General features: G+C 53.7%; 27 protein-coding genes (1 of these 27 running past the window's edge). 14 read left to right on the forward strand and 13 right to left on the reverse strand.

Annotated features, from left to right (window positions below; translation table 11 throughout):
• The 5 genes in view from rfbC to R3C20_08300 are tightly spaced (at most 19 nt apart) and all read left to right on the forward strand, a layout consistent with a single transcriptional unit that may run on beyond the window.
• On the forward strand, positions 1-399 hold the 3' portion of the coding sequence (gene rfbC / locus R3C20_08280; protein MEZ6040488.1) for a dTDP-4-dehydrorhamnose 3,5-epimerase. Its footprint begins 147 nt before the window's first position; the window shows 399 of its 546 coding nt (coding positions 148-546); its start codon lies off the left edge, out of view; it ends in the stop codon at positions 397-399.
• Complete coding sequence (locus tag R3C20_08285; GenBank protein ID MEZ6040489.1) at positions 396-1,379, forward strand: NAD(P)-dependent oxidoreductase; 984 nt, start codon at positions 396-398, stop codon at positions 1,377-1,379. The genes rfbC and R3C20_08285 overlap by 4 nt, the downstream gene beginning before the upstream one ends.
• The gene (locus R3C20_08290; GenBank protein ID MEZ6040490.1) at positions 1,376-2,569 is read left to right on the forward strand and encodes a class I SAM-dependent methyltransferase; all 1,194 of its coding nucleotides are present in this window, start codon (positions 1,376-1,378) and stop codon (positions 2,567-2,569) included. Before R3C20_08285 ends, R3C20_08290 begins: the two co-directional genes overlap by 4 nt.
• A gap of 19 nt (positions 2,570-2,588) precedes the next feature.
• A complete protein-coding gene (locus tag R3C20_08295; protein MEZ6040491.1) occupies positions 2,589-3,353 on the forward strand; it encodes a CmcI family methyltransferase in 765 nt (254 codons plus the stop codon).
• Positions 3,281-4,594, forward strand: coding sequence for a glycosyltransferase family 2 protein (locus R3C20_08300; protein MEZ6040492.1), 1,314 nt, complete (start codon positions 3,281-3,283; stop codon positions 4,592-4,594). Before R3C20_08295 ends, R3C20_08300 begins: the two co-directional genes overlap by 73 nt.
• Positions 4,595-4,678: 84 nt before the next feature.
• On the opposite strand, the gene R3C20_08305 is transcribed toward R3C20_08300, so the two are convergent.
• The 4 genes from R3C20_08305 to R3C20_08320 form a co-directional block, all read right to left on the reverse strand.
• Positions 4,679-6,076, reverse strand: a complete 1,398-nt coding sequence (locus R3C20_08305; GenBank protein MEZ6040493.1) for a DUF1552 domain-containing protein — start codon at positions 6,074-6,076, stop codon at positions 4,679-4,681.
• Positions 6,077-6,188: 112 nt separating this feature from the next.
• The gene (locus tag R3C20_08310; GenBank protein MEZ6040494.1) at positions 6,189-8,876 is read right to left on the reverse strand and encodes a DUF1592 domain-containing protein; all 2,688 of its coding nucleotides are present in this window, start codon (positions 8,874-8,876) and stop codon (positions 6,189-6,191) included.
• 5 nt (positions 8,877-8,881) lie between these two features.
• Positions 8,882-9,799, reverse strand: coding sequence for an archaetidylserine decarboxylase (asd, locus tag R3C20_08315; GenBank protein ID MEZ6040495.1), 918 nt, complete (start codon positions 9,797-9,799; stop codon positions 8,882-8,884).
• 226 nt (positions 9,800-10,025) lie between these two features.
• Positions 10,026-10,460 carry a globin gene (locus R3C20_08320; GenBank protein ID MEZ6040496.1) on the reverse strand — a complete coding sequence of 145 codons (435 nt, stop codon included), beginning with the start codon at positions 10,458-10,460 and terminating at the stop codon, positions 10,026-10,028.
• Positions 10,461-10,543: 83 nt separating this feature from the next.
• Here R3C20_08320 and R3C20_08325 point away from each other — a divergent pair, with 83 nt between their 5' ends.
• Entirely contained in the window at positions 10,544-12,232 is a 1,689-nt protein-coding gene (locus tag R3C20_08325) for a CehA/McbA family metallohydrolase (GenBank protein ID MEZ6040497.1), read from the forward strand.
• A 13-nt stretch (positions 12,233-12,245) separates the two neighbouring features.
• Here the strand turns inward: R3C20_08325 and R3C20_08330 are convergent, their stop codons facing one another.
• The 3 genes from R3C20_08330 to R3C20_08340 form a co-directional block, all read right to left on the reverse strand.
• Entirely contained in the window at positions 12,246-14,120 is a 1,875-nt protein-coding gene (locus R3C20_08330) for a CRTAC1 family protein (GenBank protein MEZ6040498.1), read from the reverse strand.
• The gene (locus tag R3C20_08335) at positions 14,117-17,044 is read right to left on the reverse strand and encodes a multiheme c-type cytochrome (protein ID MEZ6040499.1); all 2,928 of its coding nucleotides are present in this window, start codon (positions 17,042-17,044) and stop codon (positions 14,117-14,119) included. Before R3C20_08335 ends, R3C20_08330 begins: the two co-directional genes overlap by 4 nt.
• Before the next feature lie 976 nt (positions 17,045-18,020).
• Positions 18,021-19,694 (reverse strand): transglutaminase-like domain-containing protein, encoded by a 1,674-nt coding sequence (locus R3C20_08340; protein ID MEZ6040500.1) that lies wholly within the window; start codon positions 19,692-19,694, stop codon positions 18,021-18,023.
• A 348-nt stretch (positions 19,695-20,042) separates the two neighbouring features.
• Here R3C20_08340 and R3C20_08345 point away from each other — a divergent pair, with 348 nt between their 5' ends.
• Positions 20,043-20,726 carry a hypothetical protein gene (locus R3C20_08345; GenBank protein ID MEZ6040501.1) on the forward strand — a complete coding sequence of 228 codons (684 nt, stop codon included), beginning with the start codon at positions 20,043-20,045 and terminating at the stop codon, positions 20,724-20,726.
• Between the two features lie 180 nt (positions 20,727-20,906).
• Positions 20,907-21,791 (forward strand): hypothetical protein, encoded by an 885-nt coding sequence (locus R3C20_08350; protein ID MEZ6040502.1) that lies wholly within the window; start codon positions 20,907-20,909, stop codon positions 21,789-21,791.
• 229 nt (positions 21,792-22,020) lie between these two features.
• Here the strand turns inward: R3C20_08350 and R3C20_08355 are convergent, their stop codons facing one another.
• A complete protein-coding gene (locus R3C20_08355; protein MEZ6040503.1) occupies positions 22,021-22,527 on the reverse strand; it encodes a PH domain-containing protein in 507 nt (168 codons plus the stop codon).
• A 126-nt stretch (positions 22,528-22,653) separates the two neighbouring features.
• Positions 22,654-25,323 (reverse strand): thioredoxin domain-containing protein, encoded by a 2,670-nt coding sequence (locus R3C20_08360; GenBank protein ID MEZ6040504.1) that lies wholly within the window; start codon positions 25,321-25,323, stop codon positions 22,654-22,656.
• Positions 25,324-25,804: 481 nt separating this feature from the next.
• Here R3C20_08360 and R3C20_08365 point away from each other — a divergent pair, with 481 nt between their 5' ends.
• Positions 25,805-27,343, forward strand: coding sequence for an efflux RND transporter periplasmic adaptor subunit (locus R3C20_08365; GenBank protein MEZ6040505.1), 1,539 nt, complete (start codon positions 25,805-25,807; stop codon positions 27,341-27,343).
• 184 nt (positions 27,344-27,527) lie between these two features.
• On the opposite strand, the gene R3C20_08370 is transcribed toward R3C20_08365, so the two are convergent.
• Positions 27,528-27,965, reverse strand: a complete 438-nt coding sequence (locus R3C20_08370) for a hypothetical protein (protein MEZ6040506.1) — start codon at positions 27,963-27,965, stop codon at positions 27,528-27,530.
• Between the two features lie 307 nt (positions 27,966-28,272).
• Between R3C20_08370 and R3C20_08375 the strand changes: the two genes are divergently transcribed.
• Complete coding sequence (locus tag R3C20_08375; protein MEZ6040507.1) at positions 28,273-29,769, forward strand: sulfatase-like hydrolase/transferase; 1,497 nt, start codon at positions 28,273-28,275, stop codon at positions 29,767-29,769.
• Here R3C20_08375 and R3C20_08380 read toward each other — a convergent pair.
• The 3 genes from R3C20_08380 to R3C20_08390 all read right to left on the reverse strand — a co-directional run bounded on the left by R3C20_08380 (position 29,712) and on the right by R3C20_08390 (position 32,861).
• Positions 29,712-30,521: a hypothetical protein gene (locus tag R3C20_08380; GenBank protein ID MEZ6040508.1), complete on the reverse strand. Its 810-nt coding sequence runs from the start codon at positions 30,519-30,521 to the stop codon at positions 29,712-29,714. The genes R3C20_08375 and R3C20_08380 overlap by 58 nt on opposite strands.
• 188 nt (positions 30,522-30,709) lie before the next feature.
• Positions 30,710-32,269, reverse strand: coding sequence for a serine/threonine-protein kinase (locus tag R3C20_08385; GenBank protein MEZ6040509.1), 1,560 nt, complete (start codon positions 32,267-32,269; stop codon positions 30,710-30,712).
• Positions 32,256-32,861, reverse strand: coding sequence for a sigma-70 family RNA polymerase sigma factor (locus R3C20_08390; protein ID MEZ6040510.1), 606 nt, complete (start codon positions 32,859-32,861; stop codon positions 32,256-32,258). Before R3C20_08390 ends, R3C20_08385 begins: the two co-directional genes overlap by 14 nt.
• A gap of 156 nt (positions 32,862-33,017) precedes the next feature.
• Between R3C20_08390 and R3C20_08395 the strand changes: the two genes are divergently transcribed.
• The 4 genes from R3C20_08395 to R3C20_08410 all read left to right on the forward strand — a co-directional run.
• Positions 33,018-34,055, forward strand: coding sequence for a methyltransferase (locus R3C20_08395; protein MEZ6040511.1), 1,038 nt, complete (start codon positions 33,018-33,020; stop codon positions 34,053-34,055).
• A gap of 709 nt (positions 34,056-34,764) precedes the next feature.
• On the forward strand, positions 34,765-36,300 hold the full coding sequence (locus R3C20_08400; protein ID MEZ6040512.1) for a cytochrome c peroxidase: 1,536 nt from the start codon (positions 34,765-34,767) through the stop codon (positions 36,298-36,300).
• Between the two features lie 282 nt (positions 36,301-36,582).
• The gene (locus tag R3C20_08405) at positions 36,583-40,185 is read left to right on the forward strand and encodes a hypothetical protein (protein ID MEZ6040513.1); all 3,603 of its coding nucleotides are present in this window, start codon (positions 36,583-36,585) and stop codon (positions 40,183-40,185) included.
• Positions 40,185-46,943 (forward strand): hypothetical protein (locus R3C20_08410; protein MEZ6040514.1); only part of this gene is annotated, 6,759 nt, incomplete at its 3' end. The genes R3C20_08405 and R3C20_08410, both read left to right, overlap by 1 nt.

Raw genomic sequence — 46,943 nt, forward strand, 5'->3', positions numbered from 1 at the left:
TCTTACAACAGACAGCGCGGGACTGTTCGAGGAATGCACTTCCAGAAATCTCCCTGTGAAGAAGCGAAGCTCGTTCGATGTACCGCCGGGGCTGTGTGGGATGTGGTCGTTGACCTCAGATCGGATTCAGAGACCTATTTGCAGCATCTCGCTGTGCAGCTTGACCCGGTCGATCATATCGCTGTGTACATCCCCAAAGGATGTGCGCACGGTTTTCAAACTCTGGAAGACTCCACCGAACTGCTGTATCAGATGACCGAGTACTTTAGTCCGGATGCGGCCAGTGGTGTTCGATGGAATGACCCTCTCATCAACGTGCAGTGGCCGATAGACGTATCCGTGATTGCGGAACGTGACCTGCAGTTCCCTGACTTCACAACAGGAAAGGGAATTCTGTGAAAACGATTCTGGTGACTGGCGCGAGCGGTGCAATTGGTCAGCGTTTGTTGCTGCGTTTGTCCATGCAGAGCACGGGGGATGTCCGTGTGCATGCAGTCTCTCGCAGGGGATTGAATTCGCCACCTCTTCCTTCGACAGTTCAGCGCATACCTTCGGGGGTTCAATGGCATGCCGCCGACCTGCTTTCGAAGTCCTCGATCTGCGAGTTAATTGAACGCGTCCAGCCAACACATCTGTATCACCTTGCCTGGTCCGCGTCGCCGGGGGCATTCTGGACCACTCCCGAAAATGTCCAATGGATGGAATCGTCATGCTTTCTGATGGATGAATTCCGTCGCACCGGCGGTCTGCGAGCAGTTGGCGTTGGCTCCTGTGCAGAATATTCGTGGCAGGATGGCGGTGTCTTGTCCGAATCTTCAACACCTGCCGTTCCATTCAGCCTGTATGGGCGGTCGAAGCTGGCGACCGGGAACTACTGGGCCGCATGTTCCGGAGTAGGGCAGTGCAGTGCCGCGTGGGCTCGGCTATTTTTCATGTACGGACCTGGTTGCCACTCCAGCCGATTTCCCGGAGTCGTCATTGACGCCGTCCTGAACGGTCGTCCTGCCCGATGCTCAAGCGGTCGCCAGTTGCGTGACTATATCTACATCGATGATGTCGCGCAGGCATTGATCGCAATCGGAGAAAGTTCTGTTCAGGGCCCGATTAATCTTGGCACCGGGATGCCGACGAGAGTTCTGGATCTTGCATCGCGGGCTGCTGAAATGGCGGATGGGCTGCATTTGTTTGAACCTGGAGCGATTCCCGATCATCCTGAGAACAATCCGGATTCGCTTTTGGCCTGTATTGATCGCCTGAGGTTTGAAGTCGGATTTCGAAACTTCACACCCCTGGAGGACGGTCTCGTACAAATGGTCGACTGGTGGAAGCGGCACCGCTGTCAACTTGATTCACTGGCTCCAGCAGGAATATCGCCATGACGGAATGTCCGGTTTGCTTAAGTCCGGAAACCAGCGTTTTTCTGCAACGCGGCGCCGTGCCTGTGCATCAGAATCTGCTGTTTGAATCGTCCGCGTCTGCACGGAGCATGCAGCGCGGTCAGCTACAGATGAGCGTGTGTTCGCGCTGCAGCTTTGTCTTCAATTCCGCATTTGACGCTTCGCTGCTGTCTTATGGCGATCTGTACGACAACTCGCAGAATCATTCGCCAGCATTCGACGATCATGTCAATGGCTTAATCAAACGGCTGGTTTCCGATCGCGGTGTGCACGATTGTACTGTTGTAGAAGTTGGCTGTGGTAAAGGTGAATTTCTAAGGAAGTTGGCGGCTGATCCCTCCCTCGGCATCGTTGCGCATGGTTTTGATCCTGCGTATCTTGGGCCGCTGGAACTGTTTGATGGTCGTCTCAGATTTCATCAGACGTTTTATACTGCAGAGGCGGCTCAGACGGCAGCAGACGTCATCGTTTCTCGACATGTGATCGAACACATTTCACGGCCACGTGACCTGTTGTCAAATATCCGTTCGGCTCTGGAATCTTCACCCCACGCACACGTCTTTTTTGAGACTCCCTGCGTGGAATGGATTCTGAAAAATCAGGTTGCCTGGGATTTCTTCTACGAGCATTGTTCGCTGTTTACCACGACATCGTTGTCTCGTCTTTTCGAAGAATGCGGCTTCGAAGTGCTTGGTGTGGATCATGTCTTCAACGGTCAGTACCAGTGGCTGGAAGCCAGATCATGTGAGAGTATGCCGGATGCATCTGACCGTCACACACACCATGCCGAATCTATCCGGCGTCTGGCTGAAGAATTTGGCCAGAGTGACCTTGAACGGAATGCCCAATGGAGCTGTCAGGTGGCCGACTTGAAATCCAGAGGCAATGCCGCTCTCTGGGGGGCTGGTGCAAAGGGTGTGACCTTTGCAAACCTGATTGATCCGGATGCTGTGGTTTTTGACAGTGTCGTCGACGTGAATCCAAATAAGCAGGGGCGATATCTTGCCGGAACGGGACATCCGATCGTGGCCCCCGAACAGCTTCAGAGTCGTGGAGTAAAGACCGTTTTTGTACTCAATCCGAATTACTCGGATGAGATTCGGGCACAGTTGGAATCGTTGAACGCCACTATTGATGTCGTGGACCTGATGGGTGACGTCAGGACGCAATGAACGAAATTGAAGGTCAGGTATGAAGATCAGCGTCAATACAGATGATAAGACAATCAGCTACGAGTCGAATGGTCAGCAGAAGACCGCTCCACTCTACTCCAAGCAGGGGTTCGAAGTACTCTCTGATCTCTGGGTAAAGGTGGGTTGGGACCAGAAATACTCATACACGTTCTCGTGGATGGGGCGTCCCATTATTCAGTTGCCGGAAGATATGGTGCGGACGCAGGAAGTGATTTACCGCGTTCAGCCCGACGTCATCATAGAAACCGGCGTTGCTCACGGAGGGTCATTGATTTACTACGCCAGCCTTTGCAAAGCTCTCGACAAAGGACGAGTGATCGGCGTTGATATTGAAATCCGCAAACACAATCGTGAGGCGATAGAATCCCACGCACTATCGAGTTACATCACTCTGATTGAAGGCGATTCTGCTGGTGACAGTGTTGTTCAAAGTGTTCGGGGACTGGTGAATGAAGGCGAGACCGTCCTGATCATTCTCGATTCGTGTCATTCGTATGCACATGTCCTGCGAGAATTAGAGGCCTATCATTCTCTGGTCACGGAAGGTTCCTACATTGTTGCGACCGACGGGCTGATGAAAGATGTATGGGATGTACCTCGTGGTACTCCGGACTGGAAGACAGACAACCCTGTCACGGCAGTTCATGAATTTCTGGCGTCCCACCCGGAATTCAGGCTGGAACAGCCTTCATGGCCGTTCAACGAAAGCGAACTGAGCGAGAATATTACTCACTGGCCGCAGGCGTGGTTGCGACGATGCTGATCAGCCTGATCATTCCAACCAGGGAGCGTTGTCAATACCTGCGCGAGTCCATTCGTACGGCGCTGGCAATTCAGGATGATCAGATCGAAGTTCTGGTCAGCGATAACTGCAGTACCGACGAAACGCAACGTGTCGCGGAGACTATATCAGATGCGCGGTTTCGCTATTTGAATACCGGACAACGACTGTCGATGCGGCAGAATTTTGAATTCGCTTTGCAGCAGTCCCGCGGTGAATATGTTTTTTACATCGGTGATGATGATGGCTTTCTGCCTGGGCAGTTTGCTGCCCTTCGACGGATTCTCGAACAGCACCGCCCTGATATCTTTTCCTGGTACCCATTGACCTATCAGTGGCCAGGTGAAAATTCGGGCAGCGGACGGATGCGGATGGAAGCCGGACGTCTGTTCGGTCAGCCGCGATTCACTGATGTGTCGGATGCCTGCGTTTCTTTGCAGTCCGCTCGTCTGACACGATTAACGTTTCCCCCTGCCGTGTATCATGGCTGTGCATCCCGGGAATGGTTGACTCAGATTCGTACAAAAGATGATTGCGTTTTTGGTGGCCGAATTCCGGATGTGTACATTACCTATACCGCCATCCTCAGATCAGCGCGATGCCTGTTTTCGAAGCATCCGTTTTCCATCAACGGAATCAGTTCTGCAAGCACAGGGAATGCACATCATGCATTTCGAAAGGGAGACCCGCGAGCATCACCTGCCAGGAGATTTGGTGACGAGCTTCGGAATGATCCGGTGCAGGATGCTGTGAAGGGATATGCGCCGTCCATTCCGGTGAACCTGTTTTCAACGTACGAAACAGCGAGGCGGAATTGCGGTGTTGATCCTGCGACTACAGATTATTCGGCCTGGTATCGTTATGTGCTTCAGGGTTCACAGGTGTCGGCTGGAATAGTAGACCCGGATGTTGCCGGAATTCTGAAAGAGTATGCGGCTCAGACGGGAACGGAGTCACAGTTGCAGGCCGCTTCCGGCCGCTCGATTCTGGGATCAGTGGCCGTTCGAATGGAACGCACGTGGAATAAGTTTCGTTCAAAAATACGCAGTGTGAAGATCTCTGCCGAACAAAATGGATTGAACAATATCTACACAGCGACAACGGCAGCCGACCTTTTTCTTGGCGACCTGCAACTGCAATTGTTGAATGGTCAGCGTCAGTCTTTTAACTGGAGCAATGCAAAGTCTGAAGGCCTGTCTCGTCTTGCTCAATCGATAAATTGAGTGTCACAATCCGGCCTGAGAATGTCCGCTGACAGGATTGTCGGCTGGCAGCAGGCCGGCTGGTAACATGGCCGGGTCAAGACGTCAAACCAGTTCTGTCACGATGCCGTCGCTGTCTGCGAAGCTGTCTGTCTGCACGCCGAGTTTCTGCAGCATGGTGACGAAGACGTTGCCCAGTGGTTTGTCCTCTTTGGAGATTTCAACCTGCCACGGTTCTCTGCCGCCGTCCCATGCCCCGCCTTGTGGGTTTGCGCCGGCATTGTTGATGTACTGGCCGTGCCTGAAGCCCATGTTGCGGCCGCCCGCCAGGATCAACGGATAGTTGCGGGACAGGTGAAACGCGCTGGATGCAGATCCAAAGAGAAGCAGAGAATTGTCCAGCATGCTGCCAGCAGCGGCGGGTTCCGGGGTTTCTGAAAGCTTCGTGGCAAAGCGAGCGAATTCTTCGTTCAGGAACCGACAGTAGGTTCCGAATCGTTCCCAGCCGCCAGGTTCCTTCGTTTCGTGCGACAGCGCATGTGCCAGGTTCAGCCCGACAGCTCTTGCCAGGTGGTCACTGATGCCGAAGCCGTTTTCACGCCCGATCTGGTAAGTGGCCACGCGAGTCGAATCCGTACGGAAGGCCAGATACATCAGTTCGTACATGGTCCGGACATATTCACGCGGCTCATCGGGCGTAATCTCCAGATTCAGATGATCGGCATCCACTGTTGGAAGCGGAGTACTGATCCAGCGTTTTGCCTTCTCAACCTTTCGCTCCGCTTCCCGAACGGAATCCAGATACTCATCCAGACTGCGTTGATCGTTTGACGAAAGCGTCTTTCGCAGCGACGCAGCATCAGTCAGCAGATCGTCCAGCGCGCTTTTGCTGAGTGCCAGCCGACGGGCAGCGTCTTCGTCGTTTTTGACAAAGAGCATGTCGAACACACGCTTTGGTCGATGCTCTGCGGGAATGGCTCGCCCATTGCGATTGAAGGAAATGGTGTGCGTGCCTCGCGGTGTTCCGGTGCCGCCATCGGTCGACATCACCAGCGAAGAGAATCGCGTCTCGTCGCCCACATGGGCCGCATAGACCTGATCGAGCGAAATTGTATTCGCGTAGGGCCCGTGTGAACCCGTGGACGCTGCCGTCAGAAACTGGTCCGCGTTGGAATGTCCGTGAACCTTTCGCGAAGAGGGATGTGAAAAGCCGGACAAAACCGTAAGTTGATTTCGTATCGGCTCGAATGGCTCGCTGCATTTGCTGAAGGTGAATTCGTGTCCGCCTCCGTGAGGAAACCATGCCCAGTCCTGGTGTGCAGGATCTTCCGGTAATGGCATGGGCACGCCGTCCGGAAAGTACATGCAGGCCAGACGCTTGATGCTGGTCGTTCCGTCGGCTGCGAATGCGGACTTCAATGCAAGAGATTCGAACAGCGGTAATGCCAACGCTAATCCGGTTCCGCGCAAAAATCGCCGTCGATCAAGTGAATTCAGGTTCATTGTGGTTGGACTTTCGTTCAGGCGAGACGTGACTGAGGCGTGTTCTTCGTGGGAAACTGCTGGGGGATGATGGACGAGGGTGGGACTTGACGGCTGGTTGCTGCATCAATGTTTATCGGGATCGAAACAATTCACTTGCCACGATCTTTTGAATCATATCTGCAAGGCCATCTCCGTTCTGCCGTGTATCGGCAGTAATGGTATCAATCGCCGCGTAATCACTGAAGGTGAGTGGTCGGCCTAGTGCAAAGGTTGAGAGCTTATACACCATGGATCGAACAAACTGATCCTGACGATGTTCAAGCAAGAAACGCTTCAGCCCGTTCATACCATCCAGTTCCTGCTGATTGAATAGCAGACTGGAGGCATCAACGGGTTTTCCATCGATCTGGTTGCGCCAGCGACCAAGAGCATCGTAGTTTTCGAAAGCAATGCCCCATGGGTCAATTTTTGCGTGACACGACATGCAGGCCGGATGATTGCGATGATTTTCAATTCGTTCTTTGAGTGTGAGTTTTGCAATCTCCGGATCGGCCAGATCGATTGCCGGGACGGCTGGCGGTGGAGGTGGTGGCGGATCGTTCAGCAGGCATTCCAGTAGCCAGACACCGCGTTTCAGAGGATGCGAATCCACACCGTTCGAATTCATCGCCAGTAAACCCGCCTGCGTCAGCAGGCCTCCACGATGTTGATCGGTCTGCAGAGGGATGCGACGAAACTCATTGCCACGCACATCCGTGATTCCATAGTGCACAGCAAGGCGTTCATTGACCATTGCATAATCGGCATGAATGAAATCCAGGACGCTTTGGTTGTTCTGAAGCATTTCCTGAAAGAAGGCCATCGGCTCCTGCTGCATGGCTTCCTTGAGTTCAGGGTCGGATCTTTTTTCGACCGCAAGGAAGTCCAGCAACTGCATGTCCAGCCACTGATGAACAAAGTGCTGAGCGAATCGGTTCGATCGAGGATCGTTCAGCATGCGGTCGACCTGACCCGTCAGAATATCAGCGTTCGAAAGCTGTCCGTTGCGGGCCAGAGTGAGCAGTTCTTCATCCGGAACACTGCACCACAGGAACATCGACAGACGTGTCGCCAGTTCATATGGATTTAACGCTGTGTCCGGAGCTGTTTCTTCGTGGATAACATACAGAAACTGCGGTGAAGAAAGCACCGTCGCTAACACTTCGACCATTGCCTCTTCAAATGTATCGCATTCCTGACGCATCGACTGGAACAGGTCGAGCTTTCGATCAACCTCCTCTTCGTGGAGGGTTCGTCTCCATGCCAGCGACATGAACCTGGTCAAAACGTCTCGTGCATAGCGAGCTTCATCGGCTCGGTTTTCGCTGTCGAAGAAGATTCGCCGGTGAGATTGCGGGGGCCATTCGTCATAAACGGGAGCCGTGACTTCCACGTAGTCAATCTGGATGTCGCCGTGTCTGCCCTGCGGGACGGAACTATTGACGAAACGCAGATATTCTGATGGGCTCGGTAAGCCACCCATCGGCGCGATGTGGCGAAAGGAATTGCGAGGATAGATTTCTCCGAGCGGCACGTCCCACTGATAGATCTTTGGAGCATCTGCCGTCGCCAGGATGGGCGTGTCACGGCCGCTCACGCGAACTTCAGCGCGACCTTCGTTGCTGGCCTGAAAGCCAAACTCCAGCTGCAGACTGGGGATCTGCTCGTCTTCGGTCGTTGATCGCGATGCTCGAATTCGCACTCGCATGAGACCTTCATCGGGAATGCGATCGCCGAGTTCGACCGTCAGTTGTTGATTGCGACCAGAGGGAATGACGGCGACGTGATCGAATGTCTCCGGGAAGTGAGGCTCGGTTTCAGTGGGTGCGAACGCATACTTCGCTCCGTTGTACTGCCACACCGCGGGAACCGTATCGCCGCTGGAAAGCTGACGATAGTACGGTCGACTGTGGGGTTGTTTGAAACTCGCAAGCAGTTGGTCAATTTCCTGTTTTTGCTTTTCCGGATCGTCTTTGAATTTCTCTTTCAGATTCTCCAGTTGCTTCGTTCGCTGCGGCCACTCACGGTCAGCCGCCTGTTCCATTGTGATGCCCCAGTGGATGACGGGGGGCCGTTCACCACGCACAGTCGCGCGTTGCAATGCATTCAGTGCCAGTTGGCGATAAGTCTCCAGCTGCGTGACTGACATATGCAGCATTTCGGAACTGTTCTGAAAGCCATCTTCCGAGTGCGCTTCGGGCGGAAGATCTTTTGCAAAATTCCATGGGACACCCAAAAGGTCCTGCAACGCATAATTGTATTCGTAGCGAGTCATCCGCCGGAACGAGGAATGACCTCCCGCAGTACGACGTACAATGGACGCCGTCTGGATTTCGCTGGACAGCCATTCAACGACCTTGCTGCGATCTTCGTCCGGTAGTTCATCGGCGTCGGGTGGAGGCATTTCGCCATTGCTGAGCACTGCCTGAATCTCAAGCCACCAGTTTACGTCCTGACCGGTCAGTAAGTCCGGATCCATGGTGTCAATCCGAATGTTCCCCTCGACGGATTCGGGGCCGTGGCATGGAACGCAATTCTGTTTGAGAATCGGCTCAATCGACTCTCGAAATACATCCAGATTCGCAGTCGGAGTCTTGCCGGAAACGTTTTCAACAGTTCGCAGGCGATGGGTGTACTTTGATCGCTTCGCTGCTTCGATCTTGATTTGTTCCAGAGAAGATGAAATCGGGAGGTTGTTTTCGGCCGTCTCCTGTGCGTCGCATAATTCGGCGCTGACGCACAAGGACAGGCAGAGCAGCAGGATGGTTCGAAACGTCATTGAAATCATTTCTTTTGCGCGGGCGCGTCGTTGAGACGCGTTGCCAGATGGTCACCGATGCGAGCGTAAAGTTCTCGATACTGACTGGAATGTTCAACCAGATCTTTGTCAAACCGAATGCGGTTGGGTTCGAAGAGAGTAATTGTGGATGAACCTCCGAAGCGAAAGTAGCCTTTTTCATCACCTTTGTTCACCGGGGAACCAGGCTGGTAGGTCTGGCGGATACTGCCAACACAGGTAGCTCCAACTTCCAGCAGCAGGACCTGACCCAATGTTTCCGTTTGCAGTTTTGTCAGACAGCGCTTGTTGGTGGCCAGAATCCGGATGTTCTGACGCAATGCGATGGGATTGACAGAATACAGAGGTCCATTGATCAGTCTGGTTGTCCCGGGAATACCGGCGGCGGGAAAGTGAAATCGATGGTAATCGACTGGGCATAGTCTGGAAAGAAGCAGGCTGCCGCTGGCATACTGTTCGGCCAGAGTATCATCCGCCAGAAGTTCCCGCAGGCTGAACATCTGCCCTTTGACGAACAGCCCTTCGCATTGCGATAAATCCGGCACACACAGGTGCCGGCCATCGGCGGGAAACACCACAGAATCAACGTGCGAATCAATGGGCCGCGCTTCAGGTTTCAGTTGACGGAAAAAGAACTCGTTGAAGTTTGCAAAATCGTCAACAGGGCGAACGAATTCCGATGCGTCCAGTTCATACTCTTTAATGAACGGAGCAATCCTGGCCCGCGTGGACGGCTGATCCATCTTCCACCCGTACCACTGTGAGAAAAAGGCTCGCTTGACCAGCGCATGAAGTGACATTCGTCCGGCGAGTGTTCCGTAGGTCCATCGCAGAGCTTTGTCGCCATAGACTTTCTCCACGCAGGTTTGGTTTCGGTATCGGTCGAAGAAAACAATATCGTCCATGCGGTCACGGTGCGGCAAGGGGTGGGTTTGCGGTGGGAACCGGATTGTTGCAGAACGTCGTGACTCTGTCGTGTGGGATGGCAAAACGCGGCACGATTCTCCAGGTGGTGCGAATCTTCTACCGGCAGGAACCGTGTCCCGGCGTGGACGAAAATTCAACGAGTGTCTTCGGCGAATTGCCTCACCGTTGTCTTTCTCTTCCGCACTTTCAGATGGCTGGTGTCTTTTATCGGTTCATCAGGAAAGTTGCGACGTTGTCGAGGAACTGTCGCAGTGTCGCTGAAACATTGTCAGCAAAGTTGCATTCGTTGATGGCGTTACTCATGAGCTGCACCCAGCGGTCCCGAGCTGCCTGATTGACAGCGAAGGGGGCATGTCGCATGCGAAGCCGAGGATGACCACGGTGTTGAAGATAATCCTGTGGGCCACCAAATCTGAAGATCAGGAACATTCGAAGCCGTTCTTCAGCACCATGAAGATCATCGCGGGGATACATGGGCCCAAGAATATCATCCAGCGGGATTTGTTTGTAAAACGCCGCTACCATGCGCGCTATGCCTTCGGACCCAATGACACTGTAAATTTGATTTTCAGTCAGTGGACTCTGGTTCGATGGCGATTCATCCGATGGAGATTGGTCGAAGGTCGTCGATTCGGTCACAATGGGCTCGCCGGTCAATGGTAGTCGCAGGTTGCTGTCAGGATTGTCCGCATTGCAACGTTTTTCGGAAGAGGGATCAATCCATGTTCGCGTCCCGGCTCAATGTCAGCTGTCGATTCTATGTCGAGCGAATTCTTGCCGCCCTGTGTTGCTGCCTCGCAGTGTCCGTAACGCAAGCCACCGGAGCTGAATTCCGTGGCGTGGTGCTTGATGCCGATTCCGAGATGCCGGTTGCCGCTCGCATCTATGTTCGGGACAGCGACGGAGATTGGTTGTTCGTCGAAACGGCTGCATCAGATGGCAGTGCGTTTCCCTACAGCGAACAATGGGTCCCAATGCCTGACTCTACAGAAAAACATACGACGGTTTCAGCGCACCCGTTTCGGATTGAGCTGCCAGCGGGTACCTACACTATTCGGATCGAACGAGGGAAGGAGTACTTGCCTCTGTCCTGTGCGATCACGATGACAGATCAGCCGCAGCATGTTGATTTCCGGCTGCAACGATTTGTTAATGCCGCAGAGCGTGGATGGTATTCCGGCGAAACACACGTCCATCGTCGTTTGCAGGAACTGCCAAATGTGATGATGGCCGAGGATTTGAACGTCGCGTTTCCAGTTGCCTTCTGGACGGTACGATCAGATCGACCACCTGATCTGGAACCTTCTCCTTTACGTCGTCAGGGACCGTCTCCGTTTGGCGCCAGGCAGGATGCAGGTCGGAATCCTGTCTTCGTGGATCGGCAGCACGTGATTTTTCCTCGCAATACAGAGTACGAGATTTTTTCGATCGGTGATCATCGCCATGTGCTGGGCGCGGTTTTCATTCTGAATCATCAGTCCGTCTTCCGTCAGTTGGTCCCACCGGTTCGCAATCTTGCGGAACAGGCACACCGCGAGGGTGCTTTGCTGGATCTGGATAAACATTCGTGGCCGTGGTCCATGATGCTGGTGCCTGTGGCAAACGTGGATTTGTTCGAGCTTTCGAATAACAGTGTTTGGCGGACGAACTTTGGGTTTAATCGTGTGTCAGATTCGATTCCCGATTGGATGAAAGTTGAATACGAAAGTCCGGGCGTCTTAACCGAATGGGGCTGGCTGCAATATGGATTTGAATGCTGGTATGCACTTCTGAATTGCGGGTTCCGTCTGAGTCCTTCTGCCGGTACCGCCTCCGGTGTTCATCCTGTGCCGCTGGGATACAGTCGTGTTTATGTACAGACAGGAAGTTCATTCGATTATGAAAAATGGCTGACAGGATTGAAGGCCGGGCACAGCTTTGTCACGAACGGGCCAATGTTGTTTGCCACGATCAACAAAGAACATCCGGGTACAGCACATCCATTTTCCGAAGACGGCGGGGAATTGCCGATACACGTGGAAGTTGTCAGTCAGTTTTCTGCATCTCTGGTTGAGATTCTTCAAAATGGGCGTGTTGTTGCATCCATCGTCCCGCAATCAACGGTCGATGCAACAGGAGCATCCAGGACTGTGATTGACGAGTCCATTGCCGTAAGAACATCCGGCTGGATTGCCGTTCGAGTGATTGAAAATCAACCCGATGGCAGGAAACGCTTCGCCCATTCCGCGCCGTGGTATGTATCTGTGCAGAATCGACCAATGCGGCCTCGACGTGAACAGGTTGAGTACTTTCTGCAACTCATGGATACGGAGATCATTCGCAACAAGGACATTCTGCCCGCCGAATCTCTGGCAGAAATCGAACAGGCACGAGATGTCTACCAGAGTCTTCTGGATGAAAGTGAACCCTGAATGCCTGGATGTCCTACTCCTGAGTGATATCGATTCGCTGGTTGACTTCCACGTCGGCCAAAGTCTGTGACGATCCATCAGGCCATTTGATTTCGACGGATTCGATTTCGGAGATAGTGCCCAGTCCAAAAGTCAGCGGAAGCTCAGACTGCGAGAGATAGCTGCGCGTTGGCATAACCTGCTGTTGCATTGTTTGATCTGCCAGACGCACGCTGACCTGAGCGCCGATCGCATCGAGGTTGCACTGTGTTCCCGTTAGTTTCAGCTGAAGCCAGTGATGCCCCAGGTTCTGGTCGTTTCTCAGGAGCCTCGGTCTGGCACCGGTTGCCGTGATCAAAAGGTCCTGATCGCCATCTCCATCGATATCTGCAACGGCAGATCCACGCCCCACAATGGGCTGCAGGAACTCTTCACCACAATGGTTCAAATCAACAGGCATGAACTCTGTGCTTTGTTCCGGTCCGCAATTCCAGAACAACTGGGGTGGCTGTTCGTAAGTCTGACTCGGCTGAACTCGATTGATATCTTCTTCCAGATGTCCATTGGCAGCAAACAAATCCATGCGCCCATCGAGATCATAGTCGACATAGCAAACGCCAAAAGTAAGATTCAACCGGGTGTTGGGTCCCAGCCCCGTGGAAATGGCTTCATCGGCAAACTGAAGACCAGCGTCACCGGAGACGTAGAGAGCCGTCATTTCATTTGCGAAGTTGCCAATGGCAATACCAACGGAGCCATTATTGCGAAACGTGGATGTATCAATTCCCATCGCCCCGCGCGCATTGCCATTCATGTCGAATGCTAGTCCTGCAATGGCGGCGGTTTCTTCGAACCTGCCTTTTCCGGTGTTCCGAAACAGGAAGTTCTGCACCGTATCGTTGGCGACGACGATATCCATCCATCCGTCAGAATCGAGATCTCTGAACGTCACTCCAAGTGACTTACCCATCGCCGTACCCTGCGCGGGATTGAGGACGCGGATGCCTGCCTGCTCTGAGATATCCGTAAATTTTCCGTCTCCATCATTCTGATAAAGGAACGAGAAGGAGCCTTCGAAGTTTTGAGGGCGACCGTAAGCGCGTCCGCCTCCAGTGAGCTGGAAGTCCTGTGACTTGTCAAACTCTGACGTCCACGTCAGGTAGTTGCATACAAACAAATCAAGGTCCGAATCGTTGTCGAAGTCGAACCAGCCACAACTTGTGCTCCAGTCTGATTCGGTACCTGAGACGCCAGCCGTATCCGTGATGTCCAGAAACTTGCCGTTCCCCAGATTTCGAAACAGGTGATTCTTTCCGAGTGCAGAAAGAAATACGTCGACGCGTCCGTCATTATCAAAGTCTCCGACGGCGGCTCCCATGCCGTAAGTTGTGATGCCAATCCCGGACCCTTCTGTAACATCCTCGAACTGGCCATTTCCGGCGTTCTTGTACAACCGGGTGGATGGCGATGGGCGGTCCGGGTGAATTGTCCAGACGTTCGAATTCACCAGCAGCAGATCCTGGTCTCCATCCTGATCATAGTCGAAGAACGCGCAGCCACCGCCCATTGTTTCCGGAAGCAGTTTTTCACCGGATGCTCCGTTCTCGTGAATAAAGTCGATGCCGGAAGATTCGGTAATATCCGTGAAACGAACGACAGGCATGGTGGCTTCTGATGCCAGCCGGGCTTTCGCTTCAACGACCGGAGTTTGCGGGGCGACAACGACCGGGGCCGGTCGATTGTGCCACCAGACGGTCGTTACCACGATGATTCCAATCGTGAAAAGTACCAGCGTCGACCACTTCAGAGCGGTGACAATGACCGCGTCGTCTCTTTCTTCTCCTTCCGTAAGTTGATCATTCAATGGTTCTTTGGGTGGTTTGGGATTGTTCTTTTGTGGACGATTCATTCTGCACCTCCCGCCTGTTGATACTCGGTGGTTGACGTGGTTGCCGACTCCTGAGTCGTACCAGGTCGTGCAGGTTGTTCCTGACGTTCCACAACGATCCACCCTGGTGCACCATCGCGTTGAAGGGAATACCTGACGATGGCTTCGGCCGCGTGATTGGCTGCCGGATACTTCTCTCGCGCAAGTCGAACGGCTCGCCCCTGGGCATTATCGTCCGGCTTATAGCGTTGGTGCAGTGCAGCGTGCTCGGCCTCCTTTTCAGCGTCTCCGAGTTCGCGATAAAGGAGTTGAAGGTTATAGTGTGCCGTCAGTTGCTCAGGGTCTACTGTCAGCGTTTTCTGAAATTGCAACACTGCTTTCTGCCAGTATTCCTTTGCTTCGTCAGGATGATTTTGCCGGGCTTTTTGTCGTCCCAGATCGAAGTAGGTTTGCCCAAGAAGGTTGAGGACTTCGATATCAATACTGAAATCCAGGCCGCGTTCGATCATCGATGGAGTCCGGTCTTCGAGCACAGATCGGAAGTTTGTGACTGCTTCTTCCAGGTAACCCTGCTGGCGATTAACGATTCCGTTTAGCCAGGCCCACGTCCACCTTGGGAAGCCTTCCTGCTGTTCCATCCTGGCGGCCCGGCCGAGGGCATCAACAGCTTCATCGATTCGGCCTTCGAGGTTCAGAACCCGGGTAAGATTCAGTGGGCCGTCAAAGCGGCCAAGCTTTTCAACCTCCGCAAATGCATCTGCGGCCTGTCGAAGCTCTGCTTTCCCTTTCAGCAACAGCCCGATTCCATAGTCATTCCATCGCTGCCATGTGGGGATCTCGCGATCTTCATTCACGATTTCGGCATCGATTCCTTCGACAGGAAATGTCACCAGGTCACTTGCCATCGTGGTCACTGGCAGATTGTTGACGTATGGCTGACCTGGTACATGTCCGCGGATTGTCTGCCCCAGTTTCTCATTTGCCTCGGCCACGAATTGCATGTAACGCTGGTCAAATTTGCGGTACTGAAGTTTTACCTCAACGGTAACGGGTTCGGTCAGGTCTTCCGGCAACAGCAGTTCGTAGTGTACCGTCTGGCCGGCACCGGGTGGAATCTGATGATTGTACAATGGTGTGAAGATATCCTGAGCGTTGCGTCGGTCGATACGATTGCCATCACGATCGAGCATGAACACATTGATGAAGTGTGCCCAGGGATCAACTTCATTTTGTTTTGTTGAGTCAATTGCTCCGCTTCGACCAATGATTCTTTCGCCGGATCGGACTGTGACGTCCAGCCAGATTTCGTTGGAGTCCACTGTTCCCTGTGAGAACAAATGTCCAAGTTTCAGAGTGCGGACGACAGTGTCGATCAGGTACCTGCGACCAGGTTTGAGCTCTGGTAACTGCGGTCTTAGTGGTGCATAGAGTTTGCCATCAATTTCTCCGTCTTCATGGATCCCGAAAATGTCGACTCGCACATTGTCTTTCAGGAATTCCTGATGCGCCTTGATGATGTCCGCTTCGTCACGCAGCCATGCAATTCCGGTGTTGGCAGAAGGGAACAGGTGATCATGGACACTCAGCTTTTGGGCATTGTCGAAGAATTGCGCACCAAAGTCGTCGGACGCCACAAGGGGCATATGGCACTGGTTGCAGTTATCTTTGGTTTTCGGTGGATAGTAGAACGCCCTGGCGTTGTGTCCCGACACGCCACTCATGAGATAGGGGTCGTAATGATTCTGTCCTCGCAGGAATTCCTTGTAATGATTCAGCTCTTTCGGCAGGTGAACCTTGTGACAGGTTGAGCAGAATTCTGCGGATTTGTGGATCTCCGGTTTTAGAAATGTCTTCTTGTGGAAAGATGGTTTTGCTTTGACGAGCTGATTGTTGACCCATTGCAGGATTTCATTATCGCTTGTGGCGAAGGGGTAATGCAGCGGTTCTTCGATGGTGTAATCCGCGTTCCCTCGCTGGCTGTTCACGTGAGTGATCGCATGGCACACCGTGCACGTAATTCCTGCGTGTGCCGTTGGATGATTGGTGACATCGAACTTCGGATCGTCGAACGCTCCACTAAAAAAGGGAACAGGGTCGTGGCATCCTGCGCACCATCGAGAAGCCTGAACAGATCCGTCACGCTGCAGTGTGACGGCACGCGTTTCATTGACCGATGCGAGATAAGGCGGATTGTTGAACGAACTGAAACGGTGAACACTCTGGCTCCAGCCAGCATGGACGTCCGCATGACACCTTTTGCAGTAATTGTCGTTCATCAGCGCAGCGGCAGGGATGAAGTTGCCGGAAGATGTTCTGGCCAGTGATGGCTGGAAGTATCTGGCGCCAGAAGCGGGCCCGACTGCATTCCACTGGCGGGGATCCTGAGAATGCATTGCAACGCCGACAGCCACTGCAGTTGCCACTAACCCCGCGTACGTCAGTCCGATACGCCATTGTATTTTTGGCCCGGCAAGCCGATGCAGCCAATACAGCCAGCCGGCAAAGAGCGGGCTTGCGACGTGCGCCCAGTAAACCATGCTGCGGCCCGTTGGGTTGCGAAGATTGAAGTTCCCGATCCGCATTAACAGAAACCCGGAGACCAGAACGACTATGGATGTCGTGAACAGGACGTACCCAATGCGAACAGCGCGACGATTTTTGCGATGGCGGGTTGCCAGCAGATGAATGACGCCGAAGACAATGAATGGGACAACAAACAGCATTCCCAGTGCAAGGTGCGCAAGGAACATGTATTGGTAGAAATAGTTCTGGTAAGTGCGCTGCGAGTACCATTCCAGGGCCGTGATACTGACCAGGTACACGGCGTTCGCTCCAAGCAGGGCGCTGAGAGCGAAGATGACATAAAGAAGTTTCCTGAGACGCGGTCCGACAGCGCGGACGTACTTGCGCGCAGGCGCACTTACGTTCGGGGAAGGCTGATCCATAGTGCTACTTTCCGTCAGAATTCTGCTGTTAAATCGGGGTTGACCAGCGCATGAGCGGCGCAGGCGACAACAGAGCTGAGGAACGGAAAGGGGGCCAGCGGAAACGACATCGTCTTTCAGCAATGTCGTACTGTACGATCAAACGGAATTCTCACGTCGCAACATCCGTCTGCAGTTGCGCCCGCGTGGGCAGACTGCAGCAATTTCGAAGGATGGGAGAAAACGGATAACCACGATCAGCGCAGAACGCGATCAGCACAGCCACACTGTTCCTCAGCAGATTGCTGATTTGGGCGGACGGAACAGCGAATCAAGACAGACATCCTGAATGAACTGGAACAATTGATGATCAAAGCGTTCAATTTCTACACATGGCATGGAACGCCAATCATTCAGACAGGCTGATTCGTTGACGAGTCTCTGATCGGGGATCGAAGGGGCGAAAGGAGACGCAGGGGAACCAGAGCAGCCCGGGCCGCTGCATGGGGCATTTTGCCTGCGTTTCGATCTCGATGCATCTGAATCTGTCGCATGGTCCTGTTGTGTCGCGGGCCGTTGGGCTGACTGCATGGAGGACGACGGTTTCATATCGTGTCGAGAAACCGGGACACCATTGCGAAAGAGGTAGTCGCCGCATCCGGCCGAAACTTCTTCGGAAAGCACAATGCCTGCGACCAGAACCGTGGCAATTGCGAGAAATGACTTCACCGCGCAGCGACCGCCCACTGAAGGGGAGCACGCCTGGCTTTCACGAGGTGGGTGAAGCATTTTGAGAAGATTCCGAGGTGATGAGATCTCACCGGATTATGACAACCATTGTCTGCTACATTGAAGTTACCGTGAGCAGGAACGGCAAGTGAAAAGTGCGATCAGTTCCGGATTGTTACGGAACAGTAGTGCAGGGCGTTGGGCCAATCCGAACGGTTTTCGCTTTTCATGGGATCACACTGCGGGATTCGAAACGCTGGCAAGAGGCTCAGAAACCAGATTCCGTCAAGACTTTGACTTTGGCTCGACCCATCAAATCCAGCAGTGGAAGAAACAATGTTGCGGCGTTTGCGTTCTGATCTGCCAGACTGGAATCGAGCACCTTGATGCAGACCGGTGCTGCTGCTGAAGTGCCGGTCGTTGAGTCGAAAGCCTTCCAGTCACCATCAATCCATGCTTCGACCCACATATGGGCGGTAAAACCGGACAACTTTGGATTGTATGCGAGCCCGGTTACAACACGCGAAGGGATACGATTGCAGCGCATCAGCGCGGCAAGAAGGATCGCATGTTCGGAGCAATCACCTCGCATGTTTTTGACGATGGCACTGGCTGGTGCCAGAGATGTGGAAAACGCGGACCGACGAAGATTGACAGTCAGGTATGCTGAAAGGTGTCTGCAGGTTGTGTCCGGATCGATCAGGCTGCCAGCGGCAAGTCTTGACATGCGTTGCACTTCATAGTTGTCGATATCCAGCAGCCGGGTTGCGGCCAGGTATTCTTCCGGAGCTCCTTGCGTTGAGGCCTGGGTATTGAAAGTTGATGTTGATATCTGCTTTGGCGACTGGATTGTCAGGTCTACCTGCTCCGGTTTGGTTTGCTCCGCCTTCTGAAGTCTGCCGGATGGCAGGAAAAGATGACCGGGCGAAGGTACTGTCATTCTCAGACGAACCTGTTGCCAGTTTTCATCATTCGGCAGCGGTCGATCGATCGGGATAATCGATGCCAATTCCAGATCCAGGGACTTGGTGTTTCCGTGTCCCATCGCGGCCATGGCATCGGCGGGTTCGAAGACAAGCTTGCTGCCGAGCATAGGCTGTTCGGTCCGAAGAACTTGACCCTGTTCGGTGATATACATGGTAGTGATGCGCGTTTGATCGATGACCGGCCAGAAGTCGAAGCGTCGAGCACTGGCAGAAGTTCCGTTCTGCAGGCGAACGGTTTGCGATCCTTTGTCCCGAACTTCGATATCTGCGATGGCGACTGTCTCTGGAAACAGAACTGGAAATCGCGATATCGAACGATTTTGCCTCGTCAGCACCGATGGCATCCACTCAGTAATCATTGAAGAACGGGCGGGCGAACCGGATGAAATCCTGAATTCGTGCCGAGTGGCCTGGACGAGTTCTGAAACATCATACGTGGATGTTTCGCTGTTCCATCTGCCGGACCTCTCGAGAGTTGTTCCATCGGCTGCCGTGCGCTGCAGCGACCATTCGAGGACCGACCCTTCTTCGTTCTCAAGAGTTTGTTGCAGTGCAGAGACAGAAAGGTCTGTCCCGAATTTCCTGAGCGCCAGCTGAGTATCGCGTCGCCGTCGAATTCGGGAGTTCTGCTGTCCACCAGATTGAAGCTGAGTCTCGGTCACTCGCTCATAGCCCACTCGCTCATCACCAAAGAGGACGATGTACCAGATTTCGCTGGTCGCTTGTTTCGTGTCTGCTGGCTGAAGGTCAATCAGGGGGGCGCTGGTGCGTGATTTGTTGCCAGGACGAAATCGGGGCTCGGATCCGGCTGGCTTCTGCATTCCGGGTATGCCCGGCGAAATCACCGGTGCATTGGACTGTTGTGCCTGCCCGAGAGCTGCCTGTCCGAACCAGACGGACCCGAGCAGGAGCAGCCTGACGAAACCTGCCAGGTGGCCTGCGGTCCAGCGGAACATGCAAAATGTTTTTTCTGAATCCAGCATGTCGACATCCGTGAATAAAGCCGTCCGGAAGAAGTGGCTCCGTAGTATGACAGATTTCTTGAATCGTGGCGCCGGGAGTTGTCTTAAGGTGCCGAACAGGCAGTTTTTTTCGTTCGTATCGATTGGCCGAGTGCCAGCACAGTTTGACAGGACGGTACGTTCGTAGCTTTTCAGGGCAGGGGATGGGGCATTTTTCCAGATCGATTCAATTCTGAGTCGTTCTGTTGAGATTGCGTGCTAGGTTTTCGAAAGTCACAGGTCACGGACTCGTCGGCTGAACGTACAAACTTGCAACAGACACCATCCAGCAGGACCATTGGCATGGGTTTCCTGAAGAACTTCCTGAGATCAAACTACCGAGATGGCGATGCACCGCATGGTGTCAGCAGCTTTCGCAATCTGAGCGAAGAGCAGCTGGAAGCTCATATGAGCGTGGCTCGGTATGGGGATTTCACATTGTCCGACGCCATTCGGCCTTCGTACAACCTGGAGGTTATTCCCCGTACCGGGTATCGGCACGAGTGGTATGTCGATCAGGAAACCGGAGCGAGGATTCCGGTTCTGATGGCATCGGTCACTCGCGAACGTCTGTTCGATGCCTTCCTCTCGCAACTGGATCTGCTGGGGGAATCTGTTGATGTCGTACTGGAGACCAGTCACGATAAATCGAGTGGCCAGCACACAGACCTGTATCGAGAACAGATCGATATGCCTGTTCTGCAGAGCATACTTTACGACTTCGAAGATCTCCTGGTCGACGATGGCTGTTGCGGGATTGCTGTCCTGAATCCTCGTACACCGATGGAAGTACAGCTCGACGAACACAAATTGCTGTTTGTCTATGGCCAGAACAACGCGGTCTACGCGGACGCACTGGAGTCCAACGGGGTTCCCTGTATCAGAGATCTTCAGTTCATAACGGAAGCTGAGCACGTTCATTCGTCCAGCGATGAGTACCAACAGCGATTTGAACAGTTGTGTTACCAGCTGGGAATCGATGTCTAACAATATCAGTTGAGTCTCGTTGAGACACAGGAGGATTCGATGATGTGGTCCCCTCCACGGCGTCGAATAGTTGAGCTTCGGAGTGTTCAAAGAAGTTTGACCGGACGCAAAAATCTACTGCGTTGCCTGAGCCGTCTGACGGCTTCGGCAACTCTTTTCGCTGCGCTGGGTTGTGGGTCGATGTCGACGTTTCATTCGTCGATGGAGATTGCCGACCGACGTTCATTTCAGGAGTCGGTCCTGCGTTTGCCTGACACGCCGGTGTTCGATCTTTCTCCGGGGCCGATTTCAGAGCCGAAGACACGCGTTGCAACGACCAAACCCACAAAGCCACTGGTTGCAGCGCCCCAACCGTTTGCATGGGGCGAAGAGGGGCAGTCGACAGCCGGGCTTCCGTTTCAAATTTACTCCGCCGGGAATGACGGCTACCGCACGCTGGTGGTCGGCAGTGTGGGTGGAAATGATCCGGTTGCCATCCGACTGGTTGATGAACTTGCAATGCATCTGCATCAACAGCAAAGCATCATGGGCGGTTTCGAGACCTTTGTTATCCGAACACTGAACCCGGATGGGTTGAAACGTCAGTCATTCGTGAATGGCAACGGGAAGTACGTGAACAACTTTTTCCCGAATGCCGAAGACAGAACTGTGCGTGTGACAGACATGATTTCTGAGGTGCGATTTGCTCTCAGACAATTCGAGGAGCGACAACCTCAACGCGTCATTCATATTCGTACCGTGCGGTCCGACCGCGGTGTGATCGCTGCCAGTTCCAGCGCTCGGAATGCAGTGAAATCGCTTGGAGAATGGCTTCAGTTTGATGTCAAATTGCTGCCTGGGCCAGCCGTTGACGGTTCAATCGAAAAGTACGTCGCATCAACAGATCGGATGCAAATGATCACGATCGCGGTACCCGCAGGTGTCTCTCCGGCAGAAGCCTGGCCACTTTACGGTGACGCTATTCTGAATCTGCTCCTGAGTGACGACTACGAAACTCGCGAACTGGCACGGCGTAAGAATTCGTCGGCTGCCAGTGCGCGACTCAGGGATCCTTCGAATCCGTAATCACTCCGGCTTTGTAAACTAGACTGTCCGTTGAAAAACCGGGACCGGCACGCAGGACGACTAGAAACCATCGTGTTTTAAGGTCTCCTGCTCGAGCTCGAGCCAGTCCGGTTCTTCAACAGGCGGTTAAGTTAACTCTCTGTCGTCCGGAGAAGAGGTGCCCAAATAAGAAGAGCCGAAGGGAAGCCCCCTTCGGCTCTTTGTTTTGGTCCATCAAGCCCTGAGCTTCTTACTGACGAGCATTGATCGTCGACAGAGACGACTTGACCATGCGTCGCGCCTCGGTGGTTCGCTGGATGGCATTCCGGAATGCTCCGGCATCGCCTACACCCGGAAGCAGCAACAGTGTTTGTCCGCTGGCAGACTTTAATCGAACATCGGCCGCCCGAAAGAACTCCTGACCTGCCCGCTGTTCCAGTTCGACGGAGTCGACTTCACTGAGGTCGACCTGACGTAACTTCTGAGCTCCAAGGGAAGCCCAGATCTGAACCGAGCGATTGGTGAGCACGTACCTGGAACCCAGGACTTTCGTCAGTAAATAAAGTGGTGCTCCGATGGGAGCCGTCGGCAGGGCAAAAAGCAACGTCGACAATTTGTGCCCGAAAATGCGTATCGGGATGCATCCGTAAAGCTGTCCCAGGAGTCGACCAAACGCATTCGCACATACCGACGGATAAACCGTCATAACATTGGACTCAGTGGATGAACTCACACCGGCAATGGCCTGTACTGACATGTCCGCGCCTTTGATTGCTTCGAGCGTCTTGAATTGGAAAATCAGCTGAAAATCCGAATCTGGCGAAGGCTACCAGCTGCGATCCTTCAATTCCAGCGGTCGAAAATGGCCTCGAAACCTTTCGCCTCATTGAGAACCGGCGGCAGGTTCTTTGGGCTTGGGAAACTTGTCTTCATTAATCTTCCGGATCGGATCTCCCGGGTTGGCCAGCGGAAGCTTGCCGCGCTGGACAATCTTGTCGGGTTGACTGCAGGTCATCTCGTTGCATGCCTGGTATCGGAGCTGGACTTCCAGTTCACCAAACTCTGCTGTCTCGCTGGCTTCTGTTTCCAGCAGTGCATAGATGATAACTTTGCCGCCGTACACATGGTACGGTTCTGTTTCACCTTCCATCGTCATCAGTTGATGGGCCGGATATTTCACTCGGGTCAGCTTGATTTTTTGCTTGCTGGTGATCTTGAGTTCCGTTGGGATGAGGAAGTCCGGGTTAGATGGATTTGCATTTATGTGCCATTCCTTGTCGATCGTAATCTCGATCGCAACAGGGCACTTTCCACCGCGTTCGAGTTTGTCAAAGAACGGATAGACGCCAACGGAAAGTGGTCGGTCACGTTTCTCTTCCGCCTGGCCGGACGAAGGGTTGGGCTCAGGGGACACTGGCTTGAAGACAATAGTTGCAGTCGACTCGTCTTTCTCGTCGGAGTGGGTCGAAGCCTTATTCGTGATGGATTCGTCTGATATCTTCAGGCCACAAAGTATTGTTCCGCTCTCCCGGCTGTTGGCAGCCGATACATCAGCAGATTCGTTCATCGACAAAAGGTCATGTAACGCGAGTCCCATCCCCGCGCAGGCAGCCGGCGATTCTGACATGGTCGGTGCAAACCGGCCCATTGTGTCGCTTGCGATTTGTTTGAACTCGTCGTTGTGTTTCGAGAGTTCCAGCAGATTCCGGACCGTGACACTGAATCCTGACGGATAGACGGAGTCGTAGACGGTGCAGGTTCTTGCAATCAATTGTTCGTGGTTGGCTGAAGTGTAGAAGAAGGCCTTCAGTTTCTGGTCGTAGAACAGTTCAATCTGCTTTCGGGTGATGTCACTTGCATGTTGCAGCCATTGCGCATCGTTCGTTGCCTGATGAAGTTCGCCCATGGCAGCTGCCAGGTATGCGTAGTCATCGAGGTAAGCGTCGTAGACGGCCGTGTCATTTCTCCAGGAACGGTAAAATGTTCCATCATCTTTTCTCAGGTGGTCCAGAAGGAACTGCGCCGCATTCTTCGCTGCTTCCAGATCATCCTGACGGCCCGGCAACTGGCTACTCTGCGCCAATGCCTGAATCATCATCGCGTTCCATTCGGTGAGTACTTTATCATCCAGCATTGGTCGCTGGCGTTTATTGCGTACTTCCAGCAACTTTGATTTCGCGGCCTCAATCCGGCGGAGACCGGAGAGTTGTTCGATGTTCAGTAATGAAAGTGATTCCTGGGTCGGTCGAGGTAATCGGAGGACATAACCATGTTCAAAGGGATTCTCTTCTTTCATGCCGTAGACCGTCATGAACAGTTCGGCATCTTCGGCCAGCGACCCTTCAATTTGCTGCGGCTGCCAAACGTAGTACTCACCTTCAATGGCGTTTGTTTCTGCATCCAGGGCTGAGCAGAACCCGCCTCCGGGGAGTGTGAGTTCGCGCTTGACGAAATCAGCGATCTCACCGGCGACCTCAAAGAACAGTGGATCGTTGGTAATTCCTGCGGCTCGTGTATACACCTGCAGCAGCTGGGCCTGATCGTAAAGCATCTTTTCGAAGTGCGGCACATGCCAGCTTCGATCAGTGCTGTAGCGATGGAATCCGCCTGCCAGATGATCCCGCAGTCCGCCCATCGCCATTGATCTGAGCGAATGAATGACGATGTTCCGTAAATCGGTCCGTGTTTTCGAATCCGCTGCATCTTCGTCTGCCGTCTGACTCAAAGTCAGCAATAGTTGCAGACGAGGGACATTGGGAAATCGTGGTCCGTCCGGTCTCGCCGGATTCCAGTCGACGCCTCCATTTACCGGATCGTATCGGGAGGAAATATCGTCGGCCGCGGCATCCAGGAGGGAATGACTCAGGTCGACTTCTTCAACAGAGAACCTGGGGCCGCTAAGTCTGCGAACTTCCGCGGCAATAATGCTGGCCGATCCTTTGAGCCTCTCGGGGTTGGAGTTCCATAGTTTGCTGACCTGGTTTGCGACATTCAGGAATCCTGGTCGGCCGTCTGTATCGGCCGGAGGCAAATACGTCGCTCCGGCAATTGGATTCCCGTCCGGTGTCAGAAAGATGGACAGCGGCCATCCGCCTCCACCACCCTGGCCGGCCGCCTGTTGATAGACAATCAGGCTGGTCATGTAGATGTCGTCGACATCGGGACGTTCTTCGCGGTCCACTTTGATGTTGACGAAATGCTCATTCATGAACGTGGCAATTTCCTGATTGGAAAAGACAAGGCGTTCCATCACGTGGCACCAGTAGCAGCTGCTGTAGCCAATCGAAAGGAAGATGGGCTTATTTTCGCTGCGAGCCTTCTCAAATGCCTCCGGACCCCACGCGTACCAGTCCACCGGATTATGGGCATGCAGAAGTAGGTAGGGGCTGGATTCGCGGGACAGACGATTTGCTGGCCTGACCCTCTGGTCAGGTTTCTGGTTCGACGCTGACGTGGCGTTGTCCTGAGCAGACGCTGCAGAGGAAAGGCAGGCAGCAAGGCAAAGTAAAACTGTGCTCAGAGATACTGAGTTGATTCGGAGGGGCGTTTTCATCGGCGTAGATTCTGGGGAAGAATTCTGGGATGCAGGGGTATGTCATTCTAGCGGCATTGGCCGTCAGGGAAACCATGTTCACGTGATCAGTCGGTTGGAGTTGCTGCGCCAGCGAGCTGTTTGGGAGCGTCGCGTTCATGGCGCATCAGGCGCAACCTGCGAGCGAAACCCTGGATTTGGCGTGATGGCATCCCAGTTTGCGGAGAATGTTTGGGTTGTATGCGAGCTTTGGGTGGGTGGGCTGTGGCGGATGCCGAGCACATCTGTTTGCGGTTGGTGTCCGTTTCTACCCAATTGAGCCTGTTGGAATGGGGGGAATGGGTTGAGTGTTTTGGGCGATCAGGTAGTGACGGAAGTTCGTACTGTGGGATTTGGTGATCTGCTGTCGGTTTTGTCGCCGAACTAAGTACTGAGACGTAGCTCGATTTCGTCATTCAAGACGGTCGCGGGTTACGGGCCACTTAGTCAAAGGAATACTGGAATGGTTGGTTCAAGTCCCGCTCCCTCAGCTGCTCGACTTCCCAAAGGCTACCGGAACGATCGCTATTTCGGACTGATATACGATAGCGTTCCCTCTGGTGCTGATGATCTGACTATCATTCCGGGGATTGCAACGCGCGAAGCAGTCACGTTGAATCGCATGGGGATTTACTTTGTTCCGCAAATTGCCACGTGGCGTCACCATCATGTCGTTGCGTTTGCCGCAGAGTTACAGATTCCGCCCACACAAATCGTCAGCGAACGCTGGGTAGAAAATGCTCAGTCGTTGTGTGCGGAACCTCTTGTTGCTCAGACATCTGCTCCGCCTGCACCGTTTCTGCGAACCCTGGCCATTCTCACGTGTGCCATGATGATTGGGTTGTTCCTGGTGTACTTCATGGGCAACCGAACAGCCACACCATTGCATGGTGTTCTGTCTGCCGACATTACGGCCATTCGGGTGCCAGCCGATTCCAAACTACTGGCCTCTCACGTGAAGGCTGGAGATGAGGTGTTTTCCAGCACGCCGCTTCTGACCCTGGAAAAAGTTTCGCACCAGAAGTTGATTCAGGATCAGCAAAGCAGGGTGCAGCAGTTGCAGAATGAGCTGAGACAGGCGGAAGCCCAGTCGGAGCTCGAACTTGCATGGCGCAGTCGCGAACTCGAGCGCGAATTGTATGACGTCAGAGTTCAGACTCAGATTATTCAGGAAGTGCAAAAACAGTCACGACCATCTGTCCCCACAGCTGCTCTGGAAGAACCTCCGGTCGAACATTCCGGCAGTAACAGGACACGTCTGGCTTCGGTTTCTAGAAGTCGTGATGTGGCACAAAGAGCCGCTATCCCTGCCGGAGGCATTGTGTTCTTCAGCGGAGCGAGTGGTGAATCGACCATGGAGTCGGGACTGTCAGCGGCGTCTGTGGGTCTGCCGCCACGCCCGGTGCCGACACAGGTTGCCCAGGCGAGACCCGTCCAGTTGGCTGAACCGAAGATCGTTTCTGCCGCTTCACCGGCAACGACGGTTGCTTCATCGGCTATGGCCGAAAATCTGGAGGCTCGGATCAATCGCCTGGAGTCACTTCGATCTGTCCTGCCGGAACAGGTTCGGCAGGCGGCGGGCATCGAAAATATGCGAGCACGGTTACAGGACGCCACAGCGCTGCTTGACCAGATGAAGGAAGTCAGTCGTGAGGTCTCCGTCACATCGCCGGGTTACGGAGTTGTCGGTCAGGTACGTTTCAGGGAAGGAGACAACCTTCCTGAAGGTGAAGTCATGCTGAAGATCCTGCACACGGACCGTCGTTACGTGGTCGTTTACGTACCGACTCGCCGCGTGAACGAATTGCAGCCAGGGTCAGAAGTCAAACTGAGTTTCCCCGGCGGGCAGCAATTCCGAGGACAGGTCACAGACTTGCCGATGCTTGCAGAATCCTTGACTCCTGCCGGCGAATCGCTGGTCGCAGTTCGGATCGACCCGGTCGGTCGTCTCTGGCCCCATGTTCCTATTGGCTCCCAGGTTGATGTGGCCGCAGTGAATTAACGACGCCAGTCGTCTTCGCTGCTCGTCCCGGATTGGATGCGAAAAAGCGTCTATGCACGAGAGTAAATCTGTTTTGTTCGGCCTCTGTCGACCAGCCCGGCGCAGAAGCGTGCTCGCAGATCACTGACGCATCATTTTGTTAGCAGAGACGAATCTGCTGTCGAAGGGGCTGGCCTTCAAGTCATCATGGCATCGGTCCTGTTGATTCGTGGATTCTGTCGATTTGTGCAATCTGGTCGATAGAAAACGGCCCGAACGATTGCAGGGTTCCCGTGTCATCGGCGGTGATCAATACCAGTTGCCCCCGGGTGCTTTGTCGATTGTCAGGGTAACCAGTGAAAGTGCCGCCGTCGTTCAGGGTCACGACCATTTCATTGGTTTCGTTGACTCCCGGCAAGTCCGGATGAACAATGGCGGGAAATCTTTCCCACGCCCAGGTCCACAGTGTTGCCTTTGTGTCGACTTTGCCCGCAATGTCCAGCCATTCGAGTTCGGCTTTTCGAAGCTGGGCCATGGACGCCGCCTGACACCAGGGCCGCAGGACTTCTTCAATCCAGTGTCGTCGGGAAGCGGCAAGTTCATCAAAAGTACGGCCACCGTTTTTGTTGGTGCTTTGGGTCATTGGAATGTTGTTTAGGTTCTGAGGTTGGTGAGCCAATTTCTGCCATTTTATTCGGCAGGACCACTCGGATATTCGTGGTTTTCAGTCGCCGGATCGTATCGCAGTCTTCAGAAAACCGAATCGAATATTCGCTGCTGTTCTGCAAAAGATCAGCATCTTCTGTCGGCTGATCCTGAACGCAATCCACCTCTTGTTCCACTGGCTCGCGGCAAAGATCGCGGACGTTTTCTGATCCGAAAGGCAGCCTGTATAGTCCGCCTTTGGTCTCGTCGCATCTTCTAATGGTTCGGAACAGGAGTCAGGCTCCATGTATCGCTTCGCCCGTGTTTTCTTCCTTGTCCTGGCCGTGGCTGTACTTGCCTTTGGTCCTGAAGCATCATTTGCCACGTCCCTTGGTGCAACGGAAGCTCAGGCTGCAGCCGGGAGCCGTCCCGACATCCTTTTCCTGTTCGCGGACGATATGTGTTACGAGACTATTGCTTCGTTGAAGATGACAGATATCGACACTCCGAATCTGGATCGACTAATGAAGCAGGGGACGCACTTCAGCCATGCCTACAATATGGGCTCGTGGAGCGGAGCTGTCTGTGTCGCCAGTCGGACGATGCTGATTACGGGGCGATCGGTGTGGGATGCCAACCGAATTTATCAGACAACAGACAATGAACGAAAAGATGAAGTGCTCTGGCCCCAGTTAATGAAGCAAGCCGGTTATCAAACCTATATGACCGGAAAGTGGCATATCCGGACGGATGCCGGCAAAGTGTTTGACGTCGCAAAGGACGTGCGCGGCGGCATGCCCAGAGATACGCCGCAGGGTTATAGCCGTCCGATCGATGGAAAGCCTGATCCATGGAGCCCCAGCGATCCCGCGTTTGGTGGCTTCTGGGAAGGTGGCAAACACTGGAGCGAAGTGGTCGCTGACAACGCAAACGAATTCCTCGATCAGGCCGTCAAAAGCGAAAATCCGTTTTTCATGTATATCGCTTTCAACGCGCCGCATGATCCACGACAGTCACCGCAGGAGTTTGTTGATCGCTATCCGGTCAGTCGTATTCAGTTGCCCGTTAATTTCTTAAAAGAGTATCCACACAAAGATCAGATTGGGTGTTCGGCATCCCTGCGAGATGAGAAGCTGGGGCCGTTTCCCCGGACAGAACACGCCGTGAAAGTTCACCGCGGTGAGTATTACGCATTGATCACGCATCTGGATATTCAGATTGGTCGTATTCTGGACAAGCTGGAAGCCAGCGGCCGAGCCGAAAACACGTGGATTTTTTTTACTGCGGATCACGGTCTGGCAGTTGGCCATCACGGTCTGTTTGGAAAGCAGAATCTGTACGATCACAGCGTACGCGTCCCGTTTATTATTAATGGTCCGGGTGTGCCGAATGATCATCACATCGACGCGCCGATTTACCTGCAGGATGTGATGGCTACGTCACTGGATCTTGCGGGGGCGAGCAAACCGGATCACGTCTTTTTTAAGAGTCTGCTTCCATTTCTGCGCGGGGAACAGTTGGAATCCAACTACCCGGAAGTTTACGGCGCCTATCTGGAACTACAGCGGTCAATCACCGCAGATGGTTTCAAGCTGATTGCGTATCCGAAGGCGGGGGTGCTGCGATTGTATGACATGAAGAATGACCCTGCAGAAATGAAGGACCTGGCGACACAACCTGCTCAACAGGAACGTATCGAACAAATGTTTCATCGCCTGCAGGATCTGCAAAAGAGCCTGGGAGATCACCTGAGCCTTGCAGGTTTGCTGGGGTCTTCTTTGAAAGGGAACAAACCGGATTGAAGTGGACGACTGGCAGGTGTGGACCAGGGGCCGTGATCAGGAACCGTATTGTCGGACGGAGCAGTTGGATAGCTGTCTGGAAATCCCAGGCCGTTGGCTTCATTGACGATCGTTTGTAGTCGAAGAGTGATAATGTCGTCCTGAGCGTTTTTTCGTTTCTCCAGCTGGTCACGCAGCATTGCAACTCGTTCTTCAACCTGGGCAAGCTCTTTTTCGCGTTGCTGCAGGTCTCTTTCAAACTGCTCCGTTAACTTCGTGCGGACGGATGCAATGGCTACCGCATTCTTTTCCTCATCTGTCTCGTTCTTCAGTGTGCTGATCGCCTTCTGCAGTTCCAAAAGCGAATCCAGTTCCTCCTTCGGAACGGGTTCGTAAACAGTTTCTATAATTGTTCGTCGGACTTGACGCGCACGCATGGTTTGAGGTACTGGTTGTGTTTCAGCCACTGCCGCCCCGAATGGATCCGTGCTCTTCGGTTGAGGGAAACTTTCATTTGGGTTTGGGAAGAGGCGGGGAGCATTCGGTTGGAATTCGCCTGGACCGGCCTGAATACCCGGTGAAGACGTCGAGAGTTTGCCGGAATCAGGCGGCAGAAATCCTGAACGAGGCGCGAGTTCTCGATCAGCAGGCTGACCTTGCACGATTTTGTCGGTCGAAATAGTGGGGGGCAGTTCCTGAGTCGACGCTGATCTTGCCAGGAATCCTGCACCGCAAAAAATGGCCGTCCATAGGAAATAAGTAGTTCGACGCATCAAAGTCTCCTGACTGAAGTACGAAAAGTGGTCTGCGAAGGGCTGTGGATATCGGGGTGGCAACTGTTGTCTGAAGCTGGCAGCCTGTTGAAATCGGGACTGGTTCCAGCAGGAAACCTTAAAACACGATGGTTTCCAGTCGTCCTGCGTGCCTGTCCCGGTTTTTCAACGGACAGCTTGTGACTGGATCATCCTGCTCCAGGTATGAGTTCGTTCACAATTGACTTCAGCTGATGAATTTCCTCATCCCATTTCAAGGTTTCAACGGCGTGCCCGTAGTCGGATTCGACGGCGGGTGGTTGCTTCGATTCTATTTCTTCCAGCAACAGTTTTGTTTCGTGAAGGTCCGCTTCAAACGTATCCGGGGGCAGCCTGAGGATCGACATTCTGGATGCTGGCCTGTTGGTTGCGTCTGAAGGTGACTCTGCCGCAATTTCGTTCCTCGCCAGAAGATCTCCTGGCTGGTCGCCTTTCGGTTGTTGCTCGACCGGCCAGAATCCGGCACTTGTCCACATCCAGGCGGTCAGCACCATTGAAATGATGACGCCCCGCCGGAACCGCTTTCTCCATCGAGGCCATCGTCGAGTCCATCGGAGTCTTTTTGATCGACGTCCCTGCTGAATGTCAGAAAGAACGGTTTCGATCTGGTGCTCTGCCTGAACGGCATCGCGAAATCGCTCGGTCCGATCTTTCGACAGCAGACGATCAATCAGGTCTGCCAATTCTGGTGGTACATCTGCGTTGATCTCTTCAACCGGACGATGCTGGTCGTTGCAGATTCGATTCAGTATCGCCAGTGCATGTTCAGCCCGAAATGGTGGTCGTCCCGTGCACATGAAATAGATACAGCTGCCCAGACTGAACAGGTCGGATCGATGATCGACCAAATCACCTTTGGCCTGTTCGGGAGACATGTAATGGGGCGTACCGGCGACGACGCCCGTGCGTGTGAGCGTTGCGTCATCAACAGTGCGAGCCAGTCCGAAGTCTGAAATCAGAACGCGGTCAACGGAATCTTCCAGCAGAATATTGGCAGGTTTTACGTCTCGATGGACGACACCCTGAGCGTGAGCCGCTGCAAGCCCGGCCGCGACCTGTCGTGCAATTCGGAGCACCTCTTTTGCCTCCAGCGGTCCCCGTTCGTCAACGCGGGCCTGCAGCGACTGGCCAGGCACGTATTGCATCACAAGGTACGGTGTGTCACTGTCGGTCAGGACATCATGAATCGGGATTACATGTTCGTGAACAACTGCCGCCGCCGACTGTGCCTCGCGGGCGAAGCGACGTCGTGCTGCTCCATTGTGGGCAAGGTGCGGCTTCAACACTTTGATGGCGACCACGCGATGAAGTTCGCTGTCAAAGCCTTTCAGGACAACTCCCATTCCTCCTGAACCAATAACACGCTCGACCTCATATCGTCCAATTCTTCCAAGCATCTCCGGGTGACCTGGAGGCGAAAGAAAGTCGAGCGCCACGGGTTCGCATTCTGCTCCAAAATCGTCAGTCGAGCTGCCTTCGATACACAGGATAATGGATGACGACGCGGGATCGGAAGAATACGGAAGAGTTTCGTCAATGGCCTGAAGCGTTTCCCGCACCTCTGTCAGCAACTCGTGATCGCCCGCGACTTCCAGTAATCGCCGCTGACATTGAACACATGTTTCCACGTGGCCTGCCATTGAACGAACTTCGACGCTGTCTTCATCGTCAGCCATCAGCACATGCAGGTCAATGTCACGACATCGCATCATTGTCCTCCCACTTCCGAACTTCGTCCCGGAGTTTGCAGAGCACTCGGCTGCGAGCAATATAAACGGCGCCGGTCGTCATCTTCAGTTCTTCTGCCACGGTTTCCGGATCGATCTGGTCGACAGCCGTCATCCAGAATGCGCGCCATGTGGAATCTTTGACATTCTGTTGCACACGTTGAGCTGCCCATCGGAAAAGTTCTCTGCGATGCTCGAGTCTGAGTTGCGACTCCTGAGTGCCTGATGAATCCGGAAATCTGTCAAAACCTGTTTCGGTGTCCAGCTGCCTTCGAGCGGACTGGCCTTTGAGACGCGTCAGGACGTCCAGCAACTGGTTACGTGCGATTCTGAAGAGCCAGGTTCGAAACTTTGCCTGTTGTCGATCGGGGCGCCATTTTCCAACGGCGCGGGCAACCGAAACCATCACCTCCTGCACCAGTTCGCGCGCGTCTGCATCCTGCAGGCCGCCCCGAATGGCGAACCGATAAACGAAAGGTTCGTAGATGGATACAAATTCGCGCCAGGCTTCGCCATCATCCGCAGATGGCAGTCGCAGAATCAGACTGGCTCGAGTTTCTGGTACACGCGGCATTAAAGTGTCTCCTGCGTTCTTACACACGATGGCCTGCCGCAGATCTTTCACTTGTTCTTGCGAAAAATCCGGATTCGTGCGATCGGCACGCCTTCACGCGAAATAGCGGCATATCAACATCAGTCTCGCTTCCCTGAATCCATTCAGAAATCCACCATGCACCGGCTAAGCTCACCCTCCAGTGATCCGACTTTTATTTTTGAACTTTATCGAGGCAGCTACGGTTCGGAACTTCTGAACGCTGCAGTCTCGCATTTTGGCGTGTTCAGACTTCTGGCTCAGAAGCCTCTGAATTTCGAAGATCTTCGCCAGGCATTGAAGCTGGAACAGCGACCAGCCATTGTACTGATAACCGCTCTTCGAGCGATGCAGTTGCTCCAAACGAATGCCTCAGGCCAATTTGAACTGACAATAGCTGCTGCCGAACATCTGGTGGATGGTGGGGAGTTCGATGTTGGCAATTATCTGGGACTATCCGCAACGTCGCCTGGTGTGCTGGAAATTGTGGAAAGACTTCGCACGAACAGGCCAGCCGGACTGGATGGCGGTGGAGCGGCGTTTATTTATCGGGACGGTATGAAATCGGCCATGGAACAACGCAATCTGGCGGAACATTTTACACTTGCACTTTCCGGGCGTGCGAAGAATGTCGCCCCCGTGCTTGCGGATCGGATTTCAATGCAGGGAGCAAAAACACTGCTGGATGTGGGTGCGGGAACAGGTATCTACAGCATCGCTTTCCTGAGGGCGAATCCTTCTTTGACTGCAATTGCACTGGACCGCCCGGAAGTTCTGAAGACAGCACTCCAGTTTGCCACCGAATACGGCGTTCACGAACGATTGCAAATGTGCGCGGCGGATATGTTTGTCGATCCATTCCCGTCCGCTGATGTGATTCTTCTTTCGAACATCCTGCATGACTGGGACATTCCTGATTGTCGTGCTCTGATCAACAGATGCGCAGCTGCACTGAATCCCGGAGGAAAGCTCATTATTCATGATGTGCTGTTAAACGACGATCTGGACGGCCCGCTGTCGATTGCTTTGTATTCCGCCAGCCTGTTCAGTTTTACGGAAGGACGCGCATACAGTCTGGCAGAATACAAGGGATGGCTTTCGGAAGCCGGACTGATACCTGAGCCTCCTGTCGAGACATTGGTTCACTGTTTCGCAATTCCAGCGACTCGGAATTGAGTTAAGTTCTCCCGCGACGTCTTCGTGGTTGAGTAGCCTGTTGCAAACCGGGACTGGCTCGAGCAGGAGACCTTTACAATCGATGGATGCGGTTTTCTGCTCGTAGCTTTCTCTGGCAGATGCGAGTCTCTTTCCGGGATGCTGTTTCATCGGCTTCCAACGGATTGATAAACCAGCGGATTGATAAGTAGACTTCGCAGACCGCAAGCGACACAATTTCTTTATGACACCATCCACCCTATTGACATCTGGCGTTTCAGCACATTTCGTCCTCTGGATGACTCTGTCGATGATTCTGCAGAGTCCCGCGGCAGGCTTTGAGGGTACGCATCCACGTGTTACTTCGGTTGACGTGTCGATTCCTACTCGACGACTGCCGATTGGGATCGAATGGTTCCGCGGCCATGCTGTGGTAGCTAACTCGAGTTCCGGTTCCATAAGTCTGTTGGCCAGGGAGTCGAACGATGGGACTGTCGAGCCAGTCTTTCGTATCGCAGCTGAATGGAAGATTGCTTCCAGCCTGAGCGATCTTGCTGTTGTGGGTGACCACATGCTGGTTCTAGATGATGTTCGTCATGAAGTCCTGTTGGCTTCTTTTGGTACATCGTCGGATTCGAACAATTTGAAATTAACCGAAATCCAATCGTGGATCAGGGTGTCGGCTAAGCCTGTTGCGATAGAAGTGTCAAGTGATACCAGGACTATCGCAGTGTCCTCTCTGTGGGCTCGGGAAGTGACGCTGGCATCGATCACTGGTGACGGGGAAGCTGAGAACGTTCGACAAATTGAAATGCCGTTTGCGCCCCGGGAATTGTTGTTCCTGAACGATCAAACCCTGATTGTCGCGGATGCATTTGGCGGCATGCTGGCTGTTGTCGATACCCGTTCGGGTGCGATTGTCAAACAGAAGACAATTAATGCACACAATATTCGCGGGCTTTGTCTGAGTCACGATGGCAGGGTTCTGCATGTATGCCATCAGACTCTGAATGGCGAGGCGTTTACCACCTTCGAGCAGGTGTTCTGGGGAGTCCTGATGCAAAACGGATTACAGTCGATTCCCATGACGTCTCTTGTTCCGTCAAACCTTACGGTCCGAGCAGAACGGAACGATGATGGGAATGCTGCAAAAGAAGATGCTGAAAGGATGGAACAGGAAGCGCGATCGCTGGAAAGAGTTTCGATTGGAGGTTCTCAGAGCGGCACTCCAACGACCTACCCACTGGGAAGTCCTTCGATGGGGGCTGGTGACCCGGGGAAAATGGTCGTGACAAAAAGTGATACGACAATGATTTTGCTGTCGGGCGTCAATGCGATGGCATTTCGCATGGCAAGCCATTTGCCCTTCTCGCGCTTAAAAGTCGGGACCTGTCCCACAGATGTCTGCACTGATTCTGCTGAGGAACTCGCTCTTGTTGTGAACAGGTTTGCCGATACGGTTTCTGTTATATCGCTGCAGGGGCCGGAGCCCAAAGTCGTTCAGACGCTTACTCTTGGTGTGATGCGTCCGATCACGGCAGCGGAACGAGGGCAACAACTATTCTATGATGCGTCGTTGTCGCTGGATGGGTGGTATAGTTGCCATTCATGTCACACTGACGGACATACCAACGGTTTATTGTCGGATACAGTAGGCGACGAAGGGCAGGGGGCTCCTAAGCTGGTGTTATCTTTGCTGGGCGCCGGTGATACCGGGCCGTGGGCATGGCTGGGAACCAAATCTACTCTGGAATCTCAGATCGAATCCTCTCTGATTGTGTCGATGCAATCACAACTGGACACTGATGACTTGCCGGTCCATGACCTGGCCGAGTTTGTCAGGACGCTCGAACCCGCACCATCTGTCTTTGCGGCCAGACACAGCGACGTTGTTCGGACGGAAAAGGATCCTCACCGTCAGGGAAACATCAAACGATCCCGGCAACTTTTCGAAACTCTGGGTTGTGCCGATTGTCACGCCGATGATCGTCTGACCAGCGGGCACACATTTGACGTTGGTATTCAGGATGAGACCGGGCACAGCGAGTTCAACCCCCCGTCGCTTCGCGGTATCAGCCAGAGGAACCGTTTCTTCCACGACGGGCGAGCGACTTCGCTGGCCGATGTGCTTCGCTCCGGGCATCCGGGAAAGTGGCGTGATCCATCGGAATCAAAGGGATCACCCGGTGCCGCCGCTGACCAATTGTCCGGCTCCCTTACAGCAGAACAGATTTCGCTGGTACTTGATCTGCTGAATCGGCTTTAGTGAATTGATTCCTTGCGGCATCTGCAGGCAGATTCCCTCAGAGTCCCGTCTGTGTTCGATGCGACGAACGCAGCTATAGGCGACGAAGACAGGCATTGGCGATGAAACGGGGCCATTTGCGACCAAACACACGAATTCTCTGAACGATTCTCTGCTTACGGTTGCTCTAAGAACACTGCTTTTCGGGTCAGGGACGGCCTATTCTTCGCAATTTGGCAGCCTTGACGTAGACTGCAGGTGATGAGATCTGTCCGTTTGACCATGCAAAATCGAAGGTGACCTATGTCACGCTTGCTCAGTATCGTTCTGCTTCTGCAGTTTTGGATTCTCTTCTGTCCCCCGCTGACTGTGGCTCAGGAGTCCGATGCCCCTGAGGAACTGAACAGCCCCGAGACTTCTGAGCCTGATCCGGGCGACAAATCTCCAGCGGCCGCAGAATCCGCACTCGCGGAAAAATGGGATCGACTCATTTATGTCCCTTTTCGTGAATTGCAGAAGGTATTTGACAATCAGGATGCGTCGGTCGTCATTCCCTACCGGGAATATATGGACCTGATACAGAAGTACCTGGATGCTCAGGACAGAAAGAACGGCTGGTCTCCCGATGCGGTCGTGACATCGTCAACCTACACGGCGGTCGTCGACAGAGATGTCGTTCGGATTCGAGCGGAATTGCAACTGAAGGTCATGAAGGACGGATGGGTACGAGTTCCTCTGGCGTTTGGTTCAGCAGCGACAGGGAAGGTCCTCCCGGCGGATGGTTCAGTGTTGCTGAAGGGGACAGGTGAGGGTCAGTACGAATTATTGGTACGTGGTGCAGGCGACAAGAAGGTTGAGATCGAGTTGTTGGCTAGTGTGCGGACGTCGCCCGAAAGCAAATCGTTTTCACTGAAATGTCTGCCGACCGGCATCAGTGAGTTGCTTTTTACTGTACCGGAGGCTGATCAGTCAGTAACCATCACACCCTTGCAGGTCCTTCTGCCATTCGATTCGTCCTCTGAAAAGAACGCGGGCGAGGAGACAACGGTCAAGGCAAGTCTGGGTTCGGTTGCTCAATTCGAAGTGCAGTGGAATCCGCGCGCCGGTACAAAGCCGGTTATGGATCTGTTGGCAAGTGCATCCACCGTCTCGACGGTCCGAATTGAAACGGGTCTCATCCAGACGACATCAAAGATCGATTACGAGGTGCTGCGTGGTGAACTTCGCGATGTTGGTGTGCTCGCCCCTCTGGATGCCCGCATTATCGACGTTGTTTCGTCAAGCGGCCGGATCCGATCATGGAACGTCACGTCTGTCGGTGAGACCCATCAATTAATTTCGATGGAATTGATTTCCCCGATTACCGATCGGTTTCAGGTAGAAGTACAATCCGAACGCACACCCACCAGCGACACTATTCAGATTGTCGGTAAGGCTGATGACGGGAAGCTTCAGGGCATCCATGCGGACGCTGTTGTTCGCGAATCCGGTCGAATACTTGTCAGTACGGACTCATCCCTGACGACTGTTGTAAAATTGCAGTCTGGCATGAAACGCGTTGATGCCGGGGCAGCAGGAAAGTCAGGTTCGTCAGTCGGTTCAGAATTGCAGCAGGCGTGGGAGTTCAGCGGGACCACGGGGAAGCTGGTTCTGCAGCTGAAACCCGTGGAACCGCGAATCCTGGTCGACCAGACGTCGAGGCTCATCTTTGATGACGACGAACTCCGGCTTTCGTCAAAGCTGGATTACACAGTCGAACGAGCGGGAGTCTTTCAGCTTCAGCTGAAGTTTCCGGATTCACTGAATATCGACACAGTTCGCGCGGACGGAATGAGCGAATTCAATGTCGATAAGGCTGCGGGTCAGCTGACGCTTTCACTGACTCAGAAACGAATGGGTGCCATCACCGTCGAAATTACAGGGCATCAGTCATTCAACGCGACAGAAGAAAATGTCGAATCGGAATTACCGACGATTACACCGGTCGACACAGAACGCGAGACTGGCCGCATTCTTGTCTACGCGCCACAGTTTGTGGATGTCACGACCGTGGAAGAAAAACTGGTTGGTGTCTTTCCATTCAAGTCTGAAGATGCGGAAACAGTCGGTCGTGCGGTCCGTGTTTCCTCCTGGAATTATACTCGACGGCCGGTTGCTGTCTTTGTTCGAACGACACCTCGCCCCGCACAATTGTCCGCAACGGTCGCCACAACTGTTCGAGTGGAACCGGAGATGACGCGGCAAAACAGTATCATCACATTCAACATCCAGAATGCTGGTATTGATACATTCAAAGTCGCTGTCCCGGAACTCGTTGCCGGTGATGTAAGATTTCGGACCGTCAGTCGCGAACACGTGATTCAGCAGCGAAATCGCGCTGAGCAATCAGTAGATGGCTGGGTGACATGGACGCTTGTCCTTCAGAATGAGACAACCGGAGACGTTCGAATTGGCGTTGACTGGGACAATCGTTCTGCGGACGGTGAAGAGAATGGCGACACCACGCCCGTACAGAATGAAAACAGCCCGGCTTCGTTTCGTACGATCCCGGTGGAACCGCCACGTGTGCTGCCGCCGTTTGCAGCCGATCAGAATGAGCGACGTCGAGTTACTTTAACGCAGGTTCGCGGCGAAATTCGTTTGCTAAGACATGAGTCCCTGTCGATTGAGGCAGACAGTCAGGGGGACGCGGTAGAAGCCATCGATGTGCGAGAACTGGAGTTGATGGATGCTGACGGCTATCTGGCCTATCGATATTTCAGTCAGCCTGCGTCCGTAGCTATTCGTGTCCGAAAACACGAAATCCATGAAGTCGTTGAGACCGTCGTTCAGCGATCTTTGATAGAAGTTGTAACGGAGAAACAGGCGATGGCGTCCTATCGATGCCGTTACCGGATTGTGACCAGCGAACGGCAGCGACTACGGATCGATCTTCGTGAAGACTGTGACCTGCAGGCGCCGACAATTAATGGTCAGAGAACGACGGTTGAACGCGCAACGGATGTTCAGTCTGCCGAAGGCAATGAGGCGTATTACGTCAACATCAGTCGTGATGATAACTCTGGCGAACCATTTCTGCTCACGATTCAGTTTCGATGTCCTCTGGATGGGGTCCCCTACCAGAAACGTGGAAGTGTTCTGCCGCTGATGCTTCCTGTAATCGGTCAGGATGATGGTTCGACCGTGATTCAGCAGAGCATACTGGCCGTGTGGGCTCCAAAGGATATTTCGTTTATCGGTGACCCCGATCGGTGGAACCAGTTTGGCAGGTCGAAGGTTTCGTGGTTCCGCCCGTTTGATTCTCCAACATCCGAATCGTCAACGTCTGGTTTGAACGAATGGTTGGACGATCAGTTCAATGGTTCGGCGGAGTTTGCACGTCAGGGAAACGTGAGTCTGTATCAATCCGTCGGGCGTCAGTCAGAAGTCGTTTTAACCTGGTGGAATCGTCCGTTTCTGTTTCTGGTTATCAGCGGGACAGTCATTCTCGCCGCGCTGATTCTGCGCCGCACACCATGGGAAAACCGAATCACCATGTTGCTGCTGGCCTCCTTCCTTGTTTCTGTCTGGTGGTTGAAAGATGGCTACGCAGCTTTGCAGTTTCTGACTGCTGCGTGGCCAGGCGTTTGTATTGGCGGTGCGATCTGGTTTGTCAATTTGCTGCTTGGGTCTGGTGGAGACGCCCGGACGGGACATTCCTCGCAAACCGGAGATGATGGCGGGGGCGGTCATTCGCAAGCTGTGGTGTCCCCGTCGGCAACATCAGTGCCTGACACACCGGCATCTGGTACACAGGAATCTGCAGTGGCACCGAAGTTAGATGCAACATTCACTGCAACTCCTGTGGTGTCGCCAGCCCCTGAAGTGGTTGATGCGATGAATAAACTGATGGGAGGGTCAAAATAATGACAAACGGTGCCTCTCACATTCGGTTGATTCAAAAAGAACTTTGCTGGTCCGGATGGCTGACCGGCTTCCTCTTGTTCATCTGCACGTTGCCAGCATTTCTGCCATGTTGCATGGCACAGGACGCAACGACCGGGACACTGCCGCTTCAGAATGAACGTTTTATTCCTGCGGATCAGCTGGATGTACTGTTCGAGCGGGATGGAGGCGGTGTTCTGATGCCGCGTTCGCAGTTTCGAGAGCTGCTTGCCAGGGCGAAAGCAAACGCAGCCGCGGATAATCAAAAGCCTCCCGGCATGATTATCGACCAGATTCAAGTCAAAGTAACGCCTCAGGATCAGCATGCTGTTGTGATCATGGACGCGATCGTTCGGCAATTTGTGGATGAATGGCAGGTGGTCAGCCTGCCGATTGGGAATCTGCTCGTCGAAAAATTTACGCAGGGTGACGCCCCCGTGGCCGAGGGCTCGGAGTCGGATGCTTTGGAGCAGCGGAAAGTGATTGTTGCCTCGCGAGATCCCCGGGACAATGGCCGCCTGTTACTTGCGGGTTCGAATTCCGGTGAATTCAGGATCCAGATCACGATGTCGACCCCGCTGGTGCGAAGCGGTAGTGATCGTTCGACGGCCTTTCGTTTGCCGCAGTTGCCTTCGACCATTCTGGCGGTTGATTGTCCGGAGGGGCAGCACATTCTGGTCAACAATCAGGAACTGGAACGACCATCCGGCGATTCTGGCAACGTGACCTATCGTGTGCCTGCTGGTGGTGCAGACGATGTTCGGATTCAGTGGACAACCCGGAAACGGCAGAGCGAATCGCAAACTCTGCTGTTTGTTCACACAGATGGATTCCTGCAGATTCAGAAGGAAGCGATTCGCTGGCGATCGGAATCTCTTGTCAGCATCTTCGGCGGCAGCATCAATGAGCTCTCCGTGAGAGTTCCATCGCGCTTGGAAGTCACCGGTGTCGAGTCGGCTGGATTAGAATCATGGCGTCTTGAAGATGATGTTGACCAGCCCGGGATGACTCGACTTGTTCTCTCCTGGCGTCAACCATTTTCAAAGGATCGCATCATCCAGATTCATGGGGTTGCACCGGTGACCGCTGAAAAGAGTCAGGCAGTTCCAACGCTGGAATTCCTGAATGTGAATTCCCACGCCGGGCGTCTGGCGGTTTCGCATGAAGGTGGATTAAGACTGACAGCTGAAACGGGTGCGGGAATTCGTACCACAGCGACAGAACATGGCTCGCAGGATTCGGGTTCCATCTCTGTTTTTGATTTCTGGATTCAGAACTTCGACCTGAGCGTGGCAATTAAGCCCAGAGATCGTGAATTGTTTGCTGAATCTGTCTCGGATCTCAGTATTCAGGATCGCATTCTGTCGTATTCCACGGTGATGACTCTGGAAACGCTGAATGCCCCTTTGTTTGATGTTCGCCTGACCCTCCCTGCCGACTGGGAACTCGCATCGCTCCGAATTGCTGATCAACCTGCGGACTGGCGTGTTGGAGAAACTGATAACCGAGTTGTGGTCTCATTGCCTGAAACTGTGGAAGCGGGCGGCTTGACGGAAATTACGGCCACGCTGACTCGATCCATTGATGATCCCGCAACGGAGCAGAAAGTCGAACTGCCGGTTGTGGTCGCCTCGGACGCAACACTGGCAGGCGGTACATACGTTGTGAACTTTGCGAACGATCTGGCTGTGGCTCCGCTTCGCCTGACAGGGCTGGAACCCGCTTCGGGATCAGCCGAATCACTCAGCTTCCGGAACGTCGGAACTGAGATTGCGGGCGAACTCACGATTATTCGTCGCGCGTCACAACTGACATCTCGTTCTGTCCTTCGCACCTGGGCAACTGCTCGTGAGTTGGCGATTGACGCTCAAATTTCTGTGGACGTCATGAATGGAACGGTGCAGACGCTGACGGTTCGGGTGCCGGAATCGTTTGGAGACCGCGTTCATTTTCAGGTGACCGGAACAGGCCCGATTCCGGGGTATGAGTCAGTACCGTTCGTGCATGACGTCAATCTGGAGGAGCAGACTCCTCTGGATGTTGCTGAAGGCATGCGTCCTTTTCTTCTGAAACTAAGCCAGCGGTTCTCCGGATCGATTTCATTGCTGGCCACGGTCCGTCAGGCTCGGGAACTCAACACATCGATTCCCGCGCCGACCATTCGCGTGGACAACGCTGTGCGGCAGCACGGCGTGCTGGTATTTGAAGCTTACCCGGAGCAGCAATTGAAGGTGGCCTCGGATGTTTCAACGATTAACGGGCTGTTTGCGGCGGATGCAGGACTGGCAGGGGATCCTGCACCCGGGACGAATCGTCGCGTGGCTTTGACGTATCGTTTTGTGAAGCCTGGCTACTCATTTTCAGTGGACGAAATCCGGTTCGACACGGAATCGGTGCCATCAGCGGTCATCACAGAAGTCAGGAATACCTGCCTGTTGAATGATTCGGAGACTGTCCAGCGTTCCTGTCTCGCTCAGTTCCAGTCCAGCGGTGTGCAAACGGTCCGATTCCGTTTGCCGCAATCCGGGCAATCCTACTTGTGGTCAGCGATGCTGGATGGTGAGCCAATCGAAGTCCGGCACGAGGATGCAACGGATCAGGACAGCAACGAGGGGGAGTCAACGCGAACGGCACAGTATCTTGTCGCTGTTCCATCCAGCGTGCGTGGGCAGGACGGCATCAGTCGGTTTTCGTTGAATCTGGTTTTCGAAACGGTTAACAGGACGTCGGGATTGCCGGGGCAGTTTGAACAGGATTCGGTGACATTTTCGATCGACGTGGGCAATTCGCAGTCTGCCGACATTGATGTGCTGGAGCAGACCTGGAATGTTCATTATCCGCAATCTTCTCTGCTGGTTGACAGTGCCGGGCTTGTCTCGCCGACGAACGGGACCGATCAACCAGGATGGTTTCAGAACATGATGAACATTGAGTTTCCATCCCGGGATATTGTCGTGCGTCGCGGTGTTTCTTTGGCGGTCGTTTGCCTGAGCCTCTTTGTCGTCACGGTGCTTGTGTGGCAAAGGCGATATTTGCTGGTCAGCCTCGGTGGAATTTTGCTCGTCTTCTGGTTGCTGATGCCTGTTGGCCTTCGACAGGTTGCAAGCGTCGATCAACTTGCGCCGGGAGTCGGAGGCTACGAAGATTTTTCAACTGCTGATATTCCACTTCCGCCGCCTTCTGATGTCGAAATGTCCAACGCGTACGGCGGTATGGGCGGTATGGGCGGTATGGGCGGTATGGGCGGAGGCGGATTCGGAGGCGGAGGCGGAGGCGGAGGTATGGGGGGGCCTGGTGCCGGCGGCTTTGCAGGCAGTCCCGGTAGCATTGGTTTTGATGCGGACGAAGCCGCGAACCGGAACTCATTAACACAACCTTCAGGTCAGCCCCCAGTGCCATTGTCGATGGAGTTTCCTCGTGAGAATGACCGTCCGTCCAGAGCACTGGCGGATGAGCAGAGTTCATCTGATCCGTTCGCCATTTCTCCGGCAATCAATGCTCCCCTCTCTACACTTGAACCGACGACTGGATTGGCCGATGCCCGTGAATCGAAGGTCAGGAAACGTGGAACCGCGCGGTTATCAGTGCAGGTTGGGCTTCAGGTCCCCGACGATTTTCAGCAACGTGAATTCCGGACGGTAGGAGACGCTGCCTCCACGCGACCAATGCTCAGTGTCGTTGTGCAAAGTGAACAGCAGATTGCCGCCATACGATTCGTGTCAGCAATGCTTGTTCTCTGCCTGATATGGTGGGTTCGAAATTCGACGCGTTCACGCCGACTGACATGTGTCGTCGTGTTGTTGCTGGGTTGCGCTGGCGCTGTCCCCGTTGTTGCAAATCAATGGCAGTGTGTACTCGACGGAGGCATTATTGGTTCGATGATCGGAATTCTGGTCTGGATTGGACGTTCGTGTGGCCGTCGGATCCCCCGTTTGTTGTCATCGAATCGTTCATCGGTCGTGCAAACATCTGTTCGAGCCACGCTGATTTTTCTTGCCGTCACGTGGTCGGGAATTGTGGGGCAGAATTCGGGGTGCGGAGTCGCCGCGGCTCAGGAAACAGACGTCTATGATGCCCCGTCTGTTGTCGTTCCGTACGGCGGAGATGAACCGGCGTTGAGAGCGAATAAGGTCTTTATTGAACGTTCGACATTTGAAAAGCTGTTTCGACAGGCTTACCCCGGTCAATTGCCGAACCCCGGGAAATCGCCTTTGAAAGCCGAAGTTATTGCCGCCTTCTATAAAGCAGATGGATTCGAACAGGTGAGCGGCAACCAGTATGTGCTCCATGTTCGCGCTCGCTACGTCGCGTTCCTTCCGTCTGACCAAAGCCAGCAGATTCAATTGCCGCTTGGTGCTGTTGGAATTCGCAAAGCCCTGGTGGATGGTGATTCCGCGGTACTGTTGCCTGGTTCACAGTCTGTCGATGCAGCAGCAGTCCTGGAAACAACCGTCGTTAATAATGAACCCAGTCAGCAGCAGGCTGTACCACAGCAGGCAGTATCGCAGCACCCAGAAAACGCCTCCGCCGGAATGATGTCTGCAGGGGCTTATCTGGTAAATGTTTCCGGCCGCGGGCTCCATGTTATTGATTTGAATTTTGATGTTTCGGCCGAATTAGAGGGCGGTGCTGGGCGGTTAGAGATTCCCTTTCGTCCGGTCGCGACTGGTACGCTGGAATTCGAACTTCCGGGTGATGAAGAAGAACTGGAGCTTCGCGTCAATGGCCGATCGAATTCTTATCGTCGCGACGGAAGAATCGTCATTCTTCCGATTTCGTCGCTTTCACACACACGCATTCAATGGCAGCCTGCTTCCATTCGAAACGCCAGTGACATTGTCGTGCATTCGTCATCCACCTCGGCCCTTATCCTGAGCGACACGGGTTTAAGATGGCTCTCGTCGATCGAGATTTCATGTCGACAAGGGGAACTCCAGGAACTGCAGATCGATATTCCGGCTGGGTATGCCGTGCAATCGATTACCGGGACGGATGTTTCGGGGTGGAGTATCAGCGACGAAGCTGACGCACGCACCGTACAGCTGCAGTTTCAGCGAGCTGTTAATGATAAGACGCAAATTGAGCTGCAGTTGTATTCAAATTTGTCTGTAGGTGATACCCCGGCGCGTATCTCGGTGCCGGTGCCGGTTGTGCGCAGTGCGACCCGTGACCTGGGTGTTGTGACGATGCTTGCCGGGAAACAATTTCAAGTGCGTTCCGATGCGCTTTCAGCGGTGACTCAGTTGAATCCTCAGGACGCGACTCTGCCGGAGATTGCGTTAGCTCAGGAGAAAGAACAGGCTGTGCGCCGACTGCTTGCGTGGCGATTTACACGACAGCCCGCTTCGATCGAAGTTCGTGCCACACGGACTTCTGATGAAATCCGTGTCAACGCGCTGCATGCAATGAGACTGGAGCCGCAACGGCAGCTCTGGTCCAGTCGATTTGAGATTCAGATTACCGGTGCCCCTCGCTCCCGATTCGATGTCGTTGTTCCTTCGGATTTCCTGGCACTGGAAGTTCAGGCGACCGGTCTGGGTGACTGGTTTTTTGACAGCGTCGCCAATAGTGAGGCCGGTGGTGATACGAAACTGCTGACTATTCAGCTACAGCATGCTACGACGGGAAAGGTTCACATTGCCGTACAGGGTCAACAGGATCGATCGGCAGACCAGAGTCAGCTGAATCTGAGTGCTTCGCGAATTCTGCAGGCCACTTCGGCAGCTGCCCAGATGGCTGTTTGGCTTGATGCGGCATCAGAAAATGCCGGAGTCGAATCGGGCGATTGGCAGATACGTGGCTCAGAAGTCCTTGCGGATGATTACCGTAAGCTCATTGCCGCTCCACCATCGGTCAGCTTCTGGACCAACAGAAATTCTCCCGGGCCTGTTGCACTCAAACTACGCCGCGCTGTTCCGGCATTCATCGCAGAATCTGTCACTGTCACAAATGCCACCGATACCTCTGTCGATTACACGATCGCTATGAACTGGCAGATCGCTCGCGCGGCGGCGGACAGTTTTGTTGTCGATCTGCCGACGAATGTTGCCGCGGTGATGAGTTTCGATGTCCCGAATCAGCGACGACTAACTCGGCAGGATCGTGGTGATGGCACAACTCGCATTGTTATTCGACTCCAGCAACCTGTCAGTGACAGGCTGTTTGTACTGGCAACCGGCAGTCTTCCGATTCCGGATGATGGCCGACTTAGTGTCACGTCGCCCGTTTTTGTTGCTTCGCCTGAAACTGCTGAAAATGGTTCTTCATCCGCCGTGATTTCCGGCCAGTCGCATTATTGGGTCGTCGTCAATCAATCCCGCGGACTATTGACGCCGGTCGCAGATCATCGTTCCAGCGAAGCTTCCGCATCACAGATCGCGACCTCGATACCAACGGAGCTTCTGCAACAGGCGGTCACGATTCAGAAACTGAGTGATGAAACGCCGGCATGGCAAGTCAGGTTTCCAGCCCAGCATCAGGTGTCTCCGGCAGTTGTCACCCTGGCAACTCACCAGACAGTGATTGCCGATGATGGAAGCTGGCGCAGTCAGCATACATTGACCGTCAGAAATGAATCGCGCCAGTTTTTGCCTGTGGCAATACCGGATGCAGGACGGTTCCTGTTCTGCCTGGTTGACAATATCCCCACGCGGATTGTTGTTCAGAGGAACGATACGATTGTCCGGTATTTGATTCCCGTACCGCAGTCAGGAGTTTCCGGGAAGGCTTTTGATGTCAAA

Source organism: Planctomycetaceae bacterium (assembly GCA_041398825.1).
Lineage (GTDB): Bacteria > Planctomycetota > Planctomycetia > Planctomycetales > Planctomycetaceae > F1-80-MAGs062.

Coding starts and splice junctions, on each gene's coding strand:
- R3C20_08330 (MEZ6040498.1), bottom strand. CDS start 14,120: ATGAATCGTCCACAAAAGAACAATCCCAAACCACCCAAAGAACCATTG.
- R3C20_08385 (MEZ6040509.1), bottom strand. CDS start 32,269: ATGCGATGTCGTGACATTGACCTGCATGTGCTGATGGCTGACGATGAA.
- R3C20_08300 (MEZ6040492.1), top strand. CDS start 3,281: ATGGCCGTTCAACGAAAGCGAACTGAGCGAGAATATTACTCACTGGCC.
- R3C20_08295 (MEZ6040491.1), top strand. CDS start 2,589: ATGAAGATCAGCGTCAATACAGATGATAAGACAATCAGCTACGAGTCG.
- R3C20_08405 (MEZ6040513.1), top strand. CDS start 36,583: ATGTCACGCTTGCTCAGTATCGTTCTGCTTCTGCAGTTTTGGATTCTC.
- R3C20_08380 (MEZ6040508.1), bottom strand. CDS start 30,521: ATGCGTCGAACTACTTATTTCCTATGGACGGCCATTTTTTGCGGTGCA.
- R3C20_08310 (MEZ6040494.1), bottom strand. CDS start 8,876: ATGACGTTTCGAACCATCCTGCTGCTCTGCCTGTCCTTGTGCGTCAGC.
- R3C20_08350 (MEZ6040502.1), top strand. CDS start 20,907: ATGTCGACGTTTCATTCGTCGATGGAGATTGCCGACCGACGTTCATTT.
- asd (MEZ6040495.1), bottom strand. CDS start 9,799: ATGGACGATATTGTTTTCTTCGACCGATACCGAAACCAAACCTGCGTG.
- R3C20_08375 (MEZ6040507.1), top strand. CDS start 28,273: ATGTATCGCTTCGCCCGTGTTTTCTTCCTTGTCCTGGCCGTGGCTGTA.
- R3C20_08390 (MEZ6040510.1), bottom strand. CDS start 32,861: ATGCCGCGTGTACCAGAAACTCGAGCCAGTCTGATTCTGCGACTGCCA.
- R3C20_08355 (MEZ6040503.1), bottom strand. CDS start 22,527: ATGTCAGTACAGGCCATTGCCGGTGTGAGTTCATCCACTGAGTCCAAT.
- R3C20_08305 (MEZ6040493.1), bottom strand. CDS start 6,076: ATGAACCTGAATTCACTTGATCGACGGCGATTTTTGCGCGGAACCGGA.
- R3C20_08335 (MEZ6040499.1), bottom strand. CDS start 17,044: ATGGATCAGCCTTCCCCGAACGTAAGTGCGCCTGCGCGCAAGTACGTC.
- R3C20_08325 (MEZ6040497.1), top strand. CDS start 10,544: ATGTTCGCGTCCCGGCTCAATGTCAGCTGTCGATTCTATGTCGAGCGA.
- R3C20_08370 (MEZ6040506.1), bottom strand. CDS start 27,965: ATGACCCAAAGCACCAACAAAAACGGTGGCCGTACTTTTGATGAACTT.
- R3C20_08395 (MEZ6040511.1), top strand. CDS start 33,018: ATGCACCGGCTAAGCTCACCCTCCAGTGATCCGACTTTTATTTTTGAA.
- R3C20_08290 (MEZ6040490.1), top strand. CDS start 1,376: ATGACGGAATGTCCGGTTTGCTTAAGTCCGGAAACCAGCGTTTTTCTG.
- R3C20_08340 (MEZ6040500.1), bottom strand. CDS start 19,694: ATGTTCCGCTGGACCGCAGGCCACCTGGCAGGTTTCGTCAGGCTGCTC.
- R3C20_08345 (MEZ6040501.1), top strand. CDS start 20,043: ATGGGTTTCCTGAAGAACTTCCTGAGATCAAACTACCGAGATGGCGAT.
- R3C20_08365 (MEZ6040505.1), top strand. CDS start 25,805: ATGGTTGGTTCAAGTCCCGCTCCCTCAGCTGCTCGACTTCCCAAAGGC.
- R3C20_08360 (MEZ6040504.1), bottom strand. CDS start 25,323: ATGAAAACGCCCCTCCGAATCAACTCAGTATCTCTGAGCACAGTTTTA.